The organism is Streptomyces sp. NPDC001599, from assembly GCF_042893535.1.
GTDB lineage: Bacteria > Actinomycetota > Actinomycetes > Streptomycetales > Streptomycetaceae > Streptomyces.
Genome location: NZ_JBIAVA010000007.1, coordinates 1 through 56,566, shown reverse-complemented (window position 1 = coordinate 56,566; position 56,566 = coordinate 1). Strand labels below are relative to the sequence as shown.

The 56,566-nt window shown below is 72.8% G+C and carries 50 protein-coding genes and 1 pseudogene (1 of these 51 cut by a window edge); 30 read left to right on the top strand and 21 right to left on the bottom strand.

Annotation, left to right across the window (positions count from 1 at the left end; all coding sequences use genetic code 11):
- Both ACFYZ3_RS19100 and ACFYZ3_RS19095 read right to left on the bottom strand, forming a co-directional pair.
- A protein-coding gene (locus ACFYZ3_RS19100) for a penicillin-binding transpeptidase domain-containing protein (protein ID WP_388518877.1) crosses the window boundary here: on the bottom strand, positions 1-1,184 show its 5' portion. Its footprint begins 472 nt before the window's first position; the window shows 1,184 of its 1,656 coding nt (coding positions 1-1,184); its start codon is at positions 1,182-1,184; its stop codon lies off the left edge, out of view.
- A 17-nt stretch (positions 1,185-1,201) separates the two neighbouring features.
- Complete coding sequence (locus tag ACFYZ3_RS19095; RefSeq protein ID WP_388518874.1) at positions 1,202-2,311, bottom strand: alpha/beta hydrolase family esterase; 1,110 nt, start codon at positions 2,309-2,311, stop codon at positions 1,202-1,204.
- A 115-nt stretch (positions 2,312-2,426) separates the two neighbouring features.
- Here ACFYZ3_RS19095 and ACFYZ3_RS19090 point away from each other — a divergent pair, with 115 nt between their 5' ends.
- The 3 genes and pseudogenes from ACFYZ3_RS19090 to ACFYZ3_RS19080 form a co-directional block, all read left to right on the top strand.
- Positions 2,427-3,359 (top strand): LysR family transcriptional regulator, encoded by a 933-nt coding sequence (locus tag ACFYZ3_RS19090; RefSeq protein WP_388518871.1) that lies wholly within the window; start codon positions 2,427-2,429, stop codon positions 3,357-3,359.
- A 310-nt stretch (positions 3,360-3,669) separates the two neighbouring features.
- Positions 3,670-4,548 (top strand): serine hydrolase, encoded by an 879-nt coding sequence (locus ACFYZ3_RS19085; RefSeq protein WP_388518868.1) that lies wholly within the window; start codon positions 3,670-3,672, stop codon positions 4,546-4,548.
- A gap of 49 nt (positions 4,549-4,597) precedes the next feature.
- Positions 4,598-5,170: pseudogene (locus ACFYZ3_RS19080) on the top strand (hypothetical protein); the annotation flags it as partial.
- Between the two features lie 39 nt (positions 5,171-5,209).
- Here ACFYZ3_RS19080 and ACFYZ3_RS19075 read toward each other — a convergent pair.
- Positions 5,210-5,479, bottom strand: coding sequence for a glycosyl hydrolase family 28-related protein (locus ACFYZ3_RS19075; RefSeq protein WP_388518865.1), 270 nt, complete (start codon positions 5,477-5,479; stop codon positions 5,210-5,212).
- Between the two features lie 194 nt (positions 5,480-5,673).
- Between ACFYZ3_RS19075 and ACFYZ3_RS19070 the strand changes: the two genes are divergently transcribed.
- The 6 genes from ACFYZ3_RS19070 to ACFYZ3_RS19045 all read left to right on the top strand — a co-directional run bounded on the left by ACFYZ3_RS19070 (position 5,674) and on the right by ACFYZ3_RS19045 (position 12,804).
- Positions 5,674-6,045 carry a DUF6479 family protein gene (locus ACFYZ3_RS19070; RefSeq protein ID WP_162495199.1) on the top strand — a complete coding sequence of 124 codons (372 nt, stop codon included), beginning with the start codon at positions 5,674-5,676 and terminating at the stop codon, positions 6,043-6,045.
- A 4-nt stretch (positions 6,046-6,049) separates the two neighbouring features.
- Positions 6,050-7,177, top strand: a complete 1,128-nt coding sequence (locus ACFYZ3_RS19065; protein ID WP_388518862.1) for a M24 family metallopeptidase — start codon at positions 6,050-6,052, stop codon at positions 7,175-7,177.
- A gap of 215 nt (positions 7,178-7,392) precedes the next feature.
- On the top strand, positions 7,393-8,616 hold the full coding sequence (gene thrS / locus ACFYZ3_RS19060; protein WP_388518859.1) for a threonine--tRNA ligase: 1,224 nt from the start codon (positions 7,393-7,395) through the stop codon (positions 8,614-8,616).
- 304 nt (positions 8,617-8,920) lie between these two features.
- Complete coding sequence (locus ACFYZ3_RS19055; protein WP_388518856.1) at positions 8,921-9,901, top strand: nucleoside hydrolase; 981 nt, start codon at positions 8,921-8,923, stop codon at positions 9,899-9,901.
- A gap of 100 nt (positions 9,902-10,001) precedes the next feature.
- Positions 10,002-11,672, top strand: a complete 1,671-nt coding sequence (locus tag ACFYZ3_RS19050) for a glycoside hydrolase family 13 protein (RefSeq protein ID WP_388518853.1) — start codon at positions 10,002-10,004, stop codon at positions 11,670-11,672.
- A 133-nt stretch (positions 11,673-11,805) separates the two neighbouring features.
- Entirely contained in the window at positions 11,806-12,804 is a 999-nt protein-coding gene (locus ACFYZ3_RS19045) for a hypothetical protein (RefSeq protein ID WP_388518849.1), read from the top strand.
- A gap of 29 nt (positions 12,805-12,833) precedes the next feature.
- On the opposite strand, the gene ACFYZ3_RS19040 is transcribed toward ACFYZ3_RS19045, so the two are convergent.
- Positions 12,834-14,183, bottom strand: a complete 1,350-nt coding sequence (locus tag ACFYZ3_RS19040) for a helix-turn-helix domain-containing protein (RefSeq protein ID WP_388518847.1) — start codon at positions 14,181-14,183, stop codon at positions 12,834-12,836.
- Between the two features lie 112 nt (positions 14,184-14,295).
- On the opposite strand from ACFYZ3_RS19040, the gene ACFYZ3_RS19035 reads away from it, so the two are divergent.
- Both ACFYZ3_RS19035 and ACFYZ3_RS19030 read left to right on the top strand, forming a co-directional pair.
- Entirely contained in the window at positions 14,296-14,472 is a 177-nt protein-coding gene (locus ACFYZ3_RS19035) for a hypothetical protein (protein ID WP_388518844.1), read from the top strand.
- Between the two features lie 142 nt (positions 14,473-14,614).
- Positions 14,615-15,556 (top strand): hypothetical protein, encoded by a 942-nt coding sequence (locus tag ACFYZ3_RS19030; protein ID WP_388518843.1) that lies wholly within the window; start codon positions 14,615-14,617, stop codon positions 15,554-15,556.
- 15 nt (positions 15,557-15,571) lie between these two features.
- Here ACFYZ3_RS19030 and ACFYZ3_RS19025 read toward each other — a convergent pair whose 3' ends face one another.
- Together ACFYZ3_RS19025 and ACFYZ3_RS19020 are read right to left on the bottom strand one after the other, a co-directional pair.
- Positions 15,572-16,651, bottom strand: coding sequence for a hypothetical protein (locus ACFYZ3_RS19025; RefSeq protein WP_388518840.1), 1,080 nt, complete (start codon positions 16,649-16,651; stop codon positions 15,572-15,574).
- Between the two features lie 83 nt (positions 16,652-16,734).
- Positions 16,735-17,994 carry a PP2C family protein-serine/threonine phosphatase gene (locus ACFYZ3_RS19020; protein WP_388518837.1) on the bottom strand — a complete coding sequence of 420 codons (1,260 nt, stop codon included), beginning with the start codon at positions 17,992-17,994 and terminating at the stop codon, positions 16,735-16,737.
- Positions 17,995-18,087: 93 nt separating this feature from the next.
- On the opposite strand from ACFYZ3_RS19020, the gene ACFYZ3_RS19015 reads away from it, so the two are divergent.
- The gene (locus ACFYZ3_RS19015) at positions 18,088-18,594 is read left to right on the top strand and encodes a hypothetical protein (protein WP_388518834.1); all 507 of its coding nucleotides are present in this window, start codon (positions 18,088-18,090) and stop codon (positions 18,592-18,594) included.
- A 72-nt stretch (positions 18,595-18,666) separates the two neighbouring features.
- Positions 18,667-19,575 (top strand): hypothetical protein, encoded by a 909-nt coding sequence (locus tag ACFYZ3_RS19010; RefSeq protein WP_388518831.1) that lies wholly within the window; start codon positions 18,667-18,669, stop codon positions 19,573-19,575.
- Between the two features lie 191 nt (positions 19,576-19,766).
- Here the strand turns inward: ACFYZ3_RS19010 and ACFYZ3_RS19005 are convergent, their stop codons facing one another.
- Complete coding sequence (locus ACFYZ3_RS19005; protein WP_388518828.1) at positions 19,767-21,845, bottom strand: PhoX family protein; 2,079 nt, start codon at positions 21,843-21,845, stop codon at positions 19,767-19,769.
- A 263-nt stretch (positions 21,846-22,108) separates the two neighbouring features.
- Here ACFYZ3_RS19005 and ACFYZ3_RS19000 point away from each other — a divergent pair, with 263 nt between their 5' ends.
- The 3 genes from ACFYZ3_RS19000 (at position 22,109) to ACFYZ3_RS18990 (ending at position 25,683) form a co-directional block, all read left to right on the top strand.
- Positions 22,109-23,485, top strand: a complete 1,377-nt coding sequence (locus ACFYZ3_RS19000; protein WP_388518825.1) for a VWA domain-containing protein — start codon at positions 22,109-22,111, stop codon at positions 23,483-23,485.
- A gap of 115 nt (positions 23,486-23,600) precedes the next feature.
- Positions 23,601-25,217, top strand: coding sequence for a methionine--tRNA ligase (metG, locus tag ACFYZ3_RS18995; RefSeq protein ID WP_388518822.1), 1,617 nt, complete (start codon positions 23,601-23,603; stop codon positions 25,215-25,217).
- Positions 25,218-25,317: 100 nt separating this feature from the next.
- On the top strand, positions 25,318-25,683 hold the full coding sequence (locus ACFYZ3_RS18990) for a PH domain-containing protein (RefSeq protein WP_356862113.1): 366 nt from the start codon (positions 25,318-25,320) through the stop codon (positions 25,681-25,683).
- A gap of 39 nt (positions 25,684-25,722) precedes the next feature.
- Here the strand turns inward: ACFYZ3_RS18990 and ACFYZ3_RS18985 are convergent, their stop codons facing one another.
- Together ACFYZ3_RS18985 and aspS are read right to left on the bottom strand one after the other, a co-directional pair.
- Positions 25,723-26,496 (bottom strand): glycosyltransferase family 2 protein, encoded by a 774-nt coding sequence (locus ACFYZ3_RS18985; RefSeq protein ID WP_388518819.1) that lies wholly within the window; start codon positions 26,494-26,496, stop codon positions 25,723-25,725.
- Positions 26,497-26,581: 85 nt separating this feature from the next.
- Positions 26,582-28,345 (bottom strand): aspartate--tRNA ligase, encoded by a 1,764-nt coding sequence (gene aspS / locus ACFYZ3_RS18980; protein WP_361014033.1) that lies wholly within the window; start codon positions 28,343-28,345, stop codon positions 26,582-26,584.
- Between the two features lie 217 nt (positions 28,346-28,562).
- Here aspS and ACFYZ3_RS18975 point away from each other — a divergent pair, with 217 nt between their 5' ends.
- The gene (locus tag ACFYZ3_RS18975) at positions 28,563-30,734 is read left to right on the top strand and encodes a SpoIIE family protein phosphatase (RefSeq protein ID WP_388518816.1); all 2,172 of its coding nucleotides are present in this window, start codon (positions 28,563-28,565) and stop codon (positions 30,732-30,734) included.
- On the opposite strand, the gene ACFYZ3_RS18970 is transcribed toward ACFYZ3_RS18975, so the two are convergent.
- From ACFYZ3_RS18970 to ACFYZ3_RS18960, 3 genes are all read right to left on the bottom strand, one after another.
- Positions 30,659-31,750, bottom strand: coding sequence for an AI-2E family transporter (locus tag ACFYZ3_RS18970; protein ID WP_388518813.1), 1,092 nt, complete (start codon positions 31,748-31,750; stop codon positions 30,659-30,661). The two genes, ACFYZ3_RS18975 and ACFYZ3_RS18970, sit on opposite strands and share 76 nt — an antisense overlap.
- 65 nt (positions 31,751-31,815) lie before the next feature.
- Entirely contained in the window at positions 31,816-32,793 is a 978-nt protein-coding gene (locus tag ACFYZ3_RS18965; protein WP_052836621.1) for a pirin family protein, read from the bottom strand.
- A 119-nt stretch (positions 32,794-32,912) separates the two neighbouring features.
- Entirely contained in the window at positions 32,913-33,383 is a 471-nt protein-coding gene (locus ACFYZ3_RS18960) for an SseB family protein (protein ID WP_159324998.1), read from the bottom strand.
- Between the two features lie 148 nt (positions 33,384-33,531).
- On the opposite strand from ACFYZ3_RS18960, the gene ACFYZ3_RS18955 reads away from it, so the two are divergent.
- The 4 genes from ACFYZ3_RS18955 to ACFYZ3_RS18940 all read left to right on the top strand — a co-directional run bounded on the left by ACFYZ3_RS18955 (position 33,532) and on the right by ACFYZ3_RS18940 (position 37,696).
- On the top strand, positions 33,532-35,358 hold the full coding sequence (locus ACFYZ3_RS18955) for an acyl-CoA dehydrogenase (RefSeq protein WP_388518810.1): 1,827 nt from the start codon (positions 33,532-33,534) through the stop codon (positions 35,356-35,358).
- A 98-nt stretch (positions 35,359-35,456) separates the two neighbouring features.
- Positions 35,457-36,755, top strand: coding sequence for a M18 family aminopeptidase (locus tag ACFYZ3_RS18950; RefSeq protein ID WP_388518807.1), 1,299 nt, complete (start codon positions 35,457-35,459; stop codon positions 36,753-36,755).
- A gap of 114 nt (positions 36,756-36,869) precedes the next feature.
- Complete coding sequence (locus tag ACFYZ3_RS18945) at positions 36,870-37,118, top strand: DUF6458 family protein (protein WP_052836626.1); 249 nt, start codon at positions 36,870-36,872, stop codon at positions 37,116-37,118.
- Between the two features lie 83 nt (positions 37,119-37,201).
- Positions 37,202-37,696: an LURP-one-related/scramblase family protein gene (locus tag ACFYZ3_RS18940; protein ID WP_388518804.1), complete on the top strand. Its 495-nt coding sequence runs from the start codon at positions 37,202-37,204 to the stop codon at positions 37,694-37,696.
- 22 nt (positions 37,697-37,718) lie between these two features.
- Here the strand turns inward: ACFYZ3_RS18940 and ACFYZ3_RS18935 are convergent, their stop codons facing one another.
- Both ACFYZ3_RS18935 and ACFYZ3_RS18930 read right to left on the bottom strand, forming a co-directional pair.
- Complete coding sequence (locus tag ACFYZ3_RS18935; protein WP_388518801.1) at positions 37,719-38,177, bottom strand: DUF2867 domain-containing protein; 459 nt, start codon at positions 38,175-38,177, stop codon at positions 37,719-37,721.
- A 67-nt stretch (positions 38,178-38,244) separates the two neighbouring features.
- The gene (locus ACFYZ3_RS18930; protein ID WP_388518798.1) at positions 38,245-39,039 is read right to left on the bottom strand and encodes a carbon-nitrogen family hydrolase; all 795 of its coding nucleotides are present in this window, start codon (positions 39,037-39,039) and stop codon (positions 38,245-38,247) included.
- 181 nt (positions 39,040-39,220) lie between these two features.
- Here ACFYZ3_RS18930 and ACFYZ3_RS18925 point away from each other — a divergent pair, with 181 nt between their 5' ends.
- Complete coding sequence (locus tag ACFYZ3_RS18925; RefSeq protein WP_388518795.1) at positions 39,221-40,045, top strand: maleylpyruvate isomerase family mycothiol-dependent enzyme; 825 nt, start codon at positions 39,221-39,223, stop codon at positions 40,043-40,045.
- A 98-nt stretch (positions 40,046-40,143) separates the two neighbouring features.
- Here the strand turns inward: ACFYZ3_RS18925 and ACFYZ3_RS18920 are convergent, their stop codons facing one another.
- Together ACFYZ3_RS18920 and ACFYZ3_RS18915 are read right to left on the bottom strand one after the other, a co-directional pair.
- Positions 40,144-41,454: a nitrate/nitrite transporter gene (locus tag ACFYZ3_RS18920; RefSeq protein WP_388518792.1), complete on the bottom strand. Its 1,311-nt coding sequence runs from the start codon at positions 41,452-41,454 to the stop codon at positions 40,144-40,146.
- Positions 41,451-42,101: a GntR family transcriptional regulator gene (locus ACFYZ3_RS18915; RefSeq protein ID WP_361014003.1), complete on the bottom strand. Its 651-nt coding sequence runs from the start codon at positions 42,099-42,101 to the stop codon at positions 41,451-41,453. The genes ACFYZ3_RS18920 and ACFYZ3_RS18915 overlap by 4 nt, the downstream gene beginning before the upstream one ends.
- A gap of 220 nt (positions 42,102-42,321) precedes the next feature.
- Here ACFYZ3_RS18915 and ACFYZ3_RS18910 point away from each other — a divergent pair, with 220 nt between their 5' ends.
- The 4 genes from ACFYZ3_RS18910 (at position 42,322) to ACFYZ3_RS18895 (ending at position 45,833) form a co-directional block, all read left to right on the top strand.
- Positions 42,322-43,287: a D-alanyl-D-alanine carboxypeptidase family protein gene (locus ACFYZ3_RS18910; RefSeq protein ID WP_388518788.1), complete on the top strand. Its 966-nt coding sequence runs from the start codon at positions 42,322-42,324 to the stop codon at positions 43,285-43,287.
- 90 nt (positions 43,288-43,377) lie between these two features.
- Positions 43,378-43,725, top strand: a complete 348-nt coding sequence (locus tag ACFYZ3_RS18905; RefSeq protein ID WP_003975124.1) for a GntR family transcriptional regulator — start codon at positions 43,378-43,380, stop codon at positions 43,723-43,725.
- Entirely contained in the window at positions 43,722-44,711 is a 990-nt protein-coding gene (locus tag ACFYZ3_RS18900; protein ID WP_388518785.1) for a DUF1648 domain-containing protein, read from the top strand. The genes ACFYZ3_RS18905 and ACFYZ3_RS18900 overlap by 4 nt, the downstream gene beginning before the upstream one ends.
- Positions 44,712-44,855: 144 nt before the next feature.
- A complete protein-coding gene (locus ACFYZ3_RS18895; RefSeq protein ID WP_388518782.1) occupies positions 44,856-45,833 on the top strand; it encodes a Bro-N domain-containing protein in 978 nt (325 codons plus the stop codon).
- A gap of 82 nt (positions 45,834-45,915) precedes the next feature.
- On the opposite strand, the gene ACFYZ3_RS18890 is transcribed toward ACFYZ3_RS18895, so the two are convergent.
- From ACFYZ3_RS18890 to pdhA, 3 genes are read right to left on the bottom strand one after another with little or no spacing between them, the layout of a single operon-like run.
- Complete coding sequence (locus ACFYZ3_RS18890) at positions 45,916-47,337, bottom strand: dihydrolipoamide acetyltransferase family protein (RefSeq protein WP_388518779.1); 1,422 nt, start codon at positions 47,335-47,337, stop codon at positions 45,916-45,918.
- A 10-nt stretch (positions 47,338-47,347) separates the two neighbouring features.
- Positions 47,348-48,313, bottom strand: coding sequence for an alpha-ketoacid dehydrogenase subunit beta (locus ACFYZ3_RS18885; protein WP_388519591.1), 966 nt, complete (start codon positions 48,311-48,313; stop codon positions 47,348-47,350).
- Between the two features lie 16 nt (positions 48,314-48,329).
- The gene (gene pdhA / locus ACFYZ3_RS18880) at positions 48,330-49,583 is read right to left on the bottom strand and encodes a pyruvate dehydrogenase (acetyl-transferring) E1 component subunit alpha (protein WP_388518777.1); all 1,254 of its coding nucleotides are present in this window, start codon (positions 49,581-49,583) and stop codon (positions 48,330-48,332) included.
- Between the two features lie 323 nt (positions 49,584-49,906).
- Here pdhA and ACFYZ3_RS18875 point away from each other — a divergent pair, with 323 nt between their 5' ends.
- Together ACFYZ3_RS18875 and ACFYZ3_RS18870 are read left to right on the top strand one after the other, a co-directional pair.
- Positions 49,907-50,563 carry a response regulator gene (locus tag ACFYZ3_RS18875; RefSeq protein WP_388518774.1) on the top strand — a complete coding sequence of 219 codons (657 nt, stop codon included), beginning with the start codon at positions 49,907-49,909 and terminating at the stop codon, positions 50,561-50,563.
- A gap of 125 nt (positions 50,564-50,688) precedes the next feature.
- On the top strand, positions 50,689-51,096 hold the full coding sequence (locus ACFYZ3_RS18870; RefSeq protein ID WP_106518357.1) for a hypothetical protein: 408 nt from the start codon (positions 50,689-50,691) through the stop codon (positions 51,094-51,096).
- A 16-nt stretch (positions 51,097-51,112) separates the two neighbouring features.
- Here the strand turns inward: ACFYZ3_RS18870 and ACFYZ3_RS18865 are convergent, their stop codons facing one another.
- The gene (locus ACFYZ3_RS18865; protein ID WP_388518772.1) at positions 51,113-52,750 is read right to left on the bottom strand and encodes a protein kinase; all 1,638 of its coding nucleotides are present in this window, start codon (positions 52,748-52,750) and stop codon (positions 51,113-51,115) included.
- A gap of 346 nt (positions 52,751-53,096) precedes the next feature.
- Between ACFYZ3_RS18865 and ACFYZ3_RS18860 the strand changes: the two genes are divergently transcribed.
- Positions 53,097-54,767: a protein kinase gene (locus tag ACFYZ3_RS18860; RefSeq protein ID WP_388518769.1), complete on the top strand. Its 1,671-nt coding sequence runs from the start codon at positions 53,097-53,099 to the stop codon at positions 54,765-54,767.
- Positions 54,768-54,896: 129 nt separating this feature from the next.
- On the opposite strand, the gene ACFYZ3_RS18855 is transcribed toward ACFYZ3_RS18860, so the two are convergent.
- Positions 54,897-55,436 (bottom strand): bacterial proteasome activator family protein, encoded by a 540-nt coding sequence (locus tag ACFYZ3_RS18855; protein WP_003975113.1) that lies wholly within the window; start codon positions 55,434-55,436, stop codon positions 54,897-54,899.
- A 291-nt stretch (positions 55,437-55,727) separates the two neighbouring features.
- On the opposite strand from ACFYZ3_RS18855, the gene ACFYZ3_RS18850 reads away from it, so the two are divergent.
- A complete protein-coding gene (locus ACFYZ3_RS18850) occupies positions 55,728-56,465 on the top strand; it encodes a hypothetical protein (RefSeq protein WP_388518766.1) in 738 nt (245 codons plus the stop codon).
- Positions 56,466-56,566 lie beyond the last annotated feature (101 nt).

The window sequence follows — 56,566 nt, the reverse complement described above, 5'->3', positions numbered from 1 at the left end:
CACTCCTGGCCCACCCCGAAGTAGGTGCGCGCGACCTTTCCCAGCTCCCCGTCGTCGAGCTTGCCTCGCAGGCTGATGAAGGCGGTGTTGCAGGACTCCGTGAAGTCCTTGCGGAAGGTGGCGCCGGGGTGTTCGGAGGTCTCCACGTTGTGGAACTCCTTGCCGACCGTCAGGTACTTGGGGCAGTCCACGACCTCGTCGGGCGCGACCGCATCTTTGAGCAGCAGGGCGCTGCTGGTGACGATCTTCCAGGTGGAGCCGGGCGCGTAGGTGCCGGAGGCGGCCCGGTTGAAGCCGGAAGAGGGCGAGTTGGCGAGGGCGAGGACCTCGCCGTTGTCGACGCGCAGGGCGACGAGGGAGGCGTTCTTGCCGTCGGCCTCCCCGAGGGCCTTCTCGGCGGCGGCCTGCCAGCCGGCATCCAGGGTGGTGCGCACGGGCCGGTCCGCCGTCGCCGGGTCGGGCTCCTTGCCGAAGGACGCCTCGGTGCGCACGGTCTCGCCGGTGGCCCGGTCGACCAGCTCGACCGCGCCGCGCGGACCGCCGCCGCCCGCGTCACCGGCGAGCCGGCCCAGGAGCGGGGCCAGGGACGGGTAGTCGGCGCCCACGAGGGAGACCCCCGCGCGGTCCGTGACCTTCGGCGGGGCGCTCTCCTCGCGCTCCAGACGGAACTTCTCCGTCCCGCTCAGCCGCGGGTGCACCAGCGACAGCCGCCAGTCCACCTTCCAGCCGCCGCCGTCCTGCTCCCGCAGCGGCAGCTCCGACTCGTACGTCCAGGTGCCCAGGCCGGTGACCGGCATCCGGGCGGTGAAGGGGACGCCGAGGGTGCCGTCCTCGTCCTCCTGCACTCCGTCGTCCGCCGCCGTCAGCCTCGGTTTCTCGATGTCGAGTCCCGCGGTGAAGCTCTGGAGCACCTCCTGCGCCTTGCCGGGCTCGGTGGTGCGTCCGGCCGCGCTCGGCAGGCGGCCGGCGGCCCAGTCGGCGAGGAAGGCGCGCGCCTGTTTCATCGCGGCGGGGTCGGGTCCGTCGTCGCCGCGCGCGAAGGGGCCGAACCCGGCGGCGTACGAACCGCCCGCGGCGATCGCGAGGACGACACCCACGGCGGCGACGGCCCGCACACCGTTGCGGGGCCCGCGGCGGCGGGGAGGGGTGAGGTGGGGCGAGGTGAGGTGAGGAGCGTCGGGCATGGGAAGGTCCTTGTCGGTCAGCGGCCGGTGCCGGTGAGGAAGTCGAGGATCGTGTCGGTGGCGTCGAGGGCCTCGCTGACGGGACCGAACCCCTCGGGCGGCGGGACGGTCGAGCCGGGCCAGGTGTGACCGGCGTCGTCGACGACGAGGAGTTGCACGGTGCCGTCGGTCCGCCGGGAGCCACCGGGGGCCTCGTTCCCGAGCCGCCACACCGTCCGGTCGTAGCCCTTCTCCGCCCGCGTGACCGGCTCGCCCGCGCCCCCGGCCGCCGCGAACGCCGCCGCGCTGTCCCGGGCCGACCGGGTCGGCAGGATCGGCTCCTCGGGATCCGGGGGCGGGGACGGCAGGCCCGCGAGGGGCCGTACGGGGTCGTCGGCGCCGTAGACGACCATGACCGGGACGGGCCCGGTCGGCTCCATCGCGGCGTCGCCCGTGGGCAACTGGCCGGAGACCGAGGCCGCACCCGCCAGCAGGGCGGGGCGTTCGGCGGCCATGCGCAGGGCCATCGAGCCGCCGTTGGAGAACCCGGCGACGTACACCTGACCGGGGTCGGCCCGCTCGGTGCGGACCAGGTGTTTGATCAGCGCCTCGGTGAACCGCACGTCCAGGCCGGGGTCCGGGCGCTGCTTCGTCGCCCGTGTGCCCGCGCCCCAGCCGTGGCCGAGGCCCTCGGGAAAGGCGACGAGCATGCCGCGCGCGGTGGCGGCCCGCTCCAGCCGGGTCTTCGCCCGCAGTTCGGCGGCGTCGGCGCCACGGCCGTGGAAGGCGATGAGGAGGGGCCTCGGGCCGTCGTCGCCGTCGGCGGCAGGGGTGGGGTCGGGGGGCCGATGCAGGAGGTACTGGCGGGTGTCACCGTCCACCCGGAGCTGGGCGCGGACCTCCGGCGCCGCGGTGGCCGCACCGCTGCCCGCGCCGCTGCCGGAGGCGGTGGCGGTGGTGGACGGGCCGCTCGACGCGGCCGCCTCCGGACGGCCGGCGTCGGCGTCGGTGGCGCAGCCGGCCAGGGGGAGGACGAGGGCGAGGGCGAGCGCGCCGGGCCACCGACGGGCGCGGAGCGCGGGGGCACGGGCACAGACACGGTCACGGACGCGGTCACCGGCGCGGTCACGGTCACGGAAGGAGCGCATGGCCCGAGGAGAGCAACCCCGTAGAGCCCCTGTCCAAGACCGATATGAATGTCGGATCGATCAATCCCCGATATGATTACTGGTCGTGGACCTGGTGCGGCACCTGGAGTGCTTCGTGGCTGTTGCAGAAGAGTCACACTTCGGGCGTGCCGCGGCCCGGCTCGGCATGGCCCAGCCGCCCCTGTCGCAGCGCATCCAGCGGCTGGAGAAGGAGCTGGGCGTCCGGCTCTTCGAGCGCACCAGCCGGCAGGTGACGATCACCGAGGCGGGCACGCTGCTGCTCGCCGAGGCCCGTGAGCTGCTGGCCCGCGCCGAGTCGCTGCGGACCGCGGCGCGCCGCATCCGGGACGGCGAGAGCGGTCTGCTGCGCGCCGCCCTGTCCCCCGACATCTCCGGCGAGACCGTCGCCGCGCTGCTGGCCGACTTCCGCCGCCGGCACGCGGGCCTCGAACTGGAGCTGCACGAGCTGACCACCGCCCAGCAGCTCGCCGGGTTCGCCGCCCACGAGCTGGACGTCGGCCTCATCCACCACCCGTGCGACGTCACCGGCCTGGAACTGGGCCCGGTGCTCCGCCGCGACCTCGGCGTCCTGCTGCCGCACGGTGCGCCCCAGACGGAGCTGGACGCCGTGCCGCTCGCCGCCCTCACCGGCTACGACCTGGTCCTCTTCCCGCGCGCCGACGCGCCCGCGGTCTACGACGACCTGCTCACCGCCTGCGCCCGGGGCGGCTACACGCCCGCCGCGGTACGGCACGGCCAAGGCGCGAGCTTCGTCCGCGGCCTGGTCCTGTCGTCCGGGGCCGTCGCCCTCGGCCCCCGCGACACCCGGCTCGTGGCCCCCGGCGACCAGGACCTGGTCTGGCGCCCGCTGGCCGGGGCCCCGCCCGCCTGGCGGCACTCCGCGGCCTGGCCCAGGGGGCGTGGCGACGCCGCCGTCGGCGCCTTCGCGGACGCGGCCACCCACGCCCTGCGCACCACGGCCGGCGCCCACTCCGAGGCACCGGCCCGGCCCCTGCACCTTCGCCCGGCATCGGAGTACTGGCTTTGACCGACACCGCCGCCTTCGCCCTCCGCCCGGCGCACCCCTCCACCCCGGCCGGCGCCGACCACCCACGCCCGGCGGGCCGCACCCGCCCGCACACCCACGGCGACGCCCTCCGAAACACGCGTGGCCGGACCGGGGCGTGCACCGCCACGACCGCCCGGACAGCAGGTGCCGGCCCCGGCACCGAAGGCCCGACCACTACCGCCGACACCGCCCTCCGCGGCGCCCACCGAAACACGCGCGCCCGGACCGGGGCCCGCACCGCCACGACCGCCCGGCCGGTGGGGCCCGGCGCGGCATCGGAGGGCCGGTCATGACCGACACCGTCGCCGCCGCCCGGCTGGACGCCGCGTTCGCCGATGCCGGGGTCACCGGGTGGCTGCACGCCGTGGACATCGACTCGGGGGCGCAGGTCGGGGCCGGGGCGGACCAGCTGGTCTGCACGGCCAGTGTCCACAAGCTGTGCGTGCTGGTGACGCTGCACGAGCTGGCGGCGGCCGGGGAGCTGGACCTCACCGAGCGGATCGAGTGCCCGCCGACCGGACGCACCCCGGGGCCCACCGGACTCGCGGCCATGCTCGACCCGGTCCTGCTGTCCCTGCGCGACGCCGCGTTCCTGATGATGTCCGTCAGCGACAACACCGCCGCCGACCTGCTGCTGCGCCGGGTCGGCCTGGACGCCGTCAACCGCACCACGGCCCGGCTCGGCCTCACCCGGACGCGGGCGGTGCACGGCTTCGGCGAGATGCTGGGCACCATGCGCGAGGACGCCGGGCCCGAGGGTGCCCGGGCGCTGACCGACCCGCACGTCATCACCCGGCTGCGCGCCCTGGACCCGGCCCGCACCAACCACAGCACTCCCCGGGACATGACGCGTCTGCTCGGCGCGATGTGGCGGGACGAGGCCTGCCCGCCCGAGTACGGCGCCGCGATGCGCCGGATCATGGGACTCCAGGTGTGGCCGCACCGCCTGGCCTCGGGCTTCCCCTTCGACGACGTGCACGTGGCCGGCAAGACCGGCAGCCTGCCCACCCTGCGCAACGAGGTCGGCGTCGTCGAGTACCCCGACGGCGGCCGCTACGCCGTGGCCGTCTTCACCCGCACCGCCCACACCGCGGCCGTACTCCCGGCGGCGGACGCGGTGATCGGCACCGCGGCCCGGATCGCGGTGGACGCCCTGCGGGCACCCTGACGGCCGAGGGCACCGGGGTTGGCCGTTCGTCGTGCCGGGCCCGTCCGGGGTGGCGGTGCGTACCCGACTCAAGCAGCTCACCACCACCGACGTGGAGGTACTGCGGCAGGTCGGCGCGCATCTGGGCGCACTCGCGTCCCGTGACCTGACAGCGCGCTGTCGTGACGGGCTGGATCATGATGCCGGGGCGTGGGCGGTGCGCAAGCGCGCGCTGACACCCCATTCGTCGGCCCGTTGGGCGGGTGCGATCACCAAGGCGTCGCATGATCAGTGGGCGCTGGCCCGGCGTAGTGCCCACGCGTATCTCCAGTCGTTGGAGGCGGGGGTGCGGACGCTGGACCACCGGCTGTCGCTCCCGATCGGGGAGAAGGGGGCGAAGCGTGCTCCTGGTGGTTATCGCAGTCGGCGGGAGTGGCATGCCAAGGCCCGGCGCCTGCACGTGCTGGAGGACCGGCTGGCGCGGGCACGCGTGGACTGGGAGGCCGGGCGGGTGTGCGTGGTGCGGGGTGGCAAGCGGCTGGCCCGCGCGCGGCACCATCTGACGGATGCCGGGCTCACCGAGGCCCGGTGGCGTGAGCGGTGGGAGGCGGCACGCTGGTTCGTGCAGGCGGACGGGGAGTCCGTTCGGGATGTCCGCAGTGCACGGGAATGGGTCCAAGACTCACTCCTGCTCACTGAACAGGAACGGTCGGAGAGCTCGAAGCAGGTGGCGCCGTCCGGCGCCGATCAGCGAGACGCCGCTGCGCCAGAGCACCGGCTCGTTCCGGATCACGTACCGCCCGGTGGGCACGCGCACCGTGCGCGGCCGCCCGTCCTCGGCGGTGGCGTCGCCCAGCGCGTCCACCAGCTCCTGAAGGGCCGGCCGGTCGTCGGCGGCGCCGTCCCCGACCAGCCCGTACTCATGGGCGTCCGCCGTCAACGGCGCGGTCATGGGCTGCTCCTTCCACCGGTGACGCGGGACGGACGGCGGCCCGAGGCCGGCAGCGCCCCGTGCCGACCGTGTACCAGCCACCGGCCCGCCCCAATCGCGGGTTCGCGCGTCAGGACACAGGCATGGACACCGGCAAGGACACAGGAAGGGACATATCAGGCGCTTTATCTCATTTGGGGGTACATAATCAGAACATGAGTACGGCAACGTATGTACTGCTGGCCGCGCCCTCGGGCGGAGCCAAAGTGACAGTGGTCTTCATCATCGGACTGGTGATCGCCGGGGCGTTGGTCTGGGCCGTACGCGTCGGCATGCGGGTCATGGACCGGGAGCCGGACCGCCCCCGCGCCGACGAACAGCCGCACCTCCCGGACACCGGGGCCGTCCACGAGGAGCGCGAGATGCGCGAACCCGACGAGATCCCACTGAACAACGACGGGAGCCCGCGGCTCATGCCCTACGAGCTGCACCACTCGGGCAGCCGCCGCGGCGAGGACCAGAAGCGGCGCCGCTGGCTCCCGGGGTCGAGCGGGGCCTTCGGCAGCGGTGGGCCGGGACACGTCTGAGGCCGTGGGTGACGCCGCCCCCGGCGCCTTCACGGACGAGGTCTACGCGGCCCGCATGGACCGCACCGCCTACGAGGCCGCCGCCCTCGGGCTCGCCGGAGTGCTGGTGACCCCCGGCCCCGACCTGGTGTGGCTGTGCGGCTACCGGCCCACCGCCCCCACCGAACGCCTCACCCTCCTCGTCCTCACCGCCACCTCCCAGCCCCGGCTGCTGGTGCCCGCGATCGACCGCCCGTCCGCCGAGGCGGCCCCCGGCGCGGGCGCGATACGGGTCTCCGACTGGTGGGAGGGGCAGGACGCCTACGCCGCCGCGGCCGGTCTGCTGCGCCCGCACGGCCGGTACGCCGTCTCCGACGCGACGTGGGCCCTGCACCTGCTCTGCCTCCAGGCGTCCCTGCCGCTGGCCACCTACCAGCCGCTGTCCGTCGTGCTGCCCATGCGGCGCGCGGTGAAGGACGAGCAGGAGGTGGCCCGGCTGACGGCCGCGGCAGCGGCGGCGGACACCGCGTACGAGGAGGTCCTCGGGCTGCGTTTCGGCGGGCGCAGCGAGCGCGAGCTGGCCACCGACCTGGCCGGGCTGCTGCGCGCGCACGGCCACAGCCGCGTCGACTTCACGGTGGTCGGCGCCGGACCCCACGCGGCCGACCCGCACCACCGGCCCGGCGACCGGATCATGGGGGACGGGGACATGGTCGTCCTGGACTTCGGCGGCCTCAAGGACGGCTACGGCTTCGACATCGCCCGCACCGTCCACGTCGGGGCACCGACGGACGAGGAGCGCCGGGTCCACGAGACCGTCCGGGCCGCACAGCGGGCGGCCTTCGAGGCGGTGCGGCCCGGGGTGTCCTGCCAGGAGGTCGACCGGGCGGCCCGCGCGGTGATCGAGGAGGCCGGGCACGCCGGGCACGGCGCGCACCGCACCGGCCACGGCGTCGGCGTCACCACCCACGAGCCGCCCTATCTGGTGGAGGGCGAGGAACAGCCCCTCGAACCGGGCATGTGCTTCTCCATCGAGCCCGGCATCCACCTCCCGGACCGCTTCGGCGTCCGCATCGAGGACGTCGTGACCTGTACGGAGGACGGGGGCCGACGGCTCAACACCACCTCGCACGAGCTGGCGATCGTGCGCTGACGCCTCCGCGGGCGGGCCGGGGAAATCGGCTCGCGTCCGCGCCCGGCGTCCCCGTACCGTCGTCCGCATGACGCACGTCAGCCCCTTCTTGGAGACGACGCCGGGTACCGTCCCGGCGCGCTGACTGCTGACCAGAAGTCCGAAGCCCCGGGGCGAGCGCCCCGGGGCTTCGTCGCGTGGTGCTCGTCCTGTGGACGATTCCGAGGGAGACCACGATGCACCACGAGGACCACCGGCGGCTCGGCCGCGAACTGGCGCTGTTCGACACCGACCCCCTCATGGGCGCCGGCCTGCCGTACTGGCTGCCCGACGGCGCGGTCGTGCGCCACACCCTGGAGGAGTACGTCCGCGAGGCGGAGCGCCGGGCCGGCTACCGGCACGTCTACTCGCCCGTCCTCGGCAAACGCGAGCTGTACGAGATCTCGGGGCACTGGGAGCACTACCGCGACGACATGTTCCCGCCGATGCAGCTGGGCGCCGAGGAGGTCGTGCTGCGCCCGAGCCTGTGCCCGCACCACGCCCTGGTCTACCGCTCCCGCGCCCGCAGCCACCGCGAACTGCCCCTGCGCATCGCCGAGCTGGGCGCCATGTACCGCTCCGAACCCTCCGGCGTCCTCGGCGGACTGACCCGCGTGCGGGCCATCCACCTCAACGACGCCCACATCTTCTGCACCCCGGACCAGGCCGCCGCCGAGGCCCGCGCCGCCCTCGGGCTCATCCGCCGCGCCCACGCCGACCTCGGCATCCGGGCCGCCCGCCACCGCCTGTCCCTGCCGGGTCCCGGCGGCAAGTACGTCGCCGACCCGGAGCTGTGGCGGCGGGCCACCGCGCTGCTCCGCGAGGCCCTGGAGGGGCTGCCGTACGAGGCGGTGGAGGGCGAGGCCGCCTTCTACGGCCCCAAGATCGACGTGCAGATCGAGGACGCGGCCGGACGCGAGTCCACCTTGTCCACCGTCCAGATCGACTTCCACCAGCCCGAACGCTTCGGCCTGCGCTACCTCGGCCCCGACGGCGCCAGGCACCGCCCGGTCATGGTGCACCGCAGCATCATCGGCAGCGTGGAACGAGCGGTCGCCCACCTGATCGAAGTGCACGGCGGCGCGTTCCCGGCGTGGCTGGCCCCGGTGCAGCTGGTGGTGCTGCCGGTGGCCGGGGCGCAGCGGGAGGCGGCGTACGCCCTTCTGCGGCAGGCCGACGGCCTGGGCCTGCGCGCCGAGGTCGCCGACCCGGAGCGCGGCAGCCTCGGTGCCCGGGTCCGGGCGGCGCGGAAGGTGCCGTACCAGGCGGTGATCGGCGCCCGGGAGGCGCAGCACGGCGACCTCGTCGACGTACGCCTGCGCGACGGCCGCAGGCCGGGGCAACTGTCCGGCACCGAGCTGCTGCACCGCATCACCGCCCGCGTCGCGGCACGCGGCCCCGAGCTGTGGCCGTCCGACTGAGCCCGCGCTCCCCGTGCGGGGCCACGGACCCGGCGTTCCGCGCCGGGGACCGCGGCCCCTGCGCACCGGCCGCCGGGGCGGACCCGCGCACCCGGCGCCGAGCCGCCGCGGCCGCCCGCGGACCGGACGGGACACGCGGCCCGAGCCGCGCGACCCCGCCTGCCCGCGCCGGGGGGCCGCGGCGTCCGTGCGCCGCGCGCCGGGCGGGCAGGCGCCGTCGTGGTGCCGAGCCGCGGGGACCCGCCCGGGCCCGCGTAGGGTCACCGGCATCGGCGTCCCCGCGAAGTACAAGGAGCCCCCGGCCGTGAGCACCGTCTCCGAGCAGCAGCAGCCCATTCCGGTGATCATCGACTGCGACACCGGCATCGACGACGCCCTGGCCCTGCTGCTGGCGGTCCGGCACCCGCGCCTCGACCTGCGCGCGGTCACCTGCGTGGCCGGGAACACCGACGTGGCGGGGGTCGTGCGGAACACGCTGACCGTGCTGGAGCGGGCCGGTGCCCCGGACGTCCCCGTCGCCCGGGGTGCCGAGCGGCCGCTGATCGAGGGCGTGCGCACCGCGCGGCACGTGCACGGGGCCGACGGCATGGGCGACCTCGGGCTGCCCGCGCCCACCCGCGCCCCCGCCGACGTGGACGCGGTGACGCTGCTGCGCCGGGAGATCCTCGCCTCCCCGCGGCCGGTCACCCTGATCCCCACCGCGCCGCTGACCAACATCGCGCTGCTGCTGCGCACCCACCCGGAGGTCACCGCCAACATCGAGCGGATCGTGTTCATGGGCGGCGCGGTGGCCACCGGGAACGCGACGCCGGTCGCCGAGTTCAACGTGTGGCACGACCCCGAGGCGGCCGCGATCCTGCTCACCGCCGGGGTGCCGATCACGATGTACGGGCTCGACGTGTTCGAGCGCGTGATCGTGCCCGGCCCGGACGTCCGGCGGCTGCGCGCGAGCGCCGAGCCCGGCACCCGGCTCGCCGGGGAGCTGCTCGCCCACCGCGGCCCCGCCACCGACGCCACGGACCCCGGCGGCGGGCTCGGCGACGCGGGCGCGGTCTGCGCGGTGATCGACCCGGCGGGCCTGACCACGCACCGGCTGCCCGTCGAGGTGTCCCTGGCCCCCGGCCCCGCCCGCGGCCAGACCCTGGTCGACCGGCGGCTGCGCGTCGGGGAGTCCGAACTGCACGACGGCATGCGCGAACAGGCCCTGGTCGACGTGGCGTTGGACGTGGACGTGGCCCGGTACGTGGACCTGTACCTCGGCACGGTCGAGCGCACGGAGGCGTAGTCACCGGCGCGTCGCGGGCGCACGGGTTCCCTTTTCGGGTGATCTGGACAGACGTACCAGATCAGTTCGTGTCGCCCGCACGCATCGCGAAGGAGGCCGCGTGACCGTACGCAGCACCGCCAGCACCCCCGACCTGTCGTCCAAGGACCCCAACTGGTGGCGGCAGGCCGTCATCTACCAGGTCTATCCCCGCAGCTTCGCCGACGCCGACGGCGACGGGCTCGGCGACCTGCGCGGCGTCACCCAGCGCCTGACCCACCTCGCCGCCCTCGGCGTCGACGCCCTGTGGCTCAGCCCGTTCTACCCGTCCGAACTCGCCGACGGCGGCTACGACGTCGACGACTACCGCGACGTCGACCCGCGCCTGGGCACGCTGGACGACTTCGACGCCATGGCCGCCGAGGCCCACCGGCTGGGCCTGAAGGTGATCGTCGACCTGGTGCCCAACCACACCTCGCACCGCCACGCCTGGTTCCGGGAGGCCCTGGCCGCCGGTCCCGGGTCGGCCGCCCGCGACCGGTACGTCTTCCGCGACGGCCGCGGCGCGCACGGCGAACTGCCGCCCACCGACTGGCAGTCCGTCTTCGGCGGCAGCGCCTGGCAGCGGGTGCCCGACGGACAGTGGTACCTGCACCTGTTCGCGCCCCAGCAGCCCGACCTGAACTGGGAGAACGAACAGGTCCGCGCCGACTTCCGGACCACGCTGAAGTTCTGGTGCGACCGGGGCGTCGACGGCTTCCGCGTCGACGTCGCGCACGCGCTGGTCAAGGACCTGACCGAGCCGCTGCGCGACCTGGGCGCCCCCGAGCTGAGCGGCGAGGCGGCCCTGGACCGGTTCGCGCCGGGCACCCACCCGTTCTACGACCGCGACGACGTCCACGAGGTCTACCGCGACTGGCGCAAGATCCTCGACGCCTACACCCCGCCCCGCACGGCCGTCGCCGAGGCCTGGGTCCCGGGCCCCCGGCGCGTGCTGTACGCCCGTCCGGACGAACTCGGCCAGGCCTTCAACTTCGAGTACCTCCAGACCGGCTGGGACGCGGCCGAGCTGCGCGAGGTCATCACCGGCTCGCTGGCCGACGCGCGGGCCGCGGGCGCCTCGGCGACCTGGGTGCTGTCCAACCACGACGTCGTCCGGCACGCCACCCGCCTGGTCCTGCCCCCGGGCACGGACACCGACGCCTGGCTGCTGTCCGGCGGCCACGCGCCCGCCGTCGACCCGGCGGCCGGACTGCGCCGGGGCCGCGCGGCGACGCTGCTGATGCTGGCGCTGCCCGGCTCGGCCTACCTCTACCAGGGCGAGGAGCTGGGGCTGCCCGAGGTGGCCGACCTGCCCACCGAGGTCCTCCAGGACCCGATCTGGGAGCAGACCGGCCACGTCCGCAAGGGCCGCGACGGCTGCCGGGTGCCGCTGCCCTGGACGACGGAGGGGCCCTCGTACGGCTTCGGTGCGGGCGCGGCGTGGCTGCCGCAGCCGCCGGGCTTCGCGGCGTACGCGGTCCAGGCCCAGGACGGGGTGGCGGGCTCGACGCTGGAGCTGTACCGCACGGCGCTGCGCCTGCGCCGCAAGCTGCTCGACGGCGAGTCGCTGACCTGGTCGGACGACGTACCGGCGGGGGTGCTGCGGTTCGACCGCTCGGACGGCTGGCGCTGCGTCACCAACCTCTCCGGCACCGCGGTCGACCTGCCGGCCGGTGAGGTACTGCTCAGCAGCGCGCCCCTGGAGGACGGCCGGCTGGGCCCGGACACGACGGTGTGGCTGGGCCTGTAAGCGGTCCGCGCGGTCGCCCGGCACGCTCACCCGGACGGCCGCGCACGCTGGTGGCGGGCCCGGGACGGTGGTGCCGTGGAAGCGTGACCGATCCTGAACGGCGCCGGTCGCACCGGCCCTCCAGGAGGCACCGATGCAGCACGCCCCCGCCGCCCGCCCGTCACACACCCGTACGCCCCGCCCGCCACACACCCGTACGCCCCGCCCGCCACTCGGCACCGCCACCTGCCCGCTGCTCGGCGACACCGCCCCTCCGCCGGTCGGCACCGCCACCCGCCCGGCACTCGTCGCCCCCGTTCACCCGCCCCTCGGCCCCACCGTCCACCCGCCGCACCGCGCCGCCCTCCGTCCGCTGCTCGGTGCCGCGATGGCGGCGGTGCTGGTGCTGGCGGCGAGCGCCTGTGCCGTCGGCGGGCGGGGGACGGGCCGGCCGGTCCGTCCGGTGCCGCCGACCGCGCAGTCACCCGCCGCGCTTCCGTCACCCGATCTGCCGCCGGTGCTCACCCGGGGGCAGGCGCGGGCGGCCCTGGTCACGGCGGCCGACCTGGGGGAGGGGTGGGAGCCGACGCGGGGTGCCGCGACCTGGCGCGACGAACTGCTCAAGGCCACCGCCGAACGGCCCGACTGCCGACGGCTGCTGGACATCCTCTACACCGAGGACCTCTTCGGCGCGGGCGCCGCCACCGCGCCCCGCGCCACGGCCGCCCTGGACGACGCGGAGGACGGGGCCCAGCTGCACTACCGCGTCACCTCCTACCGCGCCGCCGACCTCGACCGGACCCTGGCGTGGCTCGGGACGCTGCCGGACACGTGCGGGCACTTCACGGCCCGGCCCGCCCGAGGCACCGCCCGGGACGTCCGCGTCACCGGCCTGACCCTGCCGGAGGCGGGGGACGCCCGCCGGGGACTGCGGGTGACGGTGGGCGGCACCGCGCCGGACGACGGCTCCGGCGGGGACGCCCGCGACGAGATCCTCACCGTCGACCTGGTCGCCGTCCGCCTCGGCGACGACGCGATCAGCCTCACCAACGGCACCCTCGGCGAACCGGCCGACGCAGCCACCCGGACGTCCGTCGAGGTGGGCACCGGCCGCCTGGCGGAGGCCCGGCGACAGGGCCGGGCCCAGGTCTAGCGCCGCGTCGGGGCCCTCACGGGCGGGGGCTACAGCGGCGGCTGGGCGGGTGCCGGGCCCAGGGTGGTCGTGCCGGGCGCGGTGCGGTGCCCGAGGCCGGTGCGGTAGGCGTCCAGGGCGGCCTCGACGCGGCCGGTGCGGCGCAGCAGGTCGCCGAGGAGGCGGCACAGGTCGGCCAGGTCACCGGCGGCGCCGGCCCGTTCCAGCAGGCTCAGCGCACGGACGTAGTGCTCCTCGGCGGCCTCGGTGTCCCGGGCGTCCTCGGCGATGATGCCGAGCAGCCGGTGCGCGCCCGCGGAGTGCACGGCGCCGCGCTCGGAGGAGAGGTCGTCGAGGACACCGTGCAGCAGCTCGGCGGCCTCCTCGGACTTGCCGCGCCGGTGCAGTACGTCGGCCAGCTCGACGGCGACCTGACTGCTGTACAGGGCGGCACGGGTGGCCGAGAGCATGGCGAGGGCCTCGCGCATCTCCGCCTCCGCGCGCGGCAGTTCGCCGTTCTGGGCGCAGACGTAGCCCCGCATCCAGTGGCAGTTGGCCAGCTCGGTGCCCAGTTGCAGCGTGCGGTACAGCTCGGCCGCCTTGGCGAGCGAGGCGTCGGCCTCGGCGAGGCGGCCCTCGGCGAGCAGGGTGCGGGCGACCGAGCGGTGCATGCGGGCCACCAGCGCGGGGTCACCGGCGCTGGGCGCGAGGGCGAGGGCGAGTTCGGCGGCCTGGGCGGCGCGCGCGTGGGCGCCCATGTCCATGTACGGGCCGATCGCGCTGGCGTAGAGCAGCAGCAGCGCGTCGGGGTCGTGCAGGCCGCCGCGGTTCAGCTCGTCGAGGGTGGACTCCAGCAGGTAGACGGCGTACCGCAGTTCACCGGCGAGGTAGTGGGCCAGCGCCCGTCCGCGCAGGGCGGGGACCCGGGCGGGCAGCGGGGCGCCGGACTCCACGAGGCACTGCTCGGCCCGCTCGAAGTACTGCCGTCCCGCGGCCAGTTCACCGGTCTCCACGGCACACTCGCCGAGCCCGAGCAGCGCGGCGGCCCGCTCCTCGGCCAGCTCGTACGTCTCGGCCTCGGCGAGCAGCCCGGTGTACTGCGCGGCCGCCTGCTCCGCGCCCTCGGTGGCGAGGGTGCGCTGCGCCTCGGTGAGCCTGAGCCGCAGGTCGGTGGCGAGGCGGGCGGGGCGTCCGGTGGCCAGCTCCTCGTAGCCGACGCCGAGGCGGTCGGCGAGGTGCCGCAGCGCCTCGTCGGAGGGGCGGACGCGGCCGGCCTCCAGGGTGGAGATGTAGGCGGGTGTGTACGCCGGTTCCGCGAGCTGGCGCTGGGTCATCCCACGCTCGGCCCGCAGCCGCTGCACCCGGCGTCCGATGGCGTTTCGGTCGTCACGGTCCCCCACTGCCAACTCCCCATGAGGCTCTTGCCGTTCGGCGCGGACGGCTCTAGGTTAAACCGCGTATTAAGCGCGCTTAACCGCGCTTGACACAATCCCTCATCCCGCAGAGGACACCGTGCCCGTACGCTTCCGCACCGCCGAACGTTACGCCAGAGCGCTCGCCGCCGCCGTCGCCGCCGTGATCTGCCTGCTGCTGGCCTCGAACGCGGGCCCGACGGCCGCGGCCGGCTCCCCCGCCCCGGCCGGGGAGAGCGCCCCGCGCCTGGGCGAACCGGCCTCGGTGCAGCGCTGAGGGGCGCGGGGGCAGCGGCGAGGGCGACGGACACTGCCCCAAAGGCCACGGATCATGCCCGTCGCCCACTCCTCTCCTCGGTCGCACTCCGATAAACAGACGGGTCAAGCCCTGACGGGATCCGGCGCGGAGAGGAGCCGACGTGCGGACACACCACCGGCACGAAGAACGGGAGTCGGCCGCCGCGCCACGGCGAACCGTCCGCCGCCCCGAGCAGGACCCGGGAGCGGCTCGGCTGCTCGGTCTGCAGGAGAGCGCCGGGAACGACGCCGTCACGGAGTCGCTCCGCCGGTCCGGACATCCGGGCCTGCTGCACGGGGCCCCCGTACAGCGTGCGCCCAAGCGCGGCCACGAGGAGAGCACCGAGGGCGAGATCGACCCGCTCGCGGTGAGCATGCTCGGGGAGCCGCTCGGGCACGAGGACACCTACAAGGGTGGCAGAGGACGCAAACTGCCGAAGGACCGCGAGCAGGCCGCGTGCTGGGAGTGGGCGGTGCGAGCGGCCACGGACGACACCGGAAGCACCCACGGCGACTGCTGGGACTACCTGACCAGCATGCCCTTCGTCGACGACAGCAAGCTCGACCAGCTCGCTCCCGCGGTGAAGGCCGAACTGGGCCAGCTGCGGGCCTCCATCACGGCCGCCGGACTGGCCTTCGACCCCGACAGGAGGCGGCCACCCCCCGAAGGGGACGTCGAGCCGTTCATGGAACGTTCGGTGCACGCCTTCGTGACCTCCCACGGCCTGCGGATCGCCACCGGCCGCCCGGCGGCCTGGATCGTGTGCAACTACAAGGTGAGCGCCGGTGTCGCCGCCCCCGACCACTTCTGGATCGAGCTGCCCGATCCGAACACCGGCGGGCGTGTGGTGCTCCAGACCGTCCCGGACATCCCGTACGTCGAGGCGGGCGGCCCGGAACTGCGCTGGCACGAGAAGGACAGCGTGAAGGAACGGCAGAGCGAGCACGAGGAACACCGGAAGATCGAGGTACCGGTCGCCGCGCTCAAAGGCCGGCACACCCAGATCATCAACAGCATCCTGGAGCGGGGCCGCCGCACCCGGGCCAGGGCCGGACGCGCCTAGCGGGTGCCGGTCGGCTCAGCCCTGGGTCTGCAAGCGGCTCAGTTCGCGCTGTACGTGGTCCAGGGCACCCTCGCGGCGGCCCGGCACGCGGCCGCGCAGCGCGGCGAGGGCCGCGCCCAGTTCGCGGGCCGGTCCGGCGTCGCGGATCCGCCCCCACTGGTGGTGAGCCCGGTCGACGGCCGCCTCCACGGCGGGCGCCTGCGGGGGCTGCCCGGCGCCGAGCCGGGCCTCGGCCACCGCCAGCCAGGACCGGCAGCTGCGCACCGGGTCCCCCGCGAACATCGCCAGGTCGGCCCGGACCTCCGTCCAGTGCAGCGCGTCCTCGGAGGCGGGCCCGTGCGCGTGGGCCGCACCCCGCTCGTGCCGGGCGGCGAGCGCGTCGGCGTCCCCGTGCCGCCCGGAGCGCACCGCGGCGGCGATGACGGCGTGCGGGTCGCCCGCCACCGGCCCCGGCGCCGTCAGCACCAGGTCGGCGCCGGTCACCGCGCCGCTGCCCGGGGCGTCGGCGGCGGCGCGGGCCAGCGCCTGCTGGTGCAGCTCGTCCGGCGGCGGCCGGTGCCCGCTGCGCAGGATCGTCGCCACGCCCCGCATGTACGACGGGACGGCCACCGCCCGCCGTGCGGGCGGCGGCGCGACGCGGCCGTAGACGGCGTTGTTGCGCCCGGAGTCCAGCGGGCTGGTCCGCAGCCACTGCCAGGTCTCGTGGTCGGCGTGCAGATCGAGCAGCAGCGTCGTCGCGCCGCTCGGCCGCAGCCGCAGCTCCTCGCGGATCCAGTGCCAGGGCAGCGCCGTGTAGCGGACGGTCGACGGGGTCGTGCGGGCCAGCGCCAGATGCGGCAGGCGCTGGCGCCGGTCCAGCTGGAGCTGACCGGCGACGTAGACCGTGAGCGGTCCGGGGGCCGCCGCCGCGGCCCGCAGCCGGGTCAGGACGGCCTGCGGCTCCAGCGGGTCGGCGAGTTCGACGACGTTCGCCGTGTCCGTGCCGGAGAGCACGGCGGGCGGCACGGCCGCGAGCACGGGGAGCACGGAGGCGGCGTCCACCAAACACCCGCGGCCCACGGGCGCCGCCGCGAGCAGCAGCACGGTTCCGGGCATGTCCCTGTCCCCTCCCCCTGTCGGTCACACACGTCGATCACGTACGGCAGCACCGTAACCGCTGCGGCTGCGAAGCGGGGCACTCAGCCGCCGTCGGCCGGCTCCCGGCCGGCCGGTGTCCGCCGTACCGCGAAGACCGTGGTGTCGTCGGCCACCCGCCCCCGGCAGTGCCGCAACGTGCCGTCCCGGACGAGGGACACCAGCCGCGCGGGCACGGCACTGCGCGGGTCGACGGCGAGGGCGACGGTGATGTCGTCGGCCGGCCGGTAGAAGACCCCGCCGGGGTCCCGGGCCTCGGTCACCCCGTCGGTGACCAGCAGCAGCGTCTCGTCCTCGGCCAGGTGCAGCCGGTGCACCGGCGGCGTCCCGGACCGGCCGGTGGGCGCCAGTTCGGCCATGCCCAGCGGCAGCCCGCCCACGACCGGCAGCAGGCGCACCCCGCGCGGGCCCACCGCCATCGGGGGTTCGTGACCGAAGACGACGGCGTCCACGGCGTCCGGCAGACCGGGCGGGAAACCGATCAGCACGGCGGTGGCGAACCGGTCGCCGTCGGCCCGGCCGAGCCCCGCGGTGTGCTCGCGGTGGCGGATCATGCGGGTCTCCAGGCGTTCGGCGACCGTCGCGAGGTCCGCTTCGTGGTAGCCGGCCTCGCGGAAGGTGCCGAGCAGCGCGGCAGCCGTCTCCACCGCGCCGAGACCCTTGCCCTGCACGTCGCCGACGAGGACCCGGGTCCCGTGCGGTCCGGGCTGGATGTCGTAGAAGTCGCCGCCGACGCGGGCCTCGCTGTCCGCCGAGAGGTAGACGGCGGCGTGGTCGAGGCCGCCGAAACCCACCGGGAGCGGGCGCAGCACGGTGCGGCGGGTGGTGTCGGCGATGTCCCGCATGTGCAGCATGCGCCGCTCCCCGCCGACCCGGAACCCGGCGGCCACCACGGCGATCGCACCGCCGAGGACGACGAGGACCAGACCGGGCAGCCCGGTCTCGTCACGGTGCTGCCAGACGGTGTCGGCACAGACGTAGACGACGACCGCGAGCACGGCGAAGGCGGCCGTTCCCCGCACCCCGCAGATCGCGGCTGCGACGCCCGGCACCAGCACGGTCCAGGAGATGATCTCGAAGGCGCCGGTGGTGATGTCGCCGGCGGTGATGCCGATGAGCAGCAGCAGGGGGAACACCCAGGCCACCGTGCGTCCGCGCACACTGAGCAACTCGTGCCGGGACACGGCGTCGCCCCGGCCGGCGGCGTGCACGAGCCGACCGAGCGGCCGCCACCGGGCGCGCACCGGCCTGCGGACACGACCCCTCACGGGCCCCAGCGAAACACGCGCCCGACCGGCCCGCATCCCGACCGGCCCGCGTCCTGACTTGCCAGCCGGCGGGCCCAGGTGTGCGCTGGTAGACGGGGGCTGACGGGGCGAGGCGAGAGGAGTGCTCCCATGACTCACGCGGTACCCACACGCACGACGTCCACCGGCGCCCGCACCGGCGGCACCGGTACGGGACGGGATACGTCCGGGCGCCGGACGCCCGACGTCTTCGGCGCGCGGACCCACCTGCTGGCCAAGTGGGCGATGCCGCTGGCGATCGGTCTGGTCTACGGCTACTGGGCGGCGTCCGTCCGCCGCCACGGCGGCCCCATCACCGGCTGGAACCTGCTGTTCGGCTTCATGACGGTGCTCGCCTTCGCCCTCCTCTGGTACGCGGTCCGCGCCGTGGCCGACCGGCTGCCGCGCGAGGGCCACGCGGTGCTGTGGGGGGCGTTCGCGGGCAGCGCCCTGGGATTCCTCTACTCGGGCAGCGGCGTGGCCATGTTCACCTGCGTCCTCGTGTCCCTGCTGCTCGCGGCGGCGGTGACGGCCGGGCTGTACTACCACTACGCCACCCACCAGGACGCCGAGGAGGCCCGGGCGGCCAGGCACCGCACCCTCACCCGCACCACCTGACCGGCTCGTCCCCGGGGGCCATATGCAGTCACGCAGGTCGCCCGGCGGGGACGCGGGGGTTTGCCTGGGAGGGTGTCCCCCCGCCTCCGGAGCGCCCTGTCGGCCACCCTGATCGTCCTCGCCAGCCTGCTCGCACCGTGCGCCACGCTGGCGGGCTGGGCGATGCACGGGCCGGCCGACACGGGCCGCTACGTCGCCTCCATGGCCCCGCTCGCCGACGATCCGGACGTGCGGGACGCGGCCGCCGACACGCTGGGCGCCGGGTTCGCGGGGCTCGTCGACGAGGTCGCGGCAGGCCCCGTGAACGGCAGCGTGCGGCTCTTCGTACGGGACGCGGCCCGGTCGTTCACCCGGACCGAGGCCTTCCACGAGGGCTGGGACGCGGCGAACCGCACCGTCCACGCCGCCGTGCTGCGCGCCCTGCGGGACGACGGCGCGGCGGGGCGCGCGGTCACCGTCGACCTGGCCCCCGTCACCGAACGCGTGCGGGACCGGCTCGCCGAGGACCACGTGCCCTTCGCCCGGCGCATCCCGGTCCGCCACCTCGCGGTCACCGTGCTCTCGGGCCACGACGCGGACCGGCTCAGGAAGGGCTACCACGTGCTCGACGTCGCCGCCTTCTGGCTGCCGCTGGCGGCCGTCGTCTTCGCGGTCACCGGAATCGCCGTCGCCGCCTGCCGCCGCCGCGCCCTCACGGCCGCCGGGATCGGCACCGCCCTCGGCGGCGCCCTGCTCGCCCTGGCCGTCCTGGTCGGCCGCCGGCTCACCGTCGCCGAACTCCCCGGCCCGGTGGACGGCCCCGCCGCGGGCGCCGTGTACGACGCCCTCACCGAAACGCTGCGCGCCGCCTCCTGGCTCCTCGTCGCCCTCGGCCTCACGGTCGCCCTGGCCTCGTGGCTCACGGGCCGGTACGGGCGTCCGCCGCGCCGCCGGTCCCCCGCCGAGCCCGGCCCGCCCCGGCCGACGCGCACCCGGCTCTGAAACGCCTCGCGGGCAGCGCGCCCGGGGGGGGGTGACGTCGCGGCCCATGACCGACTACCGGACCGAGAGCGGCACGACGACCCTGTGGCGGCCCACCGGCCCCTGGCCGGCACCGGCCACCACGCACCGGTCGTCGACCTGACCCTGCACGCGGCGGCCGGCTGACCGCTCCCCTTTGCTTCCCGGCCGGCTCAGACGCCGATGTCGCGGCCGTCCGCGCGCCACACCGCCACGACCGCCGGGCGCACGATCTTCCCGGGCCCGTCGGGCCAGGTGCTGGCCGGCTGCTCCACGGAGGCACCGTCGACCTCGCCCGGGTGCTGCACGGCGACCAGCACCCGCCGGTCCTGGACGAGCGGGCCGCAGGTCTCCGCACCGGTCGGCACGGTCAGGAACTGCTTCAGCTCACCGCGCCGGTCGCCCCTGGTCGCGACGCCGAAGAGGCCGTCGTGGCTGCCGAGCGCGTTGCCGTCGGTGGAGATCCACAGGTTGCCGTGGTCGTCGAAGGCGACGTTGTCGGGGCAGGAGATCGGGCTGACCCGGTCCTTGGGGAAGCCCGCGAAGTAGGTCGCCGGGTCCTCCGGGTCACCGGCGACCAGGAACAGCGACCACCCGAAGCGGGTCGCGTCGGCCCGGTTCCAGCGCTCGGTCAGCTCCAGGACGTGGCCGTGCTTGTTGGAGTTGCGCGGGTTGGCCTCGTCGGGACCCGCGTAACCGGCCTTGCCCCGGTTGGAGTTGTTGGTGAGGGCGACGTACACCTTGCCGGTCGTCGGCGACGGCTCGATGTCCTCGGGCCGGTCCATCTTGGTGGCGCCGACCTTGTCCCCGGCGAGCCGGGTGAAGACGCACACCTCCTCGGCGCTCATCCCCTCGACGTGCGAGACGGCACCGTCCTCGGTGGCGGTGACCAGCGGAATCCACTCGCCGCCGCCGTCGAACTCGCCGTCGCGGGGCAGCGTCCCCGTCCCGTCGATCTCGATGGCCGGAGAGTCGCCGTCGAGCTTGGCGACGTACAACGTCCCCTCGTCGAGCAGCGAGAGATTGTGCTCGCGCGCCCAGCGTGAGTTCCCGTGCCGCATCCGCTTGCTGCCGACGAACTTGTAGAAGTAGTCGAACCGCTCGTCGTCGCCGGTGTAGACGACCGGCCGCCCGTCGTGCGTCAGCCGCACGGTCGCGGCCTCGTGCTTGAACCGGCCGAGCGCGGTGTGCTTGCGCGGCGTCGACTCCGGGTCGTACGGGTCCAGCTCCACGACGTACCCGAACCGGTGCACCTCGTTCGGCTCCCGGGCGACGTCGAACCGCTTGTCGAACCGCTCCCACTTCCGCTCGGTGGCCCCGGTCCCGATCCCGTACCGCTTGTCGGTGTCCCGGCTGCTGTTGGCGAAGTACTGGTTGAAGTTCTCCTCGCCGTGCAGCGTGGTGCCCCACGGGGTGGTGCCGCCGGAGCAGTTGTTGAGGGTGCCGAGCACCTTGCGGCCGCTGCGGTCGGCGGAGGTCTTCACCAGGTCGGACCCGGCGGCCGGGCCGGTCAGCCGGAACTCGCTGGTGGCGGTGACCCGCCGGTTCAGCCGGTGCCGGGACACCGCCGTGAGCCGCCCGCTCCTGCGCTCCTCCTCCACGGCGACGACGGACAGCCCGTGCGCGGCCCAGGCGATCTCGACCTGCTCGCGGGTCGGGTTCTCGGGGTCGTAGCCGCGGAACATGAGCACCTCGTCGGTGTACTCGTGGTTCGCGACGAGGAGCTGGCGGCCGTGCTCGCCCCGCAGCGGCAGCAGCGCGAGGAAGTCGTTGTTGTACCCGAACTGCCCGGCCTGCGCCCTGGCGCTCTGCTTCTCCGGGTCGAAGGCGGGCGCCCCACGCAGAATGGGTTCACCCCAACGGATGACTACGTCCTGCCGGTACCCCTCCGGAACGGTCACGGCGTCGTCGGTGTTGGGCGCGACGGGCGTGAACCGCAGCCCGCGCGCACCGGACGCCTTGGAGGGCCGCCCGTGCCCCTTTCCCGCCGCGGGCGCGGCCGTCGCCGACGGCGCCCCCGCCACACCGACGGCCCCGGCGCCCGCCGCGGCGACGGTCACGACGGCGGCGGCACGCATCATGGAACGGCGGCTGAGCGCACCGGCGATGACGTCGCCGACGTACTCGTTGGAGCTGGTGTTCGGCACCTCGTGGAAGCAGGCGTCACCACACCGGAAGCGGCAGGTCATCGCGGACCGGCCGCCAGGATGCGAACCGGACGGCGTCCCGATCAACGGCAGGAGCTTGCGCACTGTGTTCTCCCCTTGAGAATCCCTGTATGCCCTGGTGTCAGCGTGACCGTAGGCGCGCATACGTGCCGGGACCGGGCGTCGCGGTGAACGCCGGGTGAACCCGCGGAATCCGTGGGGGAATTACGGCGACGACCGGATCCGCCCTTGACGCCTCGCCGCCCGCATGTCAGACCCTGCACAAGATCACAAGCCGGGACCGCTAACCTTACGTGTCCGTCCTGGCCAGGGATTGACGGCACCAACTCACTCGAAGGGTTGCGCACATGGGCATTCTCACTCTCCTGCGGAACGCGTTCGGCCGCTCACGCAAGGAACGGACCGCACAGGCGGAGGGTGCGACGCAGGAGACGGCACCGCCGGTCACCGCACCGGAGCCGAAGCTCCCGTCCCAGCCCACCGCACCCCCGGAGCCGGCCGAGACCACCGCGGCCGAGCCGGAGTCCTCCCAGATCCCCGAGCCCCGCTCGGAATCCACCCCCGACGAGCACGACCTCGTCAAGGCCGCCTTCACCAACATCACGGTCCCCAAACCACCCCTGCCGACCCCACCCGCCAACCCCGAGCCAGAAACGACCCCCGAGCCCAAGGCGAAGCCCGAGGCAGAGGCGAAGCCGGAGCCGGAGGCGAACCCGGAGCCCAAGGCGGAGCCCGAGCCCGAGGCGGAGCCCGAGGCAGAGGCGAAGCCTCGGCCTGAGGTCGAGCCCGAGGCGAAGCCGGAGCCGGAGCCGGAAGCCAAGCCGGAGGCGGAGGCGGAGGCGGAGGCCGAGGCGAAGCCGGAGTCGGTGCCCACCCCCGAACCCGCGGCCGCCGACGGCGAGGAAGCCCCACAGGGGCCACCCGCACCCGACAACGAAGGCAGCACGGGCGGTGCGGGTGGGAACACGGACGCCGAAGGCGAAGCCGAGGCGTCGCCCACCCCCGACCAGCCGGAGGCACCCCGTGGGAACACGGACGCCGAAGGCGAAGCCGAGGCGTCGAAACCCGCGACGCCCGCCACACGCATCCGCTCCCGCGCCCCCGGCCTCACCACCGCCTACAAGGCCGCCGCCACCGCCCTCAAGAAGCACGACCTCACCGGCACCCGCGCCAAGGTCCACCTGGTCCTCGACCGCTCCGCCTCCATGCGCCCGTACTACAAGGACGGCTCCGCCCAGGCCCTCGCCGAGCAGACCCTCGCCCTCGCCGCGCACCTCGACCCCGAGGCGACGGTCCACGTCACCTTCTTCTCCACCGAAGTGGACGGCACCGGCGACCTGACCCTCACCGACCACGAGAACAAGATCGACGAGCTGCACGCAGCGCTCGGCCGCATGGGCCGCACCAGCTACCACGCCGCCGTCGAGGCCGTCCTCGCCCACCACGAGAAGGAAGCGCCCGGCACCCCGGCCCTCGTGGTCTTCCAGACCGACGGCGCCCCCGACGCCAAGACCCCCGCCACCCAGGCCCTCACGGACGCCGCCGCGAACCACCCGAACGTCCACTTCTCCTTCGTCGCCTTCGGCGACCCGGAGAACAAGGCCTTCGACTACCTCCGCAAGCTCAAGACGGGCAACGCCTCCCACTTCCTGGCCGGCGAGACCCCGAAGGAGCTCACCGACAAGGAGCTGTACGAGGCCGTACTGGCCACCTGGCGCCCGTAGCCGGTCACGGCAGCCGCACGCACGACCCCTCGGGGGGTGGACGAAGGGGAACCCCTGCGTCCACCCCCCGAAACGCGTGTGAGTCGATCTCCGCGGGCCCAGTAGGATTTCGACCATGGCGGCCACTGGAACCGAGAAGCAGGGGGCGAAGGCGTACTACGTCTCGACCCCCATCTACTACGTCAACGACGCTCCTCACCTGGGCCACGCCTATACGACCGTCGCAGGCGACGTGCTCACCCGCTGGCACCGCCAGCGCGGCGAGAAGGTGTGGTACCTCACCGGCACGGACGAGCACGGTCAGAAGATCATGCGCACGGCCGAGGCGAACGGGGTCACCCCGCAGGCCTGGGCCGACAAGCTCGTCACGGAGGCCTGGAAGCCCCTGTGGGAGCACCTGGAGATCGCGAACGACGACTTCATCCGCACCACGCAGAAGCGGCACACCGACCGCGTCCAGGAGTTCGTGCAGGACCTGTACGACAAGGGCGAGATCTACAAGGGCGGCTACGAGGGCCCGTACTGCGTGGGCTGCGAGGAGTACAAGCTCCCCGGCGAGCTGCTCGACGGCGAGGGCGAGTACGCGGGCCAGAAGCTGTGCCCGATCCACAAGAAGCCGGTGGAGATCCTCAGCGAGGAGAACTACTTCTTCAAGCTGAGCGAGTACAGCGAGAAGCTGCTCGCCCACTACGAGGCCAACCCGGGCTTCATCCAGCCCGAGTCCGCGCGCAACGAGGTCGTGAATTTCGTCCGCCAGGGCCTCCAGGACCTCTCCATCTCCCGCTCGACCTTCGACTGGGGCGTGCCGGTCCCCTGGGACGACAAGCACGTCATCTACGTGTGGGTCGACGCCCTCCTGAACTACGCCACGGCGGTCGGGTACAACGAGAACCCGGAGAAGTTCGAGTCGACGTTCCCCGCCGACGTGCACCTGGTCGGCAAGGACATCCTCCGCTTCCACGCCATCATCTGGCCGGCGATGCTGATGGCGCAGGGCCTGCCCCTGCCCGGGAAGATCGCCGCGAACGGCTGGCTGATGGTCGGCGGCGAGAAGATGTCGAAGTCGAATCTGACCGGCATCAAGCCGCAGGACCTCACCACGCACTTCGGTGTGGACGCGTACCGCTGGTACTTCCTGCGCGCGATCGCCTTCGGCCAGGACGGCTCGTTCTCCTGGGAGGACTTCTCCGCCCGCTACACCAGCGAGCTGGCCAACGACTACGGCAACCTCGCCTCCCGCGTGGCGGCCATGGTCAACAAGTACTTCGGCGGCGAGCTGCCGGCCGCGACGGCCGACGGCGACGCGGAGCGGGCCATCCACGACGGCCTGACCAAGGCCGTGTCGGAGGCGGACCGGAAGATCGGCGAGGAGCTGGACTTCCAGGGCGGCATCCTGGCGGTCTTCGACTTCGTCAAGCAGGTCAACGGCTACATCACCGAGCAGGAGCCCTGGAAGGTCGCGAAGGACGACAGCCCGGAGGGCAAGGCCCGCCTGGCGACGATCCTCTACACGGCCGCGGAAGCACTCCGCGCCGTGGCCGTCCTGCTGAACCCGATCATGCCGGACACCTCCCAGAAGCTCTGGGACTCCCTCGGCGCCGAGCCCTCCCTCGGCGGCCTCGCGGACCAGAAGGTCCAGGACGCGGCGGACTGGGGCCGGCTGCCCGCCGGCGCGACCGTCACCAAGGGCGCGGTGCTCTTCCCGCGTCTCGAGGAGAAGCCGACCGCGTAACGCGCTCGCTACAGCAGGGGCCCGGGAGAGGCAGGAGCTTCTCCCGGGCCCTCCGCTTTGCGAAAATCGAACGAACAGCCAGCTCACGTGGGGGACATCCATGGCACTGTTCGGCAACGCGCACAGCATCGACCCGGCCCAGGCGCAGCAGGAGTACGCGCGCCTGCTCGGCCACGGCGAGCAGGTCCACGCGGCCTACCTGCTGATCCGCGACACCATCCTGTTCACCGACCGGCGGCTGATCCTGATCGACAAGCAGGGCATCACCGGCAAGAAGACCGAGTACCACTCGATCCCGTACCGCAGCATCACGCACTTCGCGGTCGAGACCGCCGGCCACTTCGACCTCGACGCCGAACTGAAGATCTGGCTCTCCGGCTCCCAGACCCCCGTCCAGAAGACCTTCACCAAGGGCGTCGACATCTACGAGGTCCAGGCGATCCTGACCCAGTTCGTGGCCCGATAGACGACGCGTGCGCCAGATGTGCCAGATGCGCGAGTTGCGCTAGATGCGCGAGTTGCGCAGCGACTGCCACACGGCGCCGGCCAGCGCCCGCGTCGCCCGCGGGACCGACAGGTGTTCGTGCTGCCGGTACAGGGCCCAGTTGTACTCCACGAGCGAGAGCTTGTTGGAGGACAGCGATCCCGCCTGATGGGCCCTGTACACCGCGAGCGGCTCGGCCAGCCCCCGGGCGTCGGCGCCGTCCCGCATGATCGACAGCCACAGGGCGTAGTCCTGGCGCTTGCGCATCTCCGGCATCAGCCTGGTGCCCAGGACGTTGCGGTCGTACATGGCGGTGAGCGCACCGATGTGGTCCTGGACCAGCATCGCGCGGTAGTCCACGTGTGCCCGCGCGCGGATCACCCGCCCGTTGGGGACCCAGTCGGTGCTCTCGCCGGCGTGGTCGGCGTCCATCTTGAAGTACGAGGTGAACGTCAGGGGCGCTTGGCCCTCCGCGGCGAAGGCGAGCTGCTTCTCGGTCTTCTGCGGCAGCCACATGTCGTCCGAGTCGAGGAAGGCGACGTAGTCCCCCCGGGCCCGCTCGATGGCGAGGTTGCGGGCCCGGCCCGCCCCGCCCCGCTCGGGCGAGGACCGAGGCAGGACGCGCTCGTCCTGGGCGGCGAACTCGCGCAGCAGGTCCATGGAGCCGTCGGAGGACTGGTCGTCGGTGACCAGCAGCTCCAGATCGCTGTGGGTCTGCGTGAGCACCGACCGGACGGCTGCGCCCAAGGTGGCCGCCGAGTTGTACACGGGCATCACGACGGACACCAGGGGCACAGCACATCTCCTTCGCGGATCAGGAACGCCGGATCAGAAACGGCAGATCAAGAACGGCAGTCGCTCGCGGGACTGCCGCCGCAGACTACTTCGGCTGCGGCTTGCGCACGGTCAGGTGCAGTTCCCTCAGCCGGGTCTCGTCCAGCTCGGTCGGGGCGCCCATCATCAGGTCCTGGGCGTTGCCGTTGAGCGGGAAGGCGATGGTCTCGCGGATGTTGGGCTCGTCGGCCAGCAGCATGACGATGCGGTCGACGCCGGGGGCGATGCCGCCGTGCGGCGGGGCGCCGAAGCGGAAGGCGCGCAGCATGCCGGCGAACTCGCGCTCGACGGTCTCGGCGTCGTAGCCCGCGATCTCGAAGGCCTTGAGCATGATCTCCGGCTCGTGGTTCCGGATGGCGCCGGAGGACAGCTCGACGCCGTTGCAGACGATGTCGTACTGCCAGGCGAGGATGTCCAGCGGGTCCTGGTTCTCCAGGGCGTCCATGCCGCCCTGCGGCATCGAGAAGGGGTTGTGGGAGAAGTCGATCTTCCCCGTCTCCTCGTCCTTCTCGTACATCGGGAAGTCGACGATCCAGCAGAAGCGGAAGACGTTCTCCTCGAAGTGGCCGGCGCGCTTGGCGGCCTCGACGCGGACCGCGCCCATGATCTTGGAGACCTCGTCGAACTCGCCCGCGCCGAAGAACACCGCGTGGCCGGCGGCCAGGGAGAGGCGCTTGGTCAGCTCCGCGACGTTCTCCTCGGTGAGGAACTTCGCGATCGGGCCGGACAGCTTGCCGTCCTCGCCGACGCGGACCCAGGCCAGGCCCTTGGCGCCCTGCGAGACGGCGTAGTCGCCGAGCTGGTCGAAGAACTTGCGGGGCTGGCCCGAGACGTCCGGGACCGGCAGCGCGCGCACGTGCTTGCCGGCGAAGGCCTTGAACTCCGAGCCCTCGAAGACGTCGGTGATGTCGACCAGCTCCAGCTGGGCGCGCAGGTCCGGCTTGTCGGAGCCGTACTTCAGCATCGCCTCGCGGAACGGGATCCGCGGGAACGGCGAGGTCACGTGGCGGCCGTTGCCGAACTCCTCGAACAGCTCGGTCATGAGCTGCTCGATCGGGCGGAAGACGTCCTCCTGCTCGACGAAGCTCATCTCGACGTCGAGCTGGTAGAACTCGCCCGGCGAGCGGTCGGCGCGGGCGTCCTCGTCGCGGAAGCAGGGCGCGATCTGGAAGTACCGGTCGAAGCCCGAGATCATCAGCAGCTGCTTGAACTGCTGCGGCGCCTGCGGGAGGGCGTAGAAGCGGCCCGCGTGCAGACGGGAGGGCACGACGAAGTCGCGGGCGCCCTCGGGGGAGGTGGCGGTGAGGATGGGCGTCGCCATCTCGTTGAAGCCGAGGGCGACCATCTTGCTGCGGATCGAGGAGATGACCGACGTGCGCAGCATGATGTTGCGGTGCATGCGCTCGCGGCGCAGGTCCAGGAAGCGGTACTCGAGCCGCCGCTCCTCGTTGACCCCGTCCTCGGTGTTGATGGTGAAGGGCAGCGGCTGGGCGGCACCGAGCAGCTCGACCTCGCCCACCTCGACCTCGACCTCGCCGGTGGGCAGGTCGGGGTTGATGTTGTCGGCGCCGCGGGAGACGACCCGGCCGTCGACACGAACGGTCGATTCCTTGGTGAGCTTGTCCAGCGCCTCGTACGCCTCGGTGCCCGGACGGGCGACGAGCTGCGTGATGCCGTAGTGATCGCGCAGATCGATGAAGAGGATGCCGCCCAGGTCGCGCCGATTGTGCAGCCAGCCACTCAGTCGGACGTCGGTGCCGACGTCAGAGGAGCGGAGCTCGCCGCAGGTGTGGGACCTGTACCGATGCATCGTCGTTCATCCAGCCTTCGCGGATCGGGGATGGTGTTTCGCGTTTCACGTGAAACAACCCCAGCGTACCGGGCAGCCACGGCTGCCTTCCTCCCGATTGACCCGCAGGCAGCCCGCCACGAGCCCGCTCCCGCCCTGCTCCGGACCCGCTCCGGACCCGCTCCGAACCCCCGGCGAGCGGTGGCAGCGTTGGACGACCTCTTCTTAAAGTGGGGCAATGCGCACTGGTGAGCCCCTGCCCGAGGTGGGGGACGTCCTTGCCGCCCTCGCGACCGGACTGTGGCACTGGGACACCGCTACGGGTGAGGTCACGGTGGACGGAGAGGCCGCCCGCCTGCTCGGCCTGCCCGCCGAACCGGCGACCCTCACCGAGGCGCAGGTACGGGCCCGGCTGCATCCGGTGGACTGGAACGAGATCACCGGTGTGGTCCAGCTCGCCGTCGCCGAGGGCACTCTCGCCGAGGTCCGGATCCGGATCATGGACGAGCGTGGCCATGTCGTCCGGGTCGTGCGCAGCCGCTCCAAGCCTTCCTTCGACTCCGAGCGCAAGGCGTACGTGCTGACCGGCACCCTCCAGGAGGTCGCCGAGCCGAGGCCGGGCACCCCCGCGGGGCGCAGCGCGGTCACCGGCGAGTGGCGGCGCTCGCGGGAGGCCTTCCTGCTGGACGCGGGCCGGGCACTGGCCGAGGCGCGGTCCACCGAGGAGGTGCTGCGGGTCGCGGCGGGGCTGTCGATGCCGGGGTTCTCCCCGGACGGGCTCGCGGTGTTCGGGGTCTCGGGGGACCGCCTCACCGTCATCGGGCACCACGGGCAGCCGGACGACGAGGCCAACCCGTTCGTGGACATGTCCCTGGAGACCGACTACCCGGCCGCCGAGGTGGTCCGCACCGGCCGCGCGGTCTACCTCTCCTCCCCGCAGCAGTACCGGTCCCGCTATCCCATGACGTGGTCGCTCGCCGAACGCTTCGGCCGACGCTCCTGGGCCTATCTGCCGCTGACCGTGGCGGGCCGCACGATGGGCGCCTGGATGGCCGCCTTCGCCTACCCGGTCGCGTTCACGCCGGACGAGCGCTCGGTGCTGACCACGGTGGCGCGGATGCTCGCCCAGGCCCTGTCCCGGGCGGGCGCCGCGGAGAACCAGCGGGAGCTGGCCGAGGGGCTGCAACGCTCGATGCTGCCCATGCTCGGCCCGGAGATCCCCGGCATGGACGTCGCCGCCCGCTACGTCCCCACCGGCGGCGGCCTCCAGGTCGGCGGCGACTGGTACGACATGATCCCGCTGCCCGGGGGCCGCTTCGCCCTGGTGATCGGCGACGTCCAGGGCCACGACGTGCGGGCGGCCGGGCTGATGGGGCAGCTGCGCATCGCCCTGCGCGCCTACGCCTCCGAGGGCCACCGCCCCGACGCGGTGCTCGCCCGCGCCTCGCACTTCTTCCACGGCCTCGCCACGGCCGAGGACGATCCCGGCGACCTGCGCTTCGCGACCTGCTACTACGCCGAGGTCGACCCCGCCACCGGCACCGTGGAGAGCGCCCGCGCGGGGCACCTGGACCCGGTGGTGCGGATGGCGGACGGGACGGCGCTGATCCTCGCCACGGCGGGCGGGCTGCCGCTGGGCATCGATCCGGACACCGACTACCCGACGACGCGGCTCGCCCTGGAACCCGGGGACACCCTGATGCTGTGCACGGACGGCCTGGTCGAGACCGGCGGCCACGATCTGCAGAGCGGCTGGCACCGCCTGCGCGTGATCCTGGAGGAGCACTCCGCCGGTCTGGAGGAGCTGGCCGACGCGCTGGTCCAGGCCGTGCACGGCCCCTCCTCGCACCACACCGTCGGCCCGCTGTCCGACCGCCGGGAGGACGACATCGCGCTGTTGCTGCTGTGCCGGCAGGGCGAGGGCTGCGGCTGCGGCGAATCCACCGCGACCCGGGCGCCGGTGCGCCGCACGATGCTGACGGTCGCCCAGGCCGAGCCCGCCCGGATCGCCGCCGCCCGGCAGCACCTGCGCGACCTGCTGCACGACTGGCCGGACGACGAGCAGCGCGACGCCGCGGTGCTCCTGCTCTCCGAGATGCTGACGAACGTCCTGGTCCACACCGACACCGACGCCCTGCTCGTCGCCGAGGTGGCGGGGGAGCCGGGCGAGCGGCGGATCCGGGTGGAGGTCACCGACAACGGCGACGACCTGCCGCACAAGCGCAGGCCGGGCGAGATGGCGTCCTCCGGACGCGGGCTGATGCTGGTCGAGCTGCTCGCGGACGCGTGGGGCGTCGCCCCGCGCGGCGAGGGCAAGAGCATCTGGTACGAGCTCTACGAGTCCGCGGCCCCGGCCGACGGTGCCGGTCCCGCGTCCGGCCCGGAGGCTCCGGAACCGGCGGCCCCGTAACGGCCCTGGAGTTCGTGCACGATCCCGAACGCCGCCGCGGTCAGCGGCACGGCGAGGAGCATCCCCAGGATGCCCGCCACCGACGCGCCCGCGGTGAGCGCCAGCAGCACGACGGCCGGGTGCATCTGGACGGTACGGCTCTGGATCATCGGCTGGAGCACGTGCCCCTCCAGCACCTGCACGGCCAGCACCACGCCGAGGGCCCACAGCGCGATGACGAACCCCCGGTCGGCGAGCGCCACCAGCACGGCGACGGCCCCGGAGATGAACGCGCCGAGATAGGGGATGTAGGCGCCGACGAAGACCAGCGCCCCGAGTCCGACCGCGCCCGGGACGCGCAGGACGAGCAGGCCGACGGTGATGCAGAGCGCGTCGATGAGGGCGATCAGGGTCGTCCCCCGCATGAAGCCCTCGACGGCCCCGAAGGCCCGCCGGGCCATGGCCTCGACCGTGTCGGCACCGCCGGGCGGGGCGAGGGCGCGCACCGTGGTGGCGGCGCGGTCGGAGTCGCGCAGGAAGAAGAAGACGAGCAGCAGGGCGAGCACGGCCATGGCCATCATCTCGCCGACGACGCTGATCCCGGTGACCACGCCGGAGGCGGCCGTACCGCCGAACTTGCCCAGCAGCTCGCGCGCGTTGGAGGCGACGTCGTCCAGCGAGGTGCCCGCCGCACCGAAGTGGGCGGCGATGCCCTTCGCCGCGTCCCGCAGCGAGGTGACGATCTGGTCGCCGGTCTCGACGAGCGCGGAGACCACGATGTAGACGGCCCCGCCGACCACGGCCAGCACGGCCGCACAGGTCAGCCCGGCGGCCAGCGACCGCTGCACATGGGCCTTCACCAGCCGCGCGTGCAGCGGCCGGAGCAGCGCGGTGCCGAGCAGCGCGAGCAGCGCCGGAGTCACCGCGGTGCGGAACTCGACGCAGAGCCGGATCGCGACGTAGACGACACCGCTGGCGAGCAGGATGACGGCGCACCAGGCGGCGAACCGGCGCACCGGACCGGGGAGCAGCTGCACGCCCCCACCCGATCACGCACCGGGCGGGCTGTCCTGCGCGGACGGCCCGCCCGGGTGACGCGCTGTCAGGCCCCCGGGCCCTCGCCCGACATGCCGTGCACCGCCGGGACGGTGCCGAGGCGGCCCTTCTGGAAGTCCTCGAAGGCCTGCATCAGCTCGTCCTTGGTGTTCATCACGAACGGGCCGTAGTGGGCCATCGGCTCCCGGATCGGCCGGCCGCCGAGCAGCACGACCTCCAGGTCCGGGGTGTGCGAGTCCTGCTTCTCGTCCGCGCGGACGGTGAGCGAGCCCCCGGCGCCGAAGACGGCGGTCTGCCCGAGGTGGACCGGACGCCGCTCGGCGCCCACGGACCCGCGTCCGGCCATGACGTAGGCGAGGCCGTTGAAGTCCTCCCGCCAGGGCAGGGTGACCTCGGCGCCCGGCGCCAGCGTCGCGTGGACCATCGTGATCGGCGTGTGCGTGATGCCGGGGCCGTCGTGCCCGTCCAGCTCACCGGCGATGACGCGCAGCAGCGCGCCGCCGTCGGGGGAGGTGAGCAGCTGGACGCTGCCGCTGCGGATGTCCTGGTAGCGCGGGGCCATCATCTTGTCCTTGGCCGGGAGGTTCACCCACAGCTGGAGCCCGTGGAAGAGACCGCCCGACATCACCAGCTGCTCCGGCGGCGCCTCGATGTGCAGCAGGCCGGAGCCCGCCGTCATCCACTGCGTGTCGCCGTTGGTGATGGTGCCGCCGCCACCGTTGGAGTCCTGGTGGTCGAAGATCCCGTCGACGATGTAGGTGACGGTCTCGAAGCCGCGGTGCGGGTGCCAGGGCGTGCCCTTGGGCTCCCCGGGCGCGTACTCCACCTCACCCATCTGGTCCATCATGATGAACGGGTCGAGATGGCGGTAGTTGATCCCGGCGAACGCCCGGCGCACCGGGAAGCCCTCGCCCTCGAAACCGCTGGGCGCGGTCGTCACGGTGAGCACGGGACGTGCGACGGCGTCGGCGGGTGCGGATACGCGGGGCAGCGTCAGCGGGTTCTCGACGGTCACGGCGGGCATGTCGACCTCCTCGGGCGGCGTGCGCCCCACTTTAGTTGAGCATTGAACTTCTTGTCACCTGGAACCACGAAAGCCCGGAGGTCATTCCCTCCGGGCTCACGAGCATCCGTTCGGCGGTGCTAGCCGTACATGCGGCGCATAGCAAAATCGACCATCTGTTCGACAGCCTTGGCGTCGAACACCATCCGGTGCTCGCCCTCCATGTCCAGGACGAAGCCGTAGCCGGTCGGCAGCAGGTCGATCACCTCCGCGCCGGTGATCACGAAGTACTTCGACTCCTTGCCCGCGTACCGGCGCAACTCCTTCAGGCCGGTGAACATCGGGATCACCGGCTGCTGGGTGTTGTGCAGCGCGAGGAAGCCGGGGTTGTCGCCGCGCGGGCAGTAGACCTTCGAGGTCGCGAAGACCTGCTGGAAGTCCTCGGCGGACATCTGGCCGGTGGTGAAGGCGCGCACCGCGTCCGCGAGCGAGGGCGGGGACGGCTCGGGGTACAGCGGCGGCTGCTGCCCGTACCCGCCGCCCATCGGCTGCTGCGGGGGCGGGGCGTACTGCTGCTGCTGTTGGCCCGCGGTCTGGTCGTAGCCGTACATGCAGCACAGAGTAACGAGTAACGAGTCACAGATGGGCGGCCCGGGGTTGCTTCTTATTACCGACGGGTAGCATCATCGTAGCTACTAGTTGGTACGTGTACGGATGCGAGGAGCGAGTGCCTCGCCGATCTCTCAAGGGAGCGTCGCCATGGGGCACTACAAGCCGAACCTCCGGGACATCGAGTTCAACCTCTTCGAGGTGCTCGGCCGTGACAAGGTCTACGGCACGGGCCCGTTCGCGGAGATGGACACCGACACCGCCAAGAGCGTGCTGGAGGAGCTGACCCGCCTCTCCGAGAACGAGCTGGCCGAGTCCTTCGCCGACGCCGACCGCAACCCGCCGGTCTTCGACCCGGAGACCAACACCGCGCCGGTCCCGGCCTCCTTCAAGAAGAGCTACCAGGCCTTCATGGACTCCGAGTACTGGCGGCTCGGCCTGCCCGAGGAGATCGGCGGCACCACCTCGCCGCGCTCCCTGATCTGGGCGTACGCGGAGCTGATCCTGGGCGCCAACCCGGCGGTGTGGATGTACTCCTCGGGCCCCGCCTTCGCGGGCATCCTCTTCGAGGAGGGCAACGAGGTCCAGAAGCACATCGCCTCGATCGCCGTCGAGAAGCAGTGGGGCTCCACCATGGTGCTCACCGAGCCGGACGCCGGTTCGGACGTCGGCGCCGGCCGCACCAAGGCCGTCGAGCAGGCCGACGGCTCCTGGCACATCGAGGGCGTCAAGCGCTTCATCACGTCCGGCGAGCACGACATGTCGGAGAACATCCTCCACTACGTCCTCGCCCGCCCCGAGGGCGCCGGACCGGGCACCAAGGGCCTGTCCCTCTTCCTCGTCCCGAAGTACGAGTTCGACTTCGAGACCGGCGAGCTGGGCGAGCGCAACGGCGTCTACGCGACCAACGTCGAGCACAAGATGGGCCTGAAGGCCTCCAACACCTGCGAGATGACCTTCGGCGACCGCCACCCCGCCAAGGGCTGGCTGATCGGCGACAAGCACGACGGCATCCGCCAGATGTTCCGCATCATCGAGTTCGCCCGCATGATGGTCGGCACGAAGGCGATCTCCACCCTCTCCACGGGCTACCTCAACGCCCTGGAGTACGCCAAGGAGCGCGTCCAGGGCCCCGACCTGGCCAACTTCATGGACAAGGCGGCCCCCAAGGTCACCATCACGCACCACCCGGACGTCCGCCGCTCCCTGATGACGCAGAAGGCGTACGCCGAGGGCATGCGCGCGCTCGTCATGTACACCGCCTCCGTCCAGGACGAGATCCAGGTCAAGGAGGCGAACGGCGAGGACGCCTCGGCCGAGCACGCCCTCAACGACCTGCTCCTGCCGATCGTCAAGGGCTACGGCTCCGAGAAGGCCTACGAGCAGCTCGCCCAGTCGCTCCAGACCTTCGGCGGCTCCGGGTTCCTCCAGGAGTACCCGATCGAGCAGTACATCCGCGACGCCAAGATCGACACCCTGTACGAGGGCACCACGGCGATCCAGGGCCAGGACTTCTTCTTCCGGAAGATCGTCCGCAACCAGGGCGCCGCGCTGAACTCGCTCGCCGAGGACATCAAGAAGTTCCTGGCGCTCGCCACCGGCGGCGAGGAGCTGTCCGGCGCCCGCGAGCACCTGGCCAAGGCCGCCGTCGAGCTGGAGGCCATCGTCGGCCTGATGCTCACCGACCTCGCGGCCACCGAGCAGGACGTCAAGAACATCTACAAGGTGGGCCTCAACACCACCCGCCTGCTCCAGGCCTCCGGCGACGTGATCGTCGGCTACCTGCTCCTCAAGGGCGCGGCGATCGCCACCGAGAAGCTGCCGACCGCCTCCGCCAAGGACAAGGCCTTCTACACCGGCAAGATCGCCGCCGCGAAGTTCTTCGCCGCGAACGTCCTGCCCGGCCTCACGCTGGCCCGCAAGGTCGCCCAGGGCGTCGAGCTGGACCTGATGGAGCTGGACGAGGCCGCCTTCTAGGACGGGCCCCACACTAAAAGCCCGTTCCGCACACCCCCACGAGGGCCCGCTCCCGCCAGACGGGAAGCGGGCCCTCGCACGTCGTTAAGGTGAACCCCATGAGCGCACCCTCCCGCTTCGACCGCGGCCACACCGACGACCTGATGACCTTCCTGTCGGCGAGCCCGACCCCGTACCACGCCGTGGCGAGCGCCGCCGCGCGGCTGGAGAAGGCCGGTTTCCGCCAGGTCGCGGAGACCGACGCCTGGGAGGGCACAAGCGGCGGCAAGTACGTGCTGCGCGGCGGTGCGATCGTCGCCTGGTACGTCCCGGAGGGCGCCGCGGCGCACACCCCCTTCCGCATCGTCGGCGCCCACACCGACTCCCCCAACCTGCGCGTCAAGCCCCGCCCGGACACCGGGGCGCACGGCTGGCGCCAGGTCGCCGTGGAGATCTACGGCGGCCCGCTGATGAACTCCTGGCTGGACCGGGACCTGGGCCTGGCCGGCCGCCTCTCGCTGCGCGACGGCTCGACGCGCCTGGTGAACGTGGACCGCCCGCTGCTGCGCGTCCCGCAGCTCGCCATCCACATGGACCGCAACGTCTCCACCGAGGGCCTCAAGCTCGACAAACAGCGCCACCTCCAGCCCGTCTGGGGCCTGGGCGACCCCGTGCGCGACGGCGACCTGATCGCCTTCCTGGAGGACGAGGCGGGCCTCGCCCGCGGCGAGGTCACCGGCTGGGACCTGATGACGCACTCCGTGGAGCCCCCGGCGTACCTGGGCCGCGACCGGGAGCTGCTGGCGGGCCCGCGGATGGACAACCTGCTGTCCGTGCACGCCGGGACGGCCGCCCTGGCCGCGGTCGCGGCCTCCGGCGCCGACCTCCCCTGCATCCCCGTGCTGGCCGCCTTCGACCACGAGGAGACCGGCTCCCAGTCGGACACGGGCGCCGACGGACCGCTGCTCGGCAGCGTGCTGGAGCGCTCGGTCTTCGCCCGCGGCGGCACCTACGAGGACCGCGCGCGTGCCTTCGCCGGCACGGTCTGCCTGTCCTCCGACACGGGCCACGCCGTCCACCCCAACTACGCGGAACGGCACGACCCGACGCACCACCCGCGGATCAACGGCGGCCCCATCCTCAAGGTCAACGTCAACAACCGCTACGCCACCGACGGTTCGGGCCGCGCCGTGTTCGCCGCCGCCTGCGAGAAGGCGGACATCCCCTTCCAGACCTTCGTCTCCAACAACTCCATGCCGTGCGGCACCACCATCGGACCCATCACCGCGGCCCGGCACGGCATCAGCACCGTCGACATCGGCGTGGCCATCCTGTCGATGCACAGCGCCCGGGAGTTGTGCGGCGCCGACGACCCGCACCTGCTGGCCAACGCGCTGGTGGCCTTCCTCCAGCCGTAGCCGGGAGGGCACAACCCCGCCCCACGGCATGAGGGTTGAAGCCGGGGGTACCCGCACGGAACCGGATCGGCCGGAAACCCGGAACCGACCGGATCTGACAGGGAGGCAACACTCATGGGCCTCGGCGGGTGCATCATCCTCATCGCCGTGGGAGCCATCCTCACGTTCGCGACCGACTGGGACATGCAGGGCGTCAACCTCGACCTGGTCGGTGTGATCTTCATGGTCGTCGGCCTGATCGGCGTCGCGACGTTCAGCAGCATCGCCCGGCGCCGCCGCGTCGTGATGCCGCCGTCGACCCCGGTCGTCGAGGACCGGCCCCACCACACGCAGGACGGCTACCACAACGGCTACGGCGCCTGAGCCGGCCGCGCGCACCACTCCGCACTCAGCCTGTCGGCCTACCGTCCGGGTTCCGCGGCGGCCGGCGGGGAAGCGGTCAGAGCATGAGATTCCTCGTGTACGACCGGCTCCTCGGTATCGGTGACGACTACTGGATCGAGGACGACCACGGCAACAAGGTCTTCCTCGTCGACGGCAAGGCGATGCGGCTGCGGGACACCTGGGAGCTGAAGGACGCCCAGGGGCACGTGCTCATCGACATCCACCAGAAGATGTTCGCCCTGCGCGACACGATGGTGATCGAACGGGCCGGCGAGCCCCTGGCCCGCATCAAGCGCAAACGTCTCTCCCTGCTGCGCAACCACTACCGGGTCGTCCTGGCCGACGGCACCGAACTGGACGTCAGCGGCAAGATCCTCGACCGGGAGTTCGCCATCGAGTACGACGGCGAACTGCTGGCCGTCGCCTCCCGGCGCTGGCTGACCCTCCGGGACACCTACGGCGTGGACGTCGTACGGGACGACGCGGACCCGGCGCTGCTGATCGCCCTGACGGTGTGCGTGATCCACCTGGCGGAGAAGGAGCGGGAGGACGACTGAGGACCGGCGGACCGGCGGCTCCTCACGCCGTGCGGCGGACGGCGCGGCCGAGGAGCAGCGGCACGACCAGGTGGTGCACCGGCGCGGCCAGCGACCAGCGCACCCGGCCGGTCCGGCGCTCGAAGTTCACGTACGTCGCCCAGACCAGCCGCGCGTCGTCGACGGTCACGACGTTGCGGGCGGTCAGCGAGGGGGCGTGGGCCTCCACGGCGATCCGGTCCGGCCCGGACTCGACCGTGCGCCAGCCGATCACGTGCCGCGCCGAGACCCTCGGTCCCAGGCGCAGCCCCAGCACGCCCGACCAGCCCGCCCGGAGCAGGGCTCGCAGCAGCACGGGAGTGTCCTCGAAGGTGCCCCGGGCCCACTCCTCGGCCGTCCGGCGGGGCAGCCCGGCGAGCGGGAGCGCGAACGCCGACGCGAAGTGGGCGCCGGCGGGTTCCACCCTGACGCGGCGGATGGCGGAGGTAGTGGTGCATGCCATACCCGGAAGTCTGGGCGGCGCGACGGGGCGCCAAACACGGTGTGCGACGCCCCCTCACCCAACGTGCTCAGCCGCGCGGCGGCTCCAGACCCAGCACCCGGTCCTTCAGGGCCGGGAACTGCTCCCGGGTCCGCGCCACCCGCTCCGGGTCGAACTCCACCGTGAGGACCTCCTCGTCCGCACCGGCCTCCGCGAGCACCTCGCCCCAGGGATCCACCACGATCGAGTGACCGGCCTGCGGAACCCCGGCGTGCGTCCCGGCCGTTCCGCAGGCGAGCACGAAGGCCTGGTTCTCCACCGCCCGCGCCTGGGCCAGGAGCGTCCAGTGGGCCCGACGGCGTTCGGGCCAGCCCGCCGGGACGACGAGGATCTCGGCACCTGCGTCGACGAGGGAGCGGAAGAGCTCCGGGAAGCGCAGGTCGTAGCAGGTCGCCACGCCGAGGGTGGTGTCCGGCAGCCGGACCGTCACCGGCTCGCGCCCCGCGCCCATCAGCACGGCCTCGCCCTTGTCGAAGCCGAAGCGGTGGATCTTGCGGTAGGAGGCGGTGAGATCACCGGCGGGGGAGAAGACGAGCGAGGTGTTGTAGAGCCGTCCGTCCGGGCCGCGCTCGGGGACCGACCCGGCGTGCAGCCACACGCCCGTGTCGCTCGCCGCCTTGGCCATCGCCTCGTACGTCGGCCCGCGCAGCGGCTCGGCCGCCGCGTCGAACTCCTCGAAGGCGAACGCGCCCGTGGTCCACAGCTCCGGCAGCACGACGAGGTCGGCGCCCGCCTGCTCCCTTACCAGAGCCGCCGCCCGCACGCGACGCGCTTCGACCGTTTCGTCCTCGTTCACGGCGATTTGAATCAAAGAGGCGCGCACACTACCACCGTCCTGGCATTCGAGCCGTCCACACGGGCCTACGATCGTCACACGAAAGCACTGCCGGGGTGCCGCACAGCAGCGTAACTTAGCGTTCCAAGACACCCGCCGACTGCCGCCACCGCCACTGGCACCGCCGCCACCAACCGCCCGTGTACCGACCGCCGAGGGGTCCCGTTCCGTGAGTCTGCATCCCGCCCTCCAGCCCTACGCCGACGCCTGGACTCACTCCATCGAGGCGATATCCGAGCTGGTCCAGCCGCTTGTGGAAGCAGAGTGGAACCGCCGCACGCCCTGCCCCGGCTGGTCGGTGCGCGACATCGTCTCGCACGTCCTCGGCCTGGACTCCGAGATGCTCGGCGACCCCCGCCCGATCCACACCCTCCCGCGCGACCTGTACCACGTCACCAACGACCACCAGCGCTACATGGAGATGCAGGTCGACGTCCGCCGCCACCACACGGCGCCGGAGATGACCTCCGAGCTGGAATACATGGTCATCCGGCGCAACCGCCAGCTGCGGAACGAGTCGCGGGACCCCGGCACGAAGGTGCGCGGCCCGCTCGGCACCGAGCTGACCCTTGAGGAGGCGATGCGCCGGCACGCCTTCGACGTGTGGGCGCACGAACAGGACCTGCGCACGGCCCTCGGCCGCCCCGGCAACCTCGACTCCCCCGGCGCGCACGTCGCCCGTGACGTGCTGCTCGGCGAGCTGCCCGCCGTCGTCGCCGAGCGGGCGGACGCGCCGCGCAGCTCGGCCGTCGTCTTCGACGTGCACGGCCCGGTCGAGTTCCTGCGCACCATCCGCGTCGACATCCAGGGCCGCGGCACCCTCGAATCGTCCCCGGCCCTCGGCCCCGCCGCCACCCTCACCCTCGACTGGGAGACGTACTTCCGCCTGGCCTGCGGCCGGGTGACCCCGGAGGCGGCGGCGGACCGCATCAAGACCGAGGGCGACCCGGACCTGACGGCGGCGATCCTGCGCAACTTCACGGTGACGCAGTGAGCTTCTAGCCTGTCCGGCGCTTGAGGACGAGGCCGTTCAGGCCGAAGCGGGGCTCTGGGGGCGGCAGCCCCCAGCCCGGCCCGCACCCACGCCGGTGCCTACACAGGCACGTGCACCGTCTCCACCCGGCTCGCGACCAACCGCTCCCGCTCCCGCAGCGCGGCCCGCTTGCGCAACCGCAGAATCTGCGTGACACCGAGCGCCTGCAACACGAACACCGACGAGAACGCCACCCCGTAGTCGTCCCCCGTCGCGTCCAGCAACACCCCCACCGCGAACAACGTGGTCATCGACGCCACGAAGCCCCCCATGTTGGTGATCCCGGACGCCGTCCCCTGCCGCTCCGCCGGATTCGCCGGCCGCGCGAAGTCGAAGCCGATCATCGACGCCGGCCCGCACGCCCCCAGCACCGTGCACAGCACCACCAGCAGCCACATCGGCGCGTGCTCGGCCGGGTAGGCCAGCGTCGCCGCCCAGAGCAGCGCCGTCGCCGCCACCGTGCCGAGGGCCAGGGGCAGCCGCGCCGCGTGGTGCCGGGCGATGACCTGGCCGTAGACCAGACCGACCGTCATGTTGGACAGCACGACGAGGGTGAGCAGCGTGCCGGCCGTGGCGCGGGACAGCCCCTGCGCCTCGACCAGGAACGGCATCCCCCACAGCAGCAGGAACACCATCGCCGGGAACTGGGTGGTGAAGTGCACCCACAGCCCGAGCCGCGTCCCCGGCTCCCGCCAGGACAGCGCGATCTGCCGCCGTACGTACGCGGCCCCCTGGTGCGGCAGCGGCTCCGGCTCGTGGCCCTCGGGGTGGTCCTTGAGGAAGAGCAGCAGCAGGACGAAGACGACGGCACCCGCCAGCGCGCTGCCCGCGAACGCCGCGGTCCAGCCGATGCCGTGCAGCAGCCGGGCGAGGACGAGCGTGGAGACCAGGTTGCCCGCCATGCCGACGAGACCGGCGAGCTGCGCCACCATCGGCCCGCGCCGGGCGGGGAACCAGCGGGTGCCCAGCCGCAGCACGCTGATGAACGTCATCGCGTCCCCGCAGCCCAGCAGCGCCCGCGAGGCCAGCGCCATGCCGTACGAAGAGGAGAAGGCGAAGCCCAGCTGCCCCGCCGTGAAGAGCACGACGCCGAGGCCCAGCACCTTCTTCGTGCCGAGCCGGTCGACCAGCAGGCCGACGGGTATCTGCATGCCGGCGTAGACCAGCAGCTGGAGGATGGAGAAGGTGGACAGCGCGGACGCGTTGACGTGGAAGCGGTCGGCGGCGTCGAGTCCCGCGACCCCCAGGGACGTACGGAAGATGACGGCGACGAAGTAGACGGAGACGCCGATGCCCCACACGGCGATCGCGCGCCGGCCTCCCGGCGGGTCACCGGGCAGGGCGCGGCCGGCCGAGGTGGCCGTACTCATCGGACCTCCCCCCGCGCCAGGTTCGAGAACCAGCCCACGTGCCGGCCCACCACGGCGACGGCCGCCTCGGCGTCCCCGGCGCGCAGCGCGTCGAGGATCTCCTCGTGCTCGGCGAGGGTGTGGGCGACCCGGTCGGGGTGGGACTGCATCACGGCGACGCCCATGCGCAACTGGCGGTCGCGGAGCTGGTCGTAGAGGCGGGAGAGGATCTCGTTGCCGCCGCTGCGGACGATCTCGGCGTGGAAGCAGCGGTCGGTGACGGAGGCGGCGGCGAAGTCACCGGCGGCGGCCTCCTCCTTCTGCCGGGCGAGCAGCTCCTCCAGCCGTTCCACGAGCCCCGGCGGGGCGGGTACGGCCTTCCTGGCCGCGTGCTCCTCGACCAGCAGCCGGGTCTCCACCACGTCGGCGATCTCCTGCGCGGAGACGGGCAGGACCAGGGCGCCCTTCTTGGGGTAGAGCCGGATCAGCCCCTCGACCTCCAGCCGCAGCAGCGCCTCGCGCACCGGGGTGCGGGAGACGCCCACGGCCTCGGCCAGCTCGCCCTCGGTGAGCAGCGTCCCGCCCTCGTAACGGCGCTCCAGGACGCCCTGCTTGACGTGGGTGTAGACGCGGTCCGCCGCGGGGGGTTGCTTCACTGCCGTGGTCATGCCGACAGGATAGATACAACAGGGACACAAGAGGGATCCGGTCCAGCATCCGGACGCCGACTCGCCCCGCTCACCCCTCGGAGGGAACCGGAGGTCTCCCCCGGCCCCGCCGCGCAACCATTCGCCTCCCTCGGGTGTCGGACTGTCGCGGCCACCGCTCCGTCGACCACAACTCGGCCGCACTCCAGGGGAATTCACCATAATCGGGGTAATCAACTCAATGAATGCCATTCCGGGCGCCACCGCATCCGTCCGTCCGCGCAGGGCCCTCGCCGCCGCCCTGACCGGCGCCGCCGTCCTCGCCACCGGCGTCCTCGCCGCCGCCCCCGCGCAGGCCGCCGCACCCGAGCGCGCCGTCGCCGCACCCGAGCGCACCCTCGCTGCACCCGTGCGGGCCGCCGCCGTGCCTTCGATCGCCGCCAAGGGCGGCTTCGTGATGAACAACGCGACCGGCAAGTCGCTCTACACCAAGGCCGCCGACACCAAGCGGTCCACCGGCTCCACAACCAAGATCATGACCGCCAAGGTCGTCCTGTCCCAGCCGAAGCTGAACCTGGACGCCAAGGTCACGATCCAGATGGCGTACAGCGACTACATCGTGTCGAAGAACGCCTCGTCCGCCCGCCTGATCGTCGGCGACAAGGTGACGGTCCGCCAGCTGCTGTACGGGCTGATGCTGCCCTCCGGCTGCGACGCCGCGTACGCGCTGGCCGACAAGTTCGGCTCGGGCAAGACGCGGGCGGCGCGGGTGAAGTCGTTCATCGGCAAGATGAACGCGACCGCCAAGAGCCTCGGCCTGAAGAACACCCACTTCGACTCGTTCGACGGCATCGGCAACGGCAAGAACTACTCCACCCCGCGCGACCTCACGAAAATCGCGAGCAGCGCGATGAAGAACTCCACCTTCCGCACCATCGTCAAGACCAAGAAGTACACGGCGAAGACGAAGACCAAGAAGGGCGGCACCCGCACAATGGCGCCCTGGACCAACACCAACACACTGCTGGGCAGTTACAGCGGAGCGATCGGCGTGAAGACCGGGTCGGGACCGGAGGCCAAGTACTGCCTGGTCTTCGCCGCGACCCGGAAGGGGAAGACGGTGATCGGCACGGTGCTGGCGTCCTCGTCTTCGGCGCAGCGCGCCAAGGACGCCACAAAGCTCATGAACTACGCCTTCGCGAAGTAACCCCGACACCCCGCCGAAGGGCCCGCCGCCGACGCGACGGGCCCTTCTCGCTGTACGGATGAAATGCATGGTGATAGTTTCATTAGCACCATGCTGCTGAGTCTGGACAAGACCGACACCCGCCCCCTGCACGAACAGGTGGCCGGCGCCCTCCGGCGCGCCATCGCCGAAGGGGAGTGCGCCCCCGGGGACCGCCTGCCCTCGGCCCGCGACCTCTCCGAGGCCCTGGACGTCAACGTCAACACCGTGCTGCGCGCCCTGCGCGGCCTGCGGGACGAGGGCCTGCTGGAGTTCCGCCGGGGCCGGGGGGTGACGGTGGCCGAGGGCGCCCGGCCCCACTCCGAACTGCAGATCCGGGTACGGGAACTGCTCGCCGAGGCGGCTCGGCTGGGCTACAGCAGGACCGATCTCATCGACATGATCAGGGGGATGCCATGAGGGACACGACAGCGGCACGGCGTGCGACGGCGGCGGTCTGGACAGCCGGGGTCACAGCGGTGCTCGCCGCGATGCCGCTGCTGGCGTGGAACCGGCTGCCGGACCGGCTGGCGACCCACTGGGGCCTGAACGGCGAAGCGCCCAACGGCTCGATGCCCCTGTGGGCGGCGTCCCTCGTCCCCGCGCTGATCTGGCTGGTGACGGCGGCCGCGGTCACCGTCCCCCTGATGCGGGCGGGCCCGCCGGCCCGTCCCTGGACCACCCTGACCCTGCTCCCCATGGGCATCGTCCTCACCGGCGCGCAGGCCGCGGTCATCCGGGCCAATCTGGACCGCGCGGACTGGCACGAGGCCCGTCAGCCCACCTGGTGGGTCGTCGCGATCCTCGTCGCGGCCGTGGTCGCGGCAGTGGCCGCCTGGCTGCTCGTCTCCCGGCGGCGCGGCGCCTCCGACGACACCACGACGCCCGACGAGGGCACCCCCGCGCTGGACATCCCCGAGGGCCGGCGCATGGTCTGGTTCTCCCGCACCGCCAACCCCTGGCTCCAGCTGCTGGCGGCCGCGATCGGCCTGGTGGCCGTGGGCGCGCTCGTCGCCCTGATCGGCGGCCTGGCCGCGCCGGGCGCCCTGTGGGCGCTGTTCGCCGGCTGCGCCGCCGGTTCCCTCGCCTGCGCCGTGTTCTCCTCCGTCCAGGCCCGCGTCTCGGAGCGGGGCCTGGAGGTCTCCTTCGGCCCGCTCGGCTGGCCCGGACGCCGCTGGACACCCGGCGACATCGACACGGCCCGGATGGAGGTCCGCCGCCCCGCCGAGGTCGGCGGCTGGGGCTACCGCCTCAGCGGCCTCGGCACCACGGTGATGCTGCGCGCCGGCGAGTGCCTGGTCATACGCCCCCGCGGCCGCCGAACCGACTTCGCCCTCAGCATCGACGACGCCGAACGCGGCGCGGCCCTCCTCAACACGCTGCGCACGAAGCGGACCCGGGGCTGAGCCCAACGACCTCGGGGGCATACACGCCCATCGGCGACCGCCGCAGCCTTTTCGATCATCTTCGCTCGCAGTCGTGAACATCAGCGGATCCAGCTGGCATATGCCCTTGGCTCCGACCTACGTTCCGCGAAGGAGGTGGTTCACATGCACGAACCAAGCGAACGAAAGAACTTCGCCAACCAGAACGACGCGATCGACGCCAGCGACTTCGTCTACGCGGCGACCGGTGCCCGGGTGCGAAGGCTGACCATGCCGGGGGGAAGCCACTGGTTTCCGGCGGTGGACGTGTGCAAGGAGTTGGGGTACACCACGACCCGGAAGGCGCTCCTCGATCACGTCCCGGAGGAACATCGAGACAGTCTCGAGACTGTGACTGGAAGTCACAGTCTCAGCATTCCCGCAGGTAGGAGTTGGCGACGAGACCTGCAACTCATCGATCTGCAAGGTCTCATCCTCCTCGTCAACGCCTGCACCAAACCGGCCTGCGCCCCCTTCAAGCAGTGGGTCGCCGAAGTCATCGAGACGGTTCAGCGCGAGGGTACGTACTCTCTGGACGAGGCCGAGGTGCAGCCCGTCGAACCCGGTGCCCCCATCGCCTACGCCATGCCGGACCAGGTGGCCGAGGCCATCGTCCGGCTGGAGGCGCACAACCTGAAGCTGGACGAGGAGTTGGCGGAGGGGCAACGTACGTCGATCGCGTTGCAGAAGGAGATGCTGTCCACGCAGCAGGCCACCCTCGCCGCTCAACAGGCCACCCTCGCCGTGCAGCAGGCGATGGTGCACGCTTTGGAGCGCATCGCGGACCGGTTCGACACCCTGGTTCTCCACCAAGGGGCGCCCCGCGGCCGCCTCGCCCCGCCACCGACCACGGAGTCCGTGCTGGCCGACTGGCGGCAGCGGTTGTCGGTGACCGAGGACGTGTGGACGGTCGCCCAGGTGATCGCGCCGGTGCTCGTCGAGAAGGGTGAGCTGCGGGAGCCGCTGGAGTCGATCGCCGCCCGTACGGGGCTCTCCGTGCGGCGGGTCAACGAATGCCTGCGGCTGTTGCGCACCCACGCCTGCATCCGCTCGCGGGGCGGGGCCGAGGACGGGGCACCGGTGTACGTGCTGCACCAGGTCTGACCCCGGTACGACACCGCAGAAGGGGCGTCGCAACTCGAGCTTGCGGCGCCCCTCCGTCATGAACCTAGTCGGTTCGTGGCTCTCATGCCCAGCTGATCAACCGCTTCGGCTGCTCCAGGACCGCCGCCACGTCGGCGAGGACCTTGGAGCCCAGTTCGCCGTCGACCAGGCGGTGGTCGAAGCTCAGGGCGAGGGTGGTCACCTGACGCGGCTTCACCTTGCCCTTGTGAACCCACGGCTGGAGCTTGATCGCGCCGACCGCGAGGATCGCGGACTCGCCCGGGTTGAGGATCGGCGTACCGGTGTCGACGCCGAAGACGCCGACGTTGGTGATGGTCACCGTGCCGCCCTGCATGGCGGCCGGGGAGGTCTTGCCCTCCCTGGCCGTCGACACCAGCTCGCCGAGCGATCCCGCCAGCTGCGGCAGCGTCTGGGCGTGGGCGTCCTTGATGTTCGGGACGATCAGGCCGCGCGGGGTGGCGGCGGCGATGCCCAGGTTGACGTAGTGCTTGACCACGATCTCCTGGGCGGCCTCGTCCCAGGACGCGTTGATGTCCGGGTTGCGCTTGATCGCGACGAGGAGGGCCTTGGCGATCAGGAGGAGCGGGTTCACGCGCAGGCCCGTGTACTCCTTGTCCTGCTTCAGCTCCTCGACCAGCTTCATCGTGCGCGTCACGTCGACCGTCACGAACTCGGTGACGTGCGGCGCGGTGAAGGCCGAGCCGACCATCGCCGCCGCCGTCGCCTTGCGCACGCCCTTGACCGGGACACGGGTCTCGCGCGTCGTGTCGTACGACGCCGGGGCCGCCGTCGGGGACGGGGCGGGCGCGACGGCCGCGGGGGCCGCCTCCGGCTCGGCGGCCGGGGTGGTGGCCGACACCGCCGCGTGCACGTCCTCGCGGGTGATGATGCCGTCCGGGCCGGACGGGACCACGGTCGCCAGGTCGACGCCGAGATCCTTGGCGAGCTTGCGCACCGGGGGCTTGGCCAGCGGGCGCTCGCCGGTGACCGGCGCGGCCGGTGCCGCGGATGCTGCCGGTGCCGCGGGTCCGTGGCCGTTCAGCTCGGCCTGGATCGCCGCCGACGGCGCCTGCGCGGCGGCCGGGGCCTGAGCGCCCTTGCGGGGGCGGCGCTTGGTCGAGGAGGTGGAGACCCCGTACCCGACCAGGACCGGCTGGCGGCCCTCCGGCTTGGGCTCCTCCGCCACGGCCTCCTGCACCGGCTCCGCGGCCGCCGCCGCGCCGTCGCCGACGGCCACCGCGATGATCGACGTACCCACGTCGACCGTCGTGCCCTCGGGGAAGTGCAGCTCGCGGACCACGCCGTCGTAGGGGATGGGCAGTTCGACGGCGGCCTTGGCCGTCTCGACCTCGCACACCACCTGGCCGTCGGTGACCGTGTCACCGGGCTGGACGTACCACTTGAGGATCTCGGCCTCGGTGAGCCCCTCGCCCACGTCGGGCATCTTGAACTCACGCACGGAGCTGTCCGTCATCGTCGTCACGCTCCCCTCCTCAGTACGCCAGCGAGCGGTCGACGGCATCCAGTACCCGGTCCAGGTCGGGCAGGTACTCCTCCTCCAGGCGGGCCGGCGGGTACGGCGCGTGGTAGCCGCCGACCCTCAGCACCGGGGCCTCCAGGTGGTAGAAGCAGCGCTCCGTGATCCGGGCCGCGATCTCCGCGCCCGAGCCCAGGAACACCGGCGCCTCGTGGACCACGACCAGGCGGCGGGTCTTCTCCACCGACGCCTGGATCGTGTCGAAGTCGACCGGCGAGATCGACCGCAGGTCGACGACCTCCAGGGAGCGGCCCTCCTCGGCGGCCGCGTCGGCGACCTCCTGGCAGAGCTTCACCATCGGGCCGTAGGCGGCCAGCGTGAGGTCGGTGCCCTCGCGCACCACGCGCGCGGTGTGCAGCGGGCCGGGGATGGCCTCCGCGTCGACCTCGGCCTTGTCCCAGTACCGGCGCTTGGGCTCGAAGTAGATCACCGGGTCGTCGCTCTGGATGGCCTGCTGCATCATCCAGTACGCGTCCGCCGCGTTGGACGGGCTGACCACCTTCAGGCCCGCCACGTGCGCGAACAGGGCCTCGGGGGACTCGGAGTGGTGCTCGACCGCGCCGATGCCGCCGCCGTAGGGGATGCGGATGACGACCGGCATCTTGACCTTGCCCAGCGAGCGGGCGTGCATCTTCGCCAGCTGGGTGACGATCTGGTCGTAGGCCGGGAAGACGAAGCCGTCGAACTGGATCTCCACCACCGGCCGGTACCCGCGCAGGGCCAGACCGATGGCGGTGCCGACGATGCCGGACTCGGCCAGCGGGGTGTCGATGACCCGGTCCTCGCCGAAGTCCTTCTGCAGACCGTCGGTGACCCGGAAGACACCGCCGAGCTTGCCGACGTCCTCGCCCATGATCAGGACCTTGGGGTCCGACTCCAGCGCGCGGCGCAGCGACTCGTTGATCGCCTTCGCCAGCGCCATCTTTTCCGCTGCCATGTCAGACCCCCTCTGCCTCTGCGAACGATGCCTGGTAAGCGGCGAACTGGGCCCGCTCCTCGTCCACGAGCGCGTGCCCGTCCGCGTACACGTTCTCGAAGATGGCGAACCGGTCCGGGTCCGGCATGGCACGGACCACTTCGCGCACTCGTTTGCCCAACGTCTCGCTCTCGGCCTCCAGTTCCGCGAAGAATCCCTCGTCCGCGTGGTTTGCGGACTCCAGGAAGCGGCGAAGGCGCAGGATCGGGTCCTTCGCCTCCCAGGCGGCGCGCTCGTCGTCGTGCCGGTAGCGGGAGGGGTCGTCCGAGGTGGTGTGGGCGCCCATGCGGTACGTGTACGCCTCGATCAGCGCCGGTCCCTCGCCGCGCCGGGCCCGGTCCAGCGCCCAGCGGGTGACCGCGAGGGAGGCCAGCACGTCGTTGCCGTCGACGCGGACGCCGGGGAAGCCGAAGCCCTGGGCGCGCTGGTAGAGCGGCACCCGGGTCTGCTTCTCGTTGGACTCGGAGATCGCCCACTGGTTGTTCTGGCAGAAGAACACCACGGGGGCGTTGTAGACGGCGGCGAAGTTGAACGCCTCGCTGACGTCGCCCTGGCTGGAGGCGCCGTCGCCGAAGTACGCGATCACGCCCGAGTCGGCGCCGTCCTTGGCCACGCCCATCGCGTAGCCCGTGGCGTGCAGCGCCTGCGAGCCGATGACGATGGTGTAGAGGTGGAAGTTGTTGCTGTTGGGGTCCCAGCCGCCGTTGTTCACACCGCGGAACATGCCGAGCAGGTTGGTCGGGTCCACCCCGCGGCACCAGGCGACGCCGTGCTCGCGGTAGGTCGGGAAGACGTAGTCGTCCTCGCGGGTGGCCCGGCCGGAGCCGATCTGGGCGGCCTCCTGGCCCAGCAGGGAGGCCCACAGGCCCAGCTCGCCCTGGCGCTGCAGGGCGGTGGCCTCGGCGTCGAAGCGCCGGGTGAGCACCATGTCGCGGTACAGGCCGCGCAGCTCGTCCGGGGTGATGTCGGCGACGTACGAGGCGTACTCGGCGTAAGCGGCGTCCTCGACGCGCTCGCCCTCGGGCGTCAGCAGCTGCACCAGCTCCGTCTCGGAGCCCTTCCTGGCAGCGTTACGGGTGGTGCTGGTGGTGCGAGTCGTGCGCTTGCCGGTGCCGGCCTTGCTGCCGGTGGTCCCGGCCGCCTTGGTGCCGGTGGTGCCGGCCGCCTTGCTTCCGGCGCTGCGTCGCGGCTTGCGCGCGGCAGTGCTCTCGGTCACGTGTGCTCCTCCGTCGGTCCGGCCCCCGGGTTCGCCGGAAGCCAGTGCGGCTCACCTGCGGCCCGGCGGACGCACAAGGGTGGGTGCGGCCCGATCGGGAACAGGCGTGACAGGTGCCCCGGCGAGCGCCCTGCGAACAGCACGTTACCCAGTGCTCCACATTTCTGTGAAACCCCTCCTGACCTGCGTTTTTACTCGGATTTCCAAGTAAATCGGCGAAGGGCGGAAGTTTTACTGGTCACAGCCTTGCAGGGGGCCGGAACAACGGCACGTTATCCCGGCCACCCCGGGCACGGGAAGAGTCGGTGTGTGACACTGACCGCGTGCGCGAAGACCGAAAAATCCGGGTATTCCTCCTCGACGACCACGAGGTGGTCCGGCGCGGGGTGCACGATCTGCTCGCCGGCGAGGCCGACATCCAGGTGGTGGGCGAGGCCGGTACGGCCGCCGAGGCACAGGCCCGGGTCGCGGCCACCCGCCCGGACGTCGCGGTGCTGGACGTCAGGCTGCCCGACGGCAGCGGCGTCGAGGTCTGCCGGGACATCCGCTCCCGGGACGAGTCCGTCCGCTGCCTGATGCTGACCTCCTTCGCCGACGACGAGGCCCTCTTCGACGCGATCATGGCGGGCGCCTCGGGCTACGTCCTCAAGGACATCCGCGGCGCCGAGCTGCTCGGCGCCGTGCGGGAGGTGGCGGCCGGGAAGTCGCTGCTCGATCCGGCGGCCACCGCGCGCGTGCTGGAGCGGCTGCGCGACGGCGGGGCGAAGCCCGACGACCGGCTGGCCCACCTCACCGAACAGGAGCGCCGCATCCTGGACCTGATCGGCGAGGGACTGACCAACCGCGCGATCGGCGAGCGGCTGCACCTGGCGGAGAAGACGATCAAGAACTACGTGTCGAGCCTGCTGGGCAAGCTCGGCATGCAGCGGCGTTCCCAGGCGGCCGCCTTCGTGGCCCGCCTGGAGGCCGAGAACCGCTGACGCGTGCTGCCCCCGGCTCGGGCGCGCTCCGGGCTTGCCCGGGACGACTTACTCGGGACTTACGTCCCCTCCTGCCGGGGCGGGCGGCCCTGTTCCCGGGCCCCGGGCTCCCGCACAGTGAGACCATGCCCTCCGACGAACAGCTCGCCGTCGGCCTGCTCGGCCGCACCGCCTACGGCCGGGCGGCCACCACCCTGCGCGCCCTGCCCTTCCTCGCCCACGCGCGGCACATCGTGGCCGACGGCCGGGTCCTGCTGCGCATGCCGAGGAGCTGGGGGTACCACCGGGTGTGCGCCGGGAGCGTCGTCGCCTACGGAGCGGACAACCTGACCTCCGCGCGGCCCGGCGAGAGCCTGTGGACCGTGCAGGTCGTGGGCCGGTGCGAGACCCACGAGCCGAGCACCGCCGAGCTGGAGCGGTTCGGTCCGACGCCGGACCGGGTGGACGGCGAGCCCTTCGAGCCCGCCTACCTGCGCGTCGACCCGCAGTTCGGCACGGTGCACTTCACGGACGGGTCGGCGGGGCCGCTGTGACGCGGGCCGGTCGGGCTCACTCGCCGCCGTCCGAGCCGCCCGCACCCTCGGTGCCGCCGCCCGGCTGAGTCTCACCGCCGCCGGGCTGGGTCTCGCCACCGCCGCCCGGCTCGGTCTCACCGCCGCCGCCCGGCTCGGTCTCACCGCCGCCCGGGGTCTCGCCCGATGGCGAGGACGGTGCGGTCTGCCCGCCGGTCGGGTCCCCGGTCGGATCGTCCGTCGCGGTCTCCGACGGCGTCCACGTCGGTGTGTACGGCCGGTCCCAGTCGCCGTCGCCCGAGCCGCCCCCGCCCGAGCCCTGCTCGGTGCCCGGATCGGTGGTCTCCTGCGTCGCCTCGTCGCTGGGCGTGGAGCTCGGCGACTCCTCGCCGGTGCTCTGGGAGGTGGTCGCCGACGGGCTCTTGTCCGTCTCGGTGCCGCCCTTGCCGCCGTCGCCGTTGTTCAGGGCCAGCGCGACGCCCGCCGCGATGGCGATCACCGCGAAGACGGCCAGTATCCACAGCTTGCCGCGGCCGCTGCCCTTGTTGCCATGGCCCTCGAAACCGCCGTCGTCGCCCCCGCCGTAGCCGTTCGGCAGGATCGGCTGGGGGATCTGCTGGGTGCCGGACGCCCCGTGGTGGTCGGGGTGCGGCATCACCGTCGTACCCGCCAGGCCGGCCGACGGGGTGTGCCGGCCGTCGTGCGCGGCGACCGGGCCCGTGTTCCAGGTGCCGGTGTGGCCGCCCTGCTCGTACAGCATCTGCAGCCCGTACTGGACCAGGCCGCGCATCTCCTCGGCGGTCTGGAAACGGTCGTCGGGCTCCTTGGCCAGCGAGCGCATCACCAGGCCGTCCAGCTCCGGCGGGGTGGCGTCGGAGACCTCGGACGGGGGCGTCGGGATGTCCTGCACGTGCTGGTAGACCACCGACAGCGGGGTCTCGCCGGTGAACGGCGGGCGCAGTGCGAGGAGTTCGTAGAGGAGGCAGCCCGTGGCGTACAGGTCGGAGCGGTGGTCGACGGCCTTGCCGAGGGCCTGCTCGGGGGAGAGGTACTGCGGGGTGCCCATGACCATGCCGGTCTGCGTCATCGTCGACTGGGCGCCGTGCAGGGCGCGCGCGATGCCGAAGTCCATCACCTTGACCGCGCCCGCGTTGGTGATGATGACGTTGGCGGGCTTGATGTCGCGGTGCACGATGCCGTGCTGGTGCGAGTAGGCCAGTGCTTCCAGGACACCGGAGACGATGATCAGCGCCTGCTCGGGGCCGGGCGCCTCGGCGTTGAGGAGGAGGTCGCGGATGGTGCGCCCCTCGACGATCTCCATCACGATGTACGGCACGGACTGGCCGCCGACGACGTCCTCGCCCGAGTCGTACACGGCCACGATGGCGTGGTGGTTGAGGCCGGCCACGGACTGTGCCTCGCGCGTGAAGCGGGCCTTGGAGACGGGGTCCTCGGCGAGGTCGGCGCGCAGCAGCTTGACCGCCACGGTGCGCCCGAGGCGGACGTCCTCGGCGGCGAACACCTCGGCCATGCCGCCCCGCCCGAGCCTGCGGGTCAGCCGGTACCGGCCGTCGCCGACCAGGCCGCCGTTGCCCCAGTTCTCCGGCGCGTCAGACATACCGCCGCCAGATGCCTCGGGTTCGGACGGGCCCTGGGCGCGCTGCTGCTGTGCCATCAGTCCTCGCCGTCGTTTCTGCCCGCGGTACGCGCGGTGTTGTTACGGTCTCCGTCGGCCACGCTACAGCCTTCGCGGGGGCCTCCGGTCCGAGATGGGCGCCGGGACCGGACATGAGACGGACCGGTCATGAAACCCTGGTTCCGTACTCTCGTGCAAATTCCGTGTAGCGGCAGTACGCCGGCTGTAACGCTTCCGCGACGCTTCTTTCGCGTACGGTCACGGAACGGGCACCGCGCTTGACGTGTCGGTGCCCTGGGGCAGACTTGGCCGGGAATAGCACTTTCGATCACAAGCGCGCGTGCCGCTGCCACCGGCGCCCGCCGTCTATGGGGGACGCAGAGACATGAGCCAGGACGCCGCCGGACAGGGACGGTACGCGGGGCGGGCGCTCGCCGGCGGCCGTTACCAGCTGCGCGACTTGCTCGGCGAGGGCGGCATGGCCTCCGTGCACCTGGCGTACGACTCGGTCCTCGACCGCCAGGTCGCGATCAAGACGCTGCACACCGAGCTGGGTCGCGAACAGGCTTTCCGCGAGCGCTTCCGCCGCGAGGCCCAGGCCGTGGCCAAGCTCACGCACACCAACATCGTCTCGGTCTTCGACACCGGCGAGGACGATCTGGACGGCATGACGACGCCGTACATCGTCATGGAGTACGTCGAGGGCAGGCCGCTGGGCTCCGTGCTCGACGAGGACGTGCGGCAGCAGGGCGCGATGCCCGCCGACAAGGCGCTGAAGATCACCGCGGACGTGCTGGCCGCCCTGGAGATCAGCCACGAGATGGGCCTGGTCCACCGGGACATCAAGCCGGGCAACGTGATGATGACCAAGCGCGGCGTGGTCAAGGTGATGGACTTCGGCATCGCCCGCGCCATGCAGTCCGGCGTGACCTCGATGACGCAGACCGGCATGGTCGTCGGCACCCCGCAGTACCTCTCGCCTGAGCAGGCCCTCGGCCGCGGCGTCGACGCCCGCTCCGACCTGTACTCGGTCGGCATCATGCTGTTCCAACTGGTCACCGGGCGCCTGCCGTTCGACGCCGACTCGCCGCTGGCGATCGCGTACGCGCACGTGCAGGAGGAGCCGGTCGCCCCGTCCACCGTGAACCGCGCGCTGCCCCCGGCGGTGGACGCGCTGGTGGCCCGGGCGCTGAAGAAGAACCCCAACGAACGCTTCCCCAGCGCCGAGGCGATGCGCGACGAGTGCCTGCGGGTGGCGGCCTCCTTCCAGGCGGCCCCGCCGAGCATCGTGCCCGGCGCCCAGACGTCGAGCGGCGCGGGCGTCGGCTCCGCCGTGTTCCCGCCGGTCGGCCAGGGTGCCCCGGCACCCACGGGCCCCGTCCAGACGCCGTACCAGCCGACGCCGTCCCCCGGCCCGAACCCGTACGGCACCCCGGCCCCGGCGGCACACTCGCCGGCGTACGGCTATCCGCAGCAGGCGGGCTACCAGACGCCCGCCCCGGCGCCGTACGCGCAGCAGCAGGGCGCGGCCACACCCCCGCCGTACAACCTGACGCCGTCGGCCCAGGGCTCCGGTTCCCCGGGCGGCGGCAGGAGCAACAAGCCGGTGATCATCGGCTCGATCGTGGTCGCCGTGGTGGCCGTCGGCGGACTGATCGGCGCGCTGCTGATGAACGGCGGCGGGGACGAGGACCCGGAAGCCGGTGGCGGCGGCTCCTCCACCGCGTCGGTCTCCGCGTCGCCGTCGAAGGCGGCGGGCTATCGCGGGCCCGACAAGGAGAAGACGATCGAGAAGGACAAGTGCACCGAGCCGCAGGAGTCGTACAACGACCCCGAGAAGATCCAGGTGCCGGACTTCACGTTCAAGTACATCGGCTCGGTCAAGGAGTGCTTCAACGCCGCGGGCTGGCAGATGAAGGTCGTCGAGGTCGACGAGAACACCTACGGCGAGGGCTCGGTCCGGGACCAGTTCCCCACGGCCGGCACGGACGTCGACCCGGAGAACATGCCGGAGATCCAGCTCAAGGTCTCGACGGGCAACCCGCCGTCCGAATGAGCCCGTGAGGTGACGGGCGGCTGACGCCGAAGGGCCCGGCAGCGTGTGCTGCCGGGCCCTTCGCGGTGTCGGTGGTCGTCGTTCCGCAGTGGGTCGTCGTGCGCAGGCCGTCGTGCGCAGGCCGTCGTCCTACAGGTAGGGGCCGCCGGAACGGCCGCCCGGGTGCGGGGGCTCCTCGCCCTCCGGGACGGCGCCCGGCGGAAGCGCGCGGCGCATCTGCTCCAGCTGGGCACGCGCGGCCATCTGCTGGGCGAACAGCGTGGTCTGGATGCCGTGGAAGAGGCCCTCCAGCCAGCCGACCAGCTGGGCCTGCGCGATCCGCAGCTCCGCGTCGGTCGGGGTGCCGTCGTCCGTGAAGGGCAGGGAGAGCCGCTCCAGCTCCTCCACCAGCTCCGGGGCCAGACCGTCCTCCAGCTCCTTCACCGAGCTGGCGTGGATCTCCTTGAGCCGGACCCGGCTCGCCTCGTCCAGGGGGGCGACCCGCACCTCTTCGAGCAGCTGCTTGATCATGCTGCCGATCCGCATGACCTTGGCGGGCTGCTCCACCTGCTCGGTCACCGGAATCTCGCGGGAGTCGTCGTCCCCGCCGCCGCTGAGCGCCATTCCGTCCTGGCCGACGACCAGGATCTGGGGGTTCTCCGGCGACCTGTCGTTCCTCGGCATCTCCATGCCGCCATTGTCTCGCACCCGGGGTCCCCGGGCGGGCGGTGCCCCCCGCGGAAACCGCCCCGACGCGTTCGGCGGCGCCCGGAATGCCGGTGTCGCCGACCGGTGTGAGGCTTGTCCCGTCGATCTTGCGCGTCGGTCTTGCGCGTCTGCCTTGCGCGTCTGCCTTGCGCGTCTGCCTTGCGCGTCTGCCTTGCGCGTCTGCCTTGCGCGTCGGTCTTGCGCGTCGGCCTTGTCGCGTCGGTCTTCACGACGCTTTCCACGACTGCTCATCATCGGGAGGGGGTCACGGACGTGACTCCATGGCTGCGCACACTGCGGGCGACGGGGCTGGTGGGAGCCCTGGGCGTCGGCGCGGTGGTGGCGCCGTACGGGGCGGGGCCGGCCCACGGCGCCGGGTTCCCGGCGGTGGTGACGCCGTACACGGCGGCGCCGTCACCGGAGGCCTCCGCACCGGGGGCGGCCACCGTCCCGGACGGCTCCGGCACCCATGACGGGCGAGGCGGTCACGAACGTCCCCGGCGCCCCGACGGCCACGACCGCACGGAGCGCCCAGACGCCGGATCCGCCTCCCGGCCCGCCGAGGACTCCCGCCCGGCCGGCACCGCGGGGCGTGGTTCGCCCAAGCCCTCCCGGCCTTCCCCGTCCCCTTCCCGCTCACCGTCGGCGTCCGGCACCGAGCCCGGCCCCGAGCCCTCCCGGGCCGCGAACCGGCCGGGTGAGGGAAGGCAGCGGCCCGGTCGCGCCGAGGAGCGGGCGCCGGAGCGGGACGGCGCGGACGAGGACGCCGGCCGGTACGGGGACGGCGGCGACGGCGTCCCCGAGGACCCGGCCACCGCCGTGCCGCCCGGCCGGACCGAGGCGGCGGAGGTGCTCCCGGCCACCCCGTCCCGGTCCCCGTCACGGAGCGGCGCGCCCACCCGGGCCGCCGCCGAGCCCCTGCTGCGGGTGCTGCCCCTGGGCAGCGGCCTGGTGCTCATCGGGCTCGGCCTGGCCCTCGGCCTCGTGGGACTGCGCCTGCGCCGGGGCTAGCCGGGGCTAGGGCCTGTCTGACAATTCGCGTCGTCGCCCGAAGGGCGGCCGCGCGGCGTCAGGTGCGTGCTCTCGGTGTGCCGGCCCCAGACCCGCGTACT

Coding starts and splice junctions, on each gene's coding strand:
- ACFYZ3_RS19095 (WP_388518874.1), bottom strand. CDS start 2,311: ATGCGCTCCTTCCGTGACCGTGACCGCGCCGGTGACCGCGTCCGTGAC.
- ACFYZ3_RS19085 (WP_388518868.1), top strand. CDS start 3,670: ATGACCGACACCGTCGCCGCCGCCCGGCTGGACGCCGCGTTCGCCGAT.
- ACFYZ3_RS19075 (WP_388518865.1), bottom strand. CDS start 5,479: ATGACCGCGCCGTTGACGGCGGACGCCCATGAGTACGGGCTGGTCGGG.
- ACFYZ3_RS19070 (WP_162495199.1), top strand. CDS start 5,674: ATGAGTACGGCAACGTATGTACTGCTGGCCGCGCCCTCGGGCGGAGCC.
- thrS (WP_388518859.1), top strand. CDS start 7,393: ATGCACCACGAGGACCACCGGCGGCTCGGCCGCGAACTGGCGCTGTTC.
- ACFYZ3_RS19045 (WP_388518849.1), top strand. CDS start 11,806: ATGCAGCACGCCCCCGCCGCCCGCCCGTCACACACCCGTACGCCCCGC.
- ACFYZ3_RS19025 (WP_388518840.1), bottom strand. CDS start 16,651: ATGCCCGGAACCGTGCTGCTGCTCGCGGCGGCGCCCGTGGGCCGCGGG.
- ACFYZ3_RS19020 (WP_388518837.1), bottom strand. CDS start 17,994: ATGCGGGCCGGTCGGGCGCGTGTTTCGCTGGGGCCCGTGAGGGGTCGT.
- ACFYZ3_RS19015 (WP_388518834.1), top strand. CDS start 18,088: ATGACTCACGCGGTACCCACACGCACGACGTCCACCGGCGCCCGCACC.
- ACFYZ3_RS19000 (WP_388518825.1), top strand. CDS start 22,109: ATGGGCATTCTCACTCTCCTGCGGAACGCGTTCGGCCGCTCACGCAAG.
- metG (WP_388518822.1), top strand. CDS start 23,601: ATGGCGGCCACTGGAACCGAGAAGCAGGGGGCGAAGGCGTACTACGTC.
- ACFYZ3_RS18990 (WP_356862113.1), top strand. CDS start 25,318: ATGGCACTGTTCGGCAACGCGCACAGCATCGACCCGGCCCAGGCGCAG.
- aspS (WP_361014033.1), bottom strand. CDS start 28,345: ATGCATCGGTACAGGTCCCACACCTGCGGCGAGCTCCGCTCCTCTGAC.
- ACFYZ3_RS18975 (WP_388518816.1), top strand. CDS start 28,563: ATGCGCACTGGTGAGCCCCTGCCCGAGGTGGGGGACGTCCTTGCCGCC.
- ACFYZ3_RS18965 (WP_052836621.1), bottom strand. CDS start 32,793: ATGCCCGCCGTGACCGTCGAGAACCCGCTGACGCTGCCCCGCGTATCC.
- ACFYZ3_RS18960 (WP_159324998.1), bottom strand. CDS start 33,383: ATGTACGGCTACGACCAGACCGCGGGCCAACAGCAGCAGCAGTACGCC.
- ACFYZ3_RS18955 (WP_388518810.1), top strand. CDS start 33,532: ATGGGGCACTACAAGCCGAACCTCCGGGACATCGAGTTCAACCTCTTC.
- ACFYZ3_RS18950 (WP_388518807.1), top strand. CDS start 35,457: ATGAGCGCACCCTCCCGCTTCGACCGCGGCCACACCGACGACCTGATG.
- ACFYZ3_RS18945 (WP_052836626.1), top strand. CDS start 36,870: ATGGGCCTCGGCGGGTGCATCATCCTCATCGCCGTGGGAGCCATCCTC.
- ACFYZ3_RS18940 (WP_388518804.1), top strand. CDS start 37,202: ATGAGATTCCTCGTGTACGACCGGCTCCTCGGTATCGGTGACGACTAC.
- ACFYZ3_RS18935 (WP_388518801.1), bottom strand. CDS start 38,177: ATGGCATGCACCACTACCTCCGCCATCCGCCGCGTCAGGGTGGAACCC.
- ACFYZ3_RS18920 (WP_388518792.1), bottom strand. CDS start 41,454: ATGAGTACGGCCACCTCGGCCGGCCGCGCCCTGCCCGGTGACCCGCCG.
- ACFYZ3_RS18915 (WP_361014003.1), bottom strand. CDS start 42,101: ATGACCACGGCAGTGAAGCAACCCCCCGCGGCGGACCGCGTCTACACC.
- ACFYZ3_RS18910 (WP_388518788.1), top strand. CDS start 42,322: ATGAATGCCATTCCGGGCGCCACCGCATCCGTCCGTCCGCGCAGGGCC.
- ACFYZ3_RS18905 (WP_003975124.1), top strand. CDS start 43,378: ATGCTGCTGAGTCTGGACAAGACCGACACCCGCCCCCTGCACGAACAG.
- ACFYZ3_RS18900 (WP_388518785.1), top strand. CDS start 43,722: ATGAGGGACACGACAGCGGCACGGCGTGCGACGGCGGCGGTCTGGACA.
- ACFYZ3_RS18895 (WP_388518782.1), top strand. CDS start 44,856: ATGCACGAACCAAGCGAACGAAAGAACTTCGCCAACCAGAACGACGCG.
- ACFYZ3_RS18885 (WP_388519591.1), bottom strand. CDS start 48,313: ATGGCGCTGGCGAAGGCGATCAACGAGTCGCTGCGCCGCGCGCTGGAG.
- ACFYZ3_RS18870 (WP_106518357.1), top strand. CDS start 50,689: ATGCCCTCCGACGAACAGCTCGCCGTCGGCCTGCTCGGCCGCACCGCC.
- ACFYZ3_RS18865 (WP_388518772.1), bottom strand. CDS start 52,750: ATGGCACAGCAGCAGCGCGCCCAGGGCCCGTCCGAACCCGAGGCATCT.
- ACFYZ3_RS18860 (WP_388518769.1), top strand. CDS start 53,097: ATGAGCCAGGACGCCGCCGGACAGGGACGGTACGCGGGGCGGGCGCTC.
- ACFYZ3_RS18855 (WP_003975113.1), bottom strand. CDS start 55,436: ATGGAGATGCCGAGGAACGACAGGTCGCCGGAGAACCCCCAGATCCTG.